The sequence below is a fragment of the Pseudoalteromonas sp. SR43-3 genome (assembly GCF_014163875.1).
GTDB classification, from domain to species: Bacteria; Pseudomonadota; Gammaproteobacteria; order Enterobacterales; family Alteromonadaceae; genus Pseudoalteromonas; species Pseudoalteromonas distincta.
This window is the reverse complement of record NZ_JACJEC010000021.1, coordinates 1-57671: the sequence shown is the minus strand read 5'-3', so window position 1 is coordinate 57671 and position 57671 is coordinate 1. Positions and strand designations below refer to the sequence as shown.

Genomic DNA, 57671 nt, shown 5'->3' with positions numbered 1-57671 from the left:
ATGAAAACACGCATTATATTCACTCATTTGGCGCAACGGGCAAAGAATGTTGGGCGGGTGAATTTCATCACTTTTGGCTGCAAGGTAAAGCACTTGGAATAAACAACCCATTTGGCGATTACTGCTACGAGCTGCAAGCGGCTAAAGCCGGTAAGTTTGCGTTTAATCAGCAAAACCCTATTAACTATGCCTACCATATGGATGCCACGCGTTACGCGCAGTTTTTACGTGAATTTTCAGAGCCACTAGGTGTAAAACGCGTTGAAGGTAAAATACAAAAAGTAGTAAAAAACCCTAAAACGGGCCATATAGAATCATTGATTTTAAATAATGGCGAGCACATTAACGGCGATTTTTTTATTGATTGCACTGGCTTTAGAGGCTTATTAATAGAGCAAGCATTGCATACTGGCTACGAAGACTGGTCGCATTTACTACCGTGTAATAGCGCCATTGCGGTGCAAACAAAATCAACCAGCGAGACCGTATTGCCACTTACCCGATCTATTGCCCACAAAAGCGGCTGGCAATGGCGTATACCGCTGCAAAACCGTGTAGGCAACGGATTAGTTTATTGCAGCCAATATATGGATGACGAACAAGCCAAAGCGCTACTATTAAATAACATTGAGGGCGAGGCGCTTACAGAGCCCCGTATTATTAAATTTAAAACAGGGCGGCGCTTAAAGGGCTGGAACAAAAACTGCCTAGCGCTTGGCCTTGCTAGCGGTTTTGTAGAGCCACTTGAATCCACCAGCATTCACTTAATTATGTCGGGTATTATTCGCTTTATGCGTTTATTTCCGTTTAATGGCATTACCAATCACGCCATTGACGAATACAACAAACAGCTTAAAAGCGAAATTGAAAATATTCGCGACTTTATTGTGCTGCACTACAAAGTAACTAATCGCGATGACAGTGAGTTTTGGCAACACTGTAGCGCCATGGAAGTGCCAAAAACACTTCAGCATAAAATTGATTTGTTTAAACAAACCGGCCGTGTATTTTTAGACGATGGCGACATTTTTAGAGTCGACTCGTGGGTGCAAGTTATGCTTGGTCAGGGTATTGAGCCTAATCAACATCATTTAATAGCCAGCATGATGAGCGATGAAGAACTCACCCGTTTTTTACACGGTATTAAGCAACAAATAGAGCAACGCGTAAGCCAATTACCGCCTCATCATGAGTTTTTAAAGCAGTATTGCCCAGCATAAATATCCTCTTTAAAAAAAGCCCTTATTACTAAGGGCTTTGAGACAACACACAATAAACTTAACTTATAAGCACTCTACTACTCACACTTTATTTTTGCTGTTTCAGCGCCTTGTGGTTCAAAGCTAATATCTGCAACTGAAACGTTAAGCTCGCCTGCCGTTTTAATAATAAAAGGGCTGGTTACTCTGGCAAAATCAACACCCTTTTTAGCAAAACACGTTAAATCTATGCTCATGGTTTGCCATGTATTTAAATCAGCATTTTCAAGATCACGGGTAATATCAAGCTCGCCGCCACAGCCTTGTTCGCACTTCATTGCAAGGTATGTTTGCGAGCTAGGTATTTGGTTTACTTTATAGCTAAAGCTAAGGGCGGAATTTGCTTCAATGTAGGCCACTTTGTCTTCGGTAAAGTTACTATTAATTTCGATGTAGCTGGGTGCAGTGCCATCAAAATTAAATTGCATCGCATCTTCTTGAATCGCTTTGTCTTCAGTGCGATAAGTAATACCGCCAAGCTTTACACTGTTACTTGCTACTTGGTGCTGCTCGCTGTTTGAATTTAAAAACAAACGCCACGGTGTTTTAAAACTGCCATTAAATATAGATAACGGCGCAAGGTTACTAACATCAACACCTGAGTCTTCATTTAGATTATTGGCAAGCGTACTTTCATCTTTATACGTTAAGCCAAAGCCATAGGGTAATAATGGTAAGTAATTAGCATCGCCCTTATTTACTGCGGTTTGTAGTGGCGATTTAGGCCACGAGAACGACAATTTACCTTTAAAGTCGTATTGTACCTGCCCACTTGCATCCGCTAATAAAACATCAGCAATGCCTTGTCCTTCAGTGCCAGGAAGCCATGCTGCTACAAATGCATCTGACGCGTTTAGCTCGCTGTTAACCCACATTGGTCTGCCCGATATAAACACCGACACCACCGCAATACCTTGCTGCTTTAATGTTTTTAATATTTTAAGAGAGCGTTTATTGTTACGTTCAAACTCAAGGTTGTCTTTATCGCCATGTCCCTCTGCGTATGGTTCTTCACCGAATACAACAATGGCTACATCGGGTTTGGTATTAAACTCACCCGTTGGGCTTAAAATAGCGTTACCGCCAGCGGCATCTATTTGCGTTTTTAGCCCCGCATAAATAGACGTTGCCCCAGGAAAATCTGCATTTTGATTATTAGTTCCCTGCCACGTAATACTCCAACCGCCCGATTGCTTGCCTATGTTATCGGCCGCATCGCCTGCTATAAGTATGTTGCTTGACGGGTTAAGCGGTAATAAATGGTTGTTGTTTTTAAGCAGTACTAACGACTCTTTTACCGCTTGGCGGGCAATATCGCGATGTGCTTGCGCACCTATTAATTCTAATTTACCTGAATATTTTCGATTTGCAGGGCTTGGTTTATCAAATAAACCCGCGCGTAATTTAACGCGTAAAATACGTGCTACGGCGTCATCTATTCGCGCCATTGTTATTGTGCCCGCTTTTACTTGTTTAATTGTATTTTCATAAAGTGGTTTCCAAGCACCCGTTGGCACCATAAAAATATCAAGCCCCGCATTAACAGCTTGCGGGCAGCTTTCATTTGTACAGCCGGCAACTTGTCCGTGCCCGTTCCAATCGCCTACAACAAAGCCATCAAAACCCATTTTTATTTTTAGTACATCGGTAAGTAAGTATTTATTGCCGTGATTTTTTTTACCATTCCAGCTATTAAACGATGCCATAACCGACTGACTACCTGCGGTTAAGCCACCTATATAACCTTGCGCATGAATGTTATATAACACCTCTTCGCTATCAATGTTATCGCCTTGATCGTCACCATCTACTGTGCCGCCATCGCCTAAAAAGTGCTTAACAGTACTAATTACGCGTTTGTCACTTAAAAAGTCTTCATCGGCTCTGCCTTGCAATCCGTTTACAATTGCGGCTGAATACTCACGTACAATTGTAGGGTCTTCTGAGTAGCCTTCGTACGTTCTGCCCCATCGGTCGTCGCGCACAACCGCAACAGTCGGTGCAAATACCCAATCTATGCCTGTTGCCATTACCTCTATTGCAGTAGCTGCTGCAATTCGCTCAATTAATGCGGGGTTATTAGCAGCACCTAAACCAATATTATGCGGAAATAACGTCGCACCAATCACATTATTATGTCCATGTACGGCATCGGTGCCCCACATGGTTGGAATTTTACTGCCATCAATTGAGTCATCAACCGAGGCTTGGTACATGCTCTCCGCAAGCGTTATCCAATCTGCAGGCGTTGCATGCTTATTAGCATTTGGGAACGAGCCACCGCCATTTAAATACGAGCCAAAACCATATTTACGCATGTCTTCAACACTAATATCGCGAATTTCAGGTTGGATCATCTGCGCTACTTTTTGCTCAAGCGTCATTGTTTTTAAGTACTGTGCAATCGTATTTTCAATTTCAGGCGTTTTCACTACTTTGCTTTTAAGCGTTGGCCAAAGTGATAAATCACCTTGCTCATGCTCAGCCTTTTTGACTACGGCGCTTTGGCTATTATTTGCGTTAATCTCTTGTTTGTTACACCCACTTAAAACGCACAATCCTCCTATTAAAATAGGGAGCATGTGTAACCTGTTAGTGTTTAAGCTTTTTTTCATTTTTATAGCCCTGTGTTGTGTCAGTGTGATTTTGTGAGCGCCTATTTGTTATTTAAATTTAACTATTGACCTACTTAGCAATAGCCACTAACCTAAATATGGAAGCGCTTCCTTAAAGTTATTAAATACCATACTTAGTGATTAATCAAATTAAATATGGAAGCGCTTCCAATAATAAATTTAATATACGCTCTATACAAAGCAAACTTTACCAAAAAAGAAGCAGAGGTTTTCTCTTAATGAAACAATTATCTTTACCTAGTGGCTCACCACTTTTAGCCAAAAATTTTACTTATGGTGTAGCTACGGCCTCATTTCAAATTGAAGGCGGCGCAGCTGATCGCTTGCCATGTATTTGGGATACCTTTTGCAGTAAAGAAGGCAAAATAGTCGATAATTCAAATGGCGATGTAGCCTGCGAGCACTACACTCGCTGGAAAGACGATATAAACTTAATTGAATCATTAGGTGTAGACGCTTACAGACTTTCTATTTCGTGGCCGCGCGTAATGACTAAAAGCGGTCACTTAAACCCGACAGGCGTTAAGTTTTATACCGACATTTTAGATGAATTAAAACGTCGTAACATTAAAGCTTTTGTAACGCTATACCACTGGGATTTACCACAACATATTGAAGATGAAGGTGGCTGGCTAAACCGTAACACCGCTTACGAATTTGCACATTACACAGATTTAATTACCAAAGCTTTTGGGGAACGTGTGCACTCTTACGCCACCTTAAACGAGCCTTTTTGCAGCTCTTACTTAGGTTACGAAATAGGCGTACATGCACCTGGCATAGTAGGTCGCGAATTTGGTCGTAAAGCCGCGCACCACCTATTACTGGGTCACGGTTTGGCTATGCAAGTACTTGCTAAAAATAGCCCAAATACACTAAACGGTATTGTACTTAACTTTACGCCTTGTTACTCAGTTACCCAAAGTGAAGACGATTTAAAAGCGACTGCATTTGCTGATGACTACATAAACCAATGGTACATGCAGCCTGTAATGCAAGGTAAATACCCTGATATTATTAAGCAATTACCTAAGGCCCACCTCCCAGATATTTTAGATGGCGACATGGAAATAATTGCTCAACCGCTAGATTACCTAGGGGTTAACTTTTATACCCGCATGCATTATCAAGCAAGCGAAACCGACTTTTACCATGAGCTGCCACATAAAGCGCCAATGACCGATATAGGCTGGGAAATTTATCCTAAAGCACTTACAGAGTTACTTGTATCGTTAAACGAAAAATACACCCTACCGCCTATTTATATTACCGAAAACGGTGCAGCTATGGCTGACGAATTTAAAGACGGTGAAATCAAAGATAACGACCGTATTGAATATTACCACGAGCATTTAAATGCCCTACATAACGCAGCTGAGCAAGGTGTAAAAGTAGATGGCTACTTTGCTTGGAGCCTAATGGATAACTTTGAATGGGCTGAAGGATATTTAAAACGTTTTGGAATAGTACACGTAGACTACAACACACAAAAACGAACTGTTAAAGCCAGCGGTAAAGCGTACAGTAACCTAATAACTAGCCGATAATTTTTCGGCTTATAACAATAAGAACACACACAGTGAACAAACTCCCTTTATACGAAAAAGTCGGTTACGCCATGGGCGATGCCGGCGCTAACTTAGTGTGGCGCGGCGCGCTTGCTTATTTAGCGGTGTTTTACACCGATACATTTGGCATATCGGCGGCTGCCGCTGCCATGTTGTTTTTAGTGGTAAGGCTATCTGATGGCGTAACCGATATTATTATGGGTATGATTGCCGACAGAACGCAGTCGCGCTTTGGTAAATTTCGCCCATGGATACTCTATTCGGCACCGTTTTTGGGCTTGTTTATGGTGTTGTGTTTTACTACACCCGACTTTAGCACCACCAATAAACTTATTTATGCTTACGTAACTTACATAGGTTTAACGCTTGCTTACACCGTAAGTAACGTGCCCTACTCGGCACTTATGGGCGTAATGACACCAGACGATACAGAGCGCACAAAGCTCTCTGGTTTTAGGTTTGCAGGTGCGTTTACTGGTGGCTTATTGGTTATGGGTTTTTTACCTGAGCTAGTGGCATTTTTTGGTGGCGGCGACAACGCCAAAGGCTATCAGCTTACTATGTACTTATTTGCCAGCTTACTTATTATTTTAATGATTATAACGTTTGCGACTACCAAAGAGCGTGTAACACCGCACGCCTCAAATGAAGGGAATTTAAAATCAGAGTTGTTTGATTTAACCAAAAGCCTGCCATTTATAATCCTACCTTTGCTTGCTACCACCCTGTTTTTTTATTACCGCGATTTATACAGCGGCGTATTTTTTGCCCTTGTTATGGCTGCAATGACATTCGTTATTAAAAAATTACTCAATAAAGATAAGCAAAGCTTAACGGGCTCACAACGCGACATGGTTGATCTTCTGACCAATAAACCTTGGCTGGTATTACTCGGCATTGGTTTTTTAACCATGATGTTTAATGGCATAAAATACGGTGTAATTGCGTACTACTTTAAGTACCACGTAGCCAATGAACTCATGGCTGGGCAATACTTTATTGCTTTGTTGGTTGTATCTATATTTGGCGCACTTGCCACAGGTAAACTGGCCGAAATTATGGGTAAACGAAACCTTTTTATTGCTTCATTAATGCTAAGCGGCATACTCACTACTGCATTTTACTGGGTACCTAGTGATAACCTTATTGCTGTATTTACCTTTGGTTGCGCTGCTGAATTTTTTGCCGCGATGATGCCAACATTATTTTTTAGTATGCTTGGTGATTCAGCCGATTATTCAGAGTGGAAAAACAAACGCCGCGCTACAGGCTTAATTTATTCAGCGGGTACATTTGTGCAAAAAACCGGTGGTGGTTTTGCAGGTGCATTAGTATTAGTGGTACTTGCAGGCTACGGCTATAACGGTATGGATGAGCTAACAATCACACAAGCCCTACCTGGTATGCAGTTACTTATGAGCTGGATACCCGCCGCATTTGCTTTTTTAGGCGCCGCATTGATGCTTATTTATCCGCTAACCTCAGCGATGACGCAAAAAATAACAGAAGACTTAGCAATTAGACGCAGTAATGTGTAAATTAACTTTTAATGACCCTTCGCACTTTATATTTTTTATAAAGTGCGAGTAAAAATACATATAAGCTAGGACATCAATGGCGACAATTTATCAAGTATCAGAAATGGCAGGTGTGTCTTTATCAACTGTTTCAAGGGTGCTTAACGACAACGACTACGTAAGCAAAAAAACTAAAAAAAAGGTATTAGAAGCAATGAAAGAGCTAGGCTATCAGCCAAGTTCTATTGCTCGCTCTTTGGCGTCTAGCACTACAAACAGCGTCGGTATTTTAGTTTCTGAGTTGGATGGTCCGTTTTTTGGTCAAATGATGTCAGCCATTGAAGAGCACCTTCGTATTGCGGGTAAACACGTTATTATTACCCCTGGGCACAGTGACGAAAAAAAGGAAAAAAGCGGCTTTGAATTTTTAATAGGCCGTAATTGCGACGCTATTATTGCCCACGTAGAAGCGGTATCAAACGAGTATCTAATTGAGTTAAGTAAAGGCAAAACCCCTATTTACTTAATGAGCCGCTACGTTAAAGAAATTGAAGAAAACTGCATTAGCCTCGACAACGTAATGGGTGGCTACTTAGCCACTAAAGCCATGATCAACAAAGGTCATAAAAACATTGCATACATAGCAGGCCCGCAGTTTAAAGAAGATGCGTCAAACCGTTTAAAAGGCCACAAAAAAGCCCTCGCAGAATACAACCTAACCTTTGACGAAAACTTATTTTACATAGGCGACTTTAAAGAAACCGGCGGCAGCGACGGCTTAAGGCATTTTATTCAAAATAAAGCGCAAATAACCGCCCTTGTATGTGCCAATGACGAAATGGCATCAGGTGCTATGAAATACGCCCGCGAACACGGTTTTAACCTACCAAAAGATTTAGCCATTATTGGGTTCGATAACGTAATTTTCACCAATTACCTCTACCCAACACTGACTACAATAGATAACCCAGTTCCCGAAATGGGCCGAGCTGCGGCTAACTTAGTACTTAAAGACATTTATAAAAAAAGCGGCATAACAGTAAAGCACGTGTTTCAGCCAAAGCTTATTTTAAGAGACTCAACACCCGACATTAATTAACTTTAAACCGAATTTAAATCTAGTTTAAATCTAAATTATGTAACTCGTTACGCACCCACTGCGTATCCAAATATTGCTCTACGTGCTGCTGCGCAAACTTTAAAAAGTGACGTGCAGCATGCGATATGTGCCTATCTGCTTGCATTACAAAAACCTATTCAGACATAAATGCTCACAAATATAAAACAATATCTACATAAAAATACTACAATAAAAAGCATAATAGATCCGATAATTTACCAAAAAGATCGTTTTAAATTTATTTATATTATTTAATAAAATATCACTTTACTTATTTTTAATTTGGCTCTAAATTCGCGCAAATTTTATTATTAAAGTAACCTCTCAAACTTTAAAACAGTGGTTATTTACCTTGATGAGTCGATAAACACACATGGCCGAATCAGCCGCCACAAGCACCTCTAATAACCCTTTAGCACCCGTTATCGGGCTGTCATTTTTTGCTATTGCATCAGGCTTTTTAATGAGCCTTATTCCGCTGTCGTTACCTGCATTTAAACTTGATGAAAATCTAGCGCCTTGGCTTGCGAGCATTTTTTACTTTGGCTTACTTATTGGCGCCACCACAATAGAGCGCATTGTGGTAAAAATGGGTCATCGCTTCGCATTTATATTATTTTTAAGCCTATTAATAGCAAGCGTGCTTGCACAACTTGCACTGCCAAATACCGTTAACTGGTTAATGGCACGATTTGTAGCAGGTGTTGCTGTTGCCGGTGTGTTTGTCGTTGTTGAGTCTTGGTTATTAATGACCAACACAGCAAAGTCGCGTGCTAAACGTTTGGGTTTATACATGACCTCACTTTATGGGGGCAGCGCGGTTGGTCAACTTGCTATAGGGCCGCTTGGCACCGAAGGTTCAACGCCTTATTTATTTGTAGCCTCGTTATTATTTTTAGCTATTTTAGCCCCTTTATTAATAACCAAAGGTCAGCCCGAAAAACAGCACCTTGAAAAACTACCACTAAAAGAAATAAAAACATTAAGCCACCCAGCTATGCTCGGATGCTTAGCATCGGGCTTATTACTGGGCCCTATTTACGGCTTAATGCCGGTGTATATTGCAGCACAAGCTGATCAAGCTCAGTACACTGGAACACTTATGGCGGTTATTATTTTAGGCGGCATGGTCGTGCAGCCGCTCGTAAGTTACTTATCTACTCGGCTTGAAAAAAGCTTATTGATGGGTATGTTTTGTTTAGCAGGCGCAGCCGGTGCTGTGGGTATACTACAAGCAAACACTTTAGCAGGATTAATAGTAAGCTACTTAATACTAGGCGCATGCAGCTTTGCACTTTACCCGATTGCTATAACACTTGCGTGCGACTCATTGCCAATGGCAAAAATAGTATCGGCAACTGAGGTAATGCTTTTGAGTTACAGTATTGGTTCGGTATTTGGCCCTATGCTTGCTGCAAATTTATCTGATGCACCCAATGGTATTGTGTTTTATTTAGCAGGCTGTTTAATCACGACCTGTATTTATATGTTTATTAAAAGCATTAAAAATATTCGCGCGGGTAAAACCCCAGTTGCAGGCTAATTTTTAACTTAAATACACGCTTGCTTATTAACGGATTTTAGCTGTTAAACACCTTGTTTTAACAGCTAAAACTATTATTTAGCAGTGAGTCTTTTATGTGGGCTCAAAAAAAACATCTTTTTCCACCCTTGGTTTTGCGTTGTAAAAAGCCACGGCATAGGCACTAACGATAAAATAGAATAATGCACATGAGGCTGTTTTCCTGCGGCATTTCCGGTATCGCCCAGTAAGCCAATTTGACTGTTTATGCTTACTACTTCACCTGTACTTACCGAGTAGTCATTTAAATGTGCAAAATAATGCACGCGCCATTTAGGCCCAAGCACCGCAACCACTTTACCACCTCGGCTTAACTCACCTACAAATATAACAACACCATTTGTTGAGGCAACTACAGGAGTGTTCTTTATGCCAAAAATATCAATTCCTTTGTGCACACCCGACCTACCCCAAGGCTCGTACCAAAACGTGTTATGGTTCCAATCTTTACTTGTGGCACCTTGTACCGGAATCATTATTTTTTCGGGAATTAGTAAGCCTATAATTAGTAAAGTAGCTATTCCAATTGAAATCCACTTAAGTACTTTCACTTTTCTATCCTTGATATTTAAATAACTTATACTGGTAAATTATTAGCCATAATAACTGAACTCATCATGAGTCGTATTTATGGTTTTATTTATGAAGTTTTATTTGAATGAAATACCCGACTAACATGTACTAAGCTGATCAATTTCAAAACAGGTTTTATAAGTAATTGAGCACTGCCCGCTATAAACAACCATGTGCCACTTTCTATTAGTGAGTCATTTAAAAAGAAAAAACTGCCAATTAAAAACCACACAGCAATCAAAAAATCGTTAAACGCTCCCAGCGCTTCATATCGTCGCTGGATGGTAATATGCTCTTGTCCTAAATCTAAAATAAACTGATTACTGGGGTCCATAAGTACTGCTCACTCTTTTATTTAATAATTTAAAAAGCTTGTTTTCACAAGCTAAGCCGCACCATACAATAACAAAATTTACGCAATAAAAAACGCTGGCCAATGCGAATCAGCCAACGTTTTTATTGTTTGTGCAATACTTAACTAATCGTTTATTTTTTCTCTTTTTCTAAACGCTTTTTAAGACTTAATGCAGCATCGGCGGCTAATAAACGCATAAATTCAGAGCCATTACTTTGCTCGCCTTGGCCTGCGCCTATTACAATTTCAGGCACTAAACGGCTATTACCTAAGCTTGTAAATAAAGCGGTTTGAATTTTAACTTCTGCTTTTAGTGTTTCATCAAATACATACTTTGGATCAAGTGCAGCAGACTTAGCTCTTAAACGAGCCTCAGCTAAAACGTCCATACCTAATGCTTCTAAACGTTGTTGCTTTAGAATCTCTTCTTGCTCTTTCGCAAGCTCCGCTTTTACAGCCACTCGTTGCTGCGCAGAAATAATGGCATTTGCCTTAATTCGTTCAGCATCAATTTGCTCTTTTATTTTTAGCTTTTCAGATTCAGCACGTTGCTTAGCAATTGCTTGTTCACCTAAAGCCACTTCAGTACGCGCTTGTTGCTCTGCTTTTTTAAGGTTTTGACGCGCTAGCGCTTCATCAGCAGCAGCCTGCTTTTGGGCTTCAAGGCGAGCATTTACTTTGCTTTCGTAGTCAATATCAATAATGCTGGCATCAACTACTGTAATACCGTAAGCGCCTAAAATAGGTGCGTTACGCAGTGTATTACCTTCATCGTCCATTTTAATATTAATAGTGACACGTTGCTGTTTACTTAAATTACCTAAATCGTCAGATTTATCGCGCTCACCCGTACTAATAATTTGTTCAGTAACAAAAATACCGTTGGTTAATTGATCAGCAAAATCTTGGCTTAATTGACCATTACCACCAGAGTAATGTTGCTCTACCGACATCATTCGCGCCGACGCTTTTACATTTTCGGTGGTTGCACGCATTAATAAATTAGATATTAATGTTTCTTGTGAACCAAACTCTTCGTGTATTTTAAGTAAACCACGTAGAGCACCCGACTCTGCTGCTGGTACATTGCCTGGTAATCTAAAACGAGAGACACCTCGTGCGCCACCTGTTGTGGTATCTAAAAATCGAATTGGTATTAGCGGTACAATTGCGCTTGCTGTTGCACCGGCATCGCCCGTAAAGTTAATCGAAATTACTTTTTTATAAGCGGATGTACTACCAAACGCTTTTAAGTAAGGGCCTGCTTGATTTATTACGGTTAAGTTACCTGTAAAAGCCGATTGATGTACTAAACGCTCATCTGCTTCATTCCACGAAACAACTTGCGATGTAAGGGTTGCTATCACTACCAATACAACAACAATTGATGACACTATAATTACATTACGACGACCAAATCGACTCATAAATGAGTCACTTTTTACTGCTGGGACTGCTTTTTCGCTATCCATTTTTATTACTCTCCATGTTTAATTTCTTTTTAACAAAGTAAATAATTTCCTGTTCACTCAAATGTGCGCAAAAGCTACCAGAGCGATGTAACTCAACAAATGTTGCAAGGATTTCTTCTTTACCTTTAGCTGTTTTATCTTGGTTTTCTTGTGTTTGATTTTTTTCTGTTAGTTGAGTGATTAGTTCATCAACTATCGTGTCTTTATCAAACAGTACGTTGTATTCCTTGGATTTTCTTACCCGACTTTTATGTACGTTGCTGTAAATTACATAAAGTGCAACGCATAAAATAATAACAAGTAAACTTAACCCTATAATATAAAAAATCATAAGCTCTACTTAAATTAGTTTAAATACTTAATGAGCAATAACAATTGTAAGTATTACTTAACAAATGTTAACCCAGTAATTTTACAGTAAACCCGAGTAAAAAACAGATTAAAAATAAAGTTCATCAGGTATACAGTTATAACCGCACATAAAAGTAAGCTTTTTCAAACAAAAAGTGCCAGTCAGTTATTAACTGACTGGCACTAAGCTAATATTAATTAAAGTGCTTTTTACATTATTCGCATTGCACCCAATCAACACCATTTTCACTGCATTCATGCAGCAATGTTCCATCTTCTCGGCGGGTATCTCTAAACCATTGCCCTTCAATTGTTTTAATAATACGTACGTTGTCTGTGGTTTTGTATTTACGCCAAAAGCTAGCATCAATAGATGTTTCGTCATCAAACTCATAGGGCATAGCAGCGAGTACGGTCACTAAATCTTGAGTTTCTAAGTCAGCAGCTTTGTCTTTAACATTTACCCAATCAGATAATGTTTGAAAGTCGGCATTTTCCTCTCTAAAGGCAAAGTCAGTTTGGTAAAACGATCCTGACTCAGTATAGCTAATGCTAAAACCTCGCTCGAACGGTGTATCTAAATTAGCACTAACGCATTCATCTGCTGTTGGGAAGTTAACCGATGGGCTAGTATTAATAACGCCATAAAGCACATTGCTTTGCTCAAAACTAACGTTCTCAATGCTAGAGCATCGGTAAGTACGATCGGCGTTAATGTAAACATCGTCTCTAACTGTTAATTTTCCATTTAACGATTCTTCGCCCCAAGGCGTATCTATTGAATCCAATCGAGACAAAATAACGTCAATTTTGTCGAGTTCGTCTGTATTTTGAAGCTTTACTTGCTCATAAATAAGTTCAGCGCCTGCAAAAATAACTTTGTCGCGGTACCATGCATTTTCAAACCCATACTCTGCATCTTTTGCTGTGTCTTGATAAATCACTGCTCTTACTTCTTCTGCATCAGGATACTGAGCATCTAGCTCTTGCTTGAATTTATAGGCCGCTTTTAGTCCCTTAACAATTGCTTGTGCTCTGTCGTAAGCGTCGCTGTCGTTAGTAGCGATAAAATCTGAGTAAATTTGCTCTGTCGACAAATTATAATGCGCAACCAAGTTTTGCATAACATTTGTTATTTCGCTTTGAAGGTTTGCAAGTAGCTCAGTATTTTCTTTAAGTGCATCACAACTTAAATTATTGTTACCACTTTTTTGTAATTGAAGGCTCAACTGCTCCCAAATAACGGTTGTTAAAGGTGATATATTTCGAATATCTTCATCAGTCAAAGCCTCAATTGAGGGTGGAAATGACATTTGATACGCTTGTGTTACCTCGCCTAAGTCCTCGTCAATTGCGCCAACCGGTACATCAACGTACATAGTTGAATACGGCACACACAGCGCCTGCTCTTCTGTAAAATTAAAACTATAATTACCCGATTCTTCAGAGACTACAGAAGGTTCTGATTGCTCGTCAAAAGTACCATCGCCATCAATATCCAGCCATACTATTGCACCAGATACATAACCATCAATAACCTTTCCTGTAAGAGAGATAGTGTTAACTTCTACGGGATCTACTTTTATAGGATCTGGCTTAGTGTAGTGGTCAATAAAATTTGGCCACAGTTTTAGAATCTTGATATCTAACCTTAGATTCATTTGGCGCTAAACCGGCATTATAATGATGCGGCCTAACGTTGTTGTAATATCCGTTGATATAATCACTAACGCTATATTTAGCATCTATAAAATTTCTATATCCAACCTTTGGCATCCATTCCGTTTTAAAGCTTCTAAAAAATCGCTCCATTGGTGCATTATCCCAACAGTTTCCACGCCTACTCATACTTTGTTTGATTTTATAGCGCCATAAACGTTGACGATATTTTAAACTTGTATAATGACTACCCTGGTCTGAATGAAACATCAGCCCTGTCGGTTTTCCTCTGCTTTCATACGCGAGTTCAAGCGCTTTTAGCGTTAAATTAGTATCTGGCGACAACGACATGGCCCAGCCAACGACTTTACGTGCAAATAAATCAATAATAACGGCTAAATAAGCCCAGCGATTACCTACCCAAATATACGTCACATCACCGCACCACACGGTATCTGGCTCAACAACATCAAATTGTCTATCAAGCAGATTTGGAATTTCAAGGTGCTCATTACCGCCGCGTTTATATGAATGTTGAGGTACTTGGCAGCTTTCAAGCTTTAATTTAACCATTAGCTTAGCAGCACGATAACGACTCAATTCAAAATCATTGTTCGTTGCTATTGCCGCGATTGTCCGCGCCCCAGCTGAGCCGCCGCTCATTGCATGTATTGCTCTAACTTCAGCCTCTAGCCTTATTTGTTCTGGTGTCGGCGTTGTATCCCTTATAGCCCAATATTTATAGCTGCTACGATGCACATTGAATACGTTACACAGCACGCTAATTGGGTAACGCTCTCGTTGATTTAGTTTCTCAATTAACGAGAATTGTTCAGGGAGTCGGACATCAAGAGAGCGGTAGCCTTTTTTAATATATCCTTTTCTAATTCGATGCGTTGGATTTGCTTTTTAAGTTCGCGGATTTCAATTTGTTCGGGCGTCATTGGCGAAGCAGATGGTGGCTGGCCATTACGCTCTTGCTTTAATTGAGTAACCCACTTACTAACGGTTGATTTACCCACACCCATCGCTTTGGCTGCTTCTTCTTGAGTATAACTTTGGTCAACTACAAGCTGAGCTGTTTCTAATTTGATTGCTGCAGAATACGTTGCACGTTTTAATTTCGTCATTTTTTCACCCAAATTTGTATGCTTATCAGCATAACATTTCTTTCTTAATGGGTGGCCAAAATTACTTTACCACTACATAGCTACAACTGGCTCTACAACGGCCGCTTTATCACCGCCACCACATCCAACAAGGCCTAGCGTAAACGCTAATGAAATAGCTAACTGACTTTTTTTAAAAAACATACAAAGACTTCCTTTTTTGCACTTTAATTATTATTAAAAATCATATTGTTATAAATTATTTTAATACAAATAAGTAACACCAATCTGCTTATATATGGGATCTAGTTAACGTTAAGAAAATTATGCTAGAACGAGGCAAAAATTTTTGTATCTAGTTGTTCTAAATAAAATTTTAACGACGTTATAGTGCAATTTAATTTGTTAAATTACTCAAAGATTTATGCAGGTTGGTATAAATTTAAACAACAGAAATTTATTGAATTTTTATGGGGGGATGGCAACAAGTTAACATGCCCTGTACCCATATAGTGACACAACATGTTATATTTAGCTCTTACATTTGTTAATAAAATAAAAATACTATTTACTTTTATTCACTAATATAAGCTTTATGTACCGAGCTTAAAGGGGGTTGGTGATAGAGAGTTTTTTGTAAGCAAATGTGTTTTTAATACAAATACAAAAACCCCACGTTAAGTGTTATCTTACGTGGGGTTTTGCTACTCGCGAACCTTATAGCTAATTCAAGCTATAAAGTTAATCTAAAGAGATAACTCTTTTTTAGCGCGAGTTAAGTTATGTGTTACAAGTGAGTTTTTAGAAATTTGAACTGCTTCATATAAATCAGAAATACCAGCAGTGTCTTTTTGAGCCTTAATACGTGCTAAACCACGGTTACTTAATGCAAACGATGTAAGTTCACGTACTTTTAAACGCGGACCATGGCTTTGCTTAAGCAATGCAATTGCTTGTGTACAAATAGCTTCTGCTTCTTCGTAGTTTCTTGCTTCAACATTTAAAGCACAGCTATTAAATGATTTTTCAAATGCGGGTGCTGCAGTTACAGAGTCTTCAATAACCATTAATTTATAATCACCTTGATTAGCCATTGCAGCAGCTGAGCAAGTTAATAATGAGCCAAGAGCGATGGTTTTTAAAAGTGTAAATTTCATGATTATATTCCTGTTATGGCAATTGTTTAAACTAGTGATCTTTTTTAGCGTCAAGTAAATAGCTTAATAACAAGGCAAAAATTATGAAATATAGTCGTTCTATATAAGTAATTTTTTAACGCCGTTAGTGAGTTATTTAATTCGCTAAAATAATCATGTTTTAATAAAATTGGTATTTGTTAGTCGTACTTGTTGCCGACAACTAAACTTTAGAGTGTTAGCTCAATTACCACAAACGATAAAAACAAACCTAATAAGTGAATAAATCTAAGCTATAGACTTTAGTCTAACACCTGTAAAAATACTTAGTAATTACAATTAGTTAAAATCCATTAGAACAACTAAACTATAAATATAAAAATACCGTTTTTTATTTTTTAATAGCACAATACAAAGTTAATAAACACAAAAAAGCCGATGTTGGGGTTTAACCCAATATCGGCTTTTTTACTCTCGCTATTTTATATTATGCTTTAGTAAGCACTTTATAAAAAACCTTATAGAGATAATTCTTCTTTAGCGCGAGATAAGTTGTGCGATACCATTGAGCTGTTAGACAATTTTGATGCCTCGTATAAATCAGCAAGTGCAGCTGTATCGTTATGCGCTTTTAAACGTGCAACACCACGGTTGCTTAATGCGAATGACGTAAGTTGGCGTACTTTAAATTTAGGGCCATCTGCGTCTTTTAAAAGTGCGATTGCTTTAGTACAAATTGCTTCCGCCTCAGCGTAATTTTTTGACTTAACATTTAGTGCGCAGCTATTAAATGATTGCTCAAGTGGCTGTGGCGCTGTTGCAGTTTCAATAACCATTAATTTGTAATCACTTTGATCAGCCATTGCAGCAGCTGAACATGTTAATAGTGAGCTAAGAGCGATAGTTTTGATAAGTGTAAATTTCATGATTAATTTCCTGTAAGTTAAGTCGTACTTGTTGCCGACAACTGAACTTTAGAGAATTAACACAACCCCGACAAACGATTAAAACAAACCTAATAAGTGAAGAAAATTAACCTATAGACCTTAGTCTAATACGCTTGAATTTTTTCTATATATTTAAATAAGTTACGAACCAATAATCGTTCCTAAAATCGCTACCTTACGTTTTAAAATGTATATAATTATTTATGCCTTTTTTTAGTTAGTTTTATTTTAAACACCTTACTTTGGCATAGCTGAGTAACTATTAAACAAATTTATACATTTAATTACATGCAATACTAAGTTATGTATTTATAATTACAGCTCTGGTAACTTTTCATCATTAATGGGTTAACTTTTTTGAAACACATACTTCCTCTTTTTGTTTTATTAAGCACGCTTTTATGATTTAGCCAAAATGCTAACGCAAGGCTTTTGCTCGGTAATGACATGCCTAACACCGGTATGTTTATAAAATCAGAATTTAATGGCGATAGCAGCATTACATCTGCAGGTGTAGAAATGATGGTTAAGCAAAATTACAGTAACTTTGGTGTTGTTTTTACAAGCGCAATTGGCGCGGCAGTAATCGATAATAAACAAGGCGAGCAAGAAGAATTTATAACGTGGGACAATGGCATGAAGCTTGGTTATTTTAATGACTTTTTTATATACGCCGAGCTTGGCTTAGATCTGTTCGAACTCGCCTTTAAAAACGATAGAGGCGATAACACCTACCAAATAGAAAAATCGAACAACGACATAGACGGTTACGCAGGTATAGGAGCGGGTTATCACTTTAAGCCATTTAAAATAGAAGTATTTACTCGAGCACGCCAAATAGATGGCGACTACTGGGAAGCACAAGAACATATTTACAGCGGTGTGCAGCTCAGCTTTACGTTTTAATTGCCCTTTTTTTTATAAGAAAAATAAAAAGCGTGTGAAATACAGCTATTTCACACGCCTTTTAAAAAATTATATTTAACGGATAGTTTTGGCTACTTTACCAATACTCAAACCCTGAATTAAAATAGAAAACACCACAACCGCATAAGTGAGAGCCAATAAAATATCGCGCTCGTTCCCATCAGGTAGTTGCAATACCAGTGCAACCGAAATACCACCACGCAAGCCACCCCAGGTTAAAACTTTCCACGCACCAGATGGCAACTCTAATTGCTTATTAAATGTAGTGGTTGTTATACCCACAACAATTAAACGTGCGAGTAACGCGATAAAAATAGTTAAGCCACCAGCAATAAACAAATTACTCGAAAATGCAATCATGACGACTTCAAGCCCTATGAGTACAAATAAAATGGCATTTAAAATTTCGTCAATCAGTTCCCAAAATAAATCAACGTAATGGCGTGTCTTGTCGCTCATAGCCATACTACGACCATGATTGCCCACCATTAACCCCATCATTACCATTGCAAGTGGGCCTGACAAATGCCAATGGCTTGCAAGTGCATAACCACCAATAACGCCCGCTAAAGTAAGTAGTACTTCTTCTTGGTAACTATCAATACTTTTAAGTAAGTAATATAAAATACCACCTAATACCAAACCAAAAACAATACCGCCACCGGCTTCAACCGCCAGCGTGTGTGCTACATAATAAGTTGTAGGAATATCACCACTTGATAAAACACCCAATAAAAGCACAAAAATAACCACGCCTATACCATCGTTAAACAACGATTCACCTGCAATCACGGTTTCAATACTTTTAGGCGCCCCCGCAGATTGTAAAATTCCCATTACCGCAATCGGATCGGTTGGCGAAATTAATGCGCCAAACAGTAAACACCAAATTAATGCTAAATCAAAACCAAGCAAAGGAAGCACTAAATAAAGCGCACCAGCAATAATAACAGTTGATAGCAACGTACCAACACAGGCCAAAATACCTATTGGCAACTTATAGCGCCTTAAATCGCTAACATTTACATGTAGCGCCCCAGCAAACAGCAGCATAGAGAGCATGCCATCGAGCAAAACTTCAGTAAAATCTAACTGATCGAGTAAGCTCACTTCGTAATCTATAAGATCATCAAACCCTAAAAAGCCCAAAAATATAGCGCCGATAGATAAAAGCATCGAAATAACCATAACGCCAATGGTTGTTGGCAAGCCAATAAAGCGATGGTTTACATAGGTGAGTAACGCGGTAATTGATAAAAATATCGCACTTATTTCAAGTACGCTTAGGCTGGTTCCTGGTGCCATGGTTTAAATCTCAATATTTATTTAATGATGCCTTGCTCAAAACAAGCAAAGCAGAAGGGTTATTATTTTTATACGGTTATCTCGCATTATATTCGTGTAGCCTAAACAAGCATACCCAAAATATTAATTATAAATACACACCCTACTCTGTTAACGTATTTAAAGTATTAACTCACGCGTTAAATAAAACAAAAAAGCCCATGTTAGGAATTACCCTAACATGGGCTTTTTTACTCTCGCTATTTTATAACATGCTTTTGGTAAGCACTTTATAAAGTGTTTATAAAGAAAGCTCTTCTTTAGCGCGAGTTAAATTGTGCGATACCATTGTACTTGTAGACATTTGGTTTGCTTCGTATAAATCAGCAAGGCCAGCAGTGTCGTTGTTCGCTTTTAAACGTGCAACACCACGGTTGCTTAATGCGAATGACGTAAGTTGGCGTACTTTAAATTTAGGGCCATCTGCGTCTTTTAAAAGCGCAATTGCTTTAGTACAAATTGCTTCAGCCTCAGCGTAATTTTTTGACTTAACATTCAGTGCGCAGCTATTAAATGATTGCTCAAGTGGCTGCGGCGCTGTTGCAGTTTCAATAACCATTAATTTGTAATCACTTTGATCAGCCATTGCAGCAGCTGAACATGTAAGTAGTGAGCTAAGAGCGATAGTTTTGATAAGTGTTTTCATGGTCGTAGTCCTGTTGGTTAAGCCGTGCTTGTTGCCGACAACTGAACTTTAGAGAATTAACACAAAACCTACAAACGATTAAAACAAACCTAATAAGTGAATAAATCTAACCTATAGACTTTAGTCTAATGCCAAATTACTAATTTACGGCAATTGGTATTTATACAATCAGCAACCAAACCCACACCTTATTTAGTGCGTTCAAGCAACTTAACTACTTGGGCTACAACCATTTCTGGCTCATCTTTTTGCGGGTAGTGATAACTTTTATTTGTTATAACTATTTCACCTTGAGGAAAGGCATTAGCCCACTTTGAATGTAAGTCGCCCCACATTTCACGCGCTTTGTCGGTAAAAAATAATACCGATGGCTTTTTATATTTTTTAACTGAGGCGATAACAGTCACGGGTATATCAGCAATTTGTGGATAATCAGGCAGCGGGCGTTTTGCCCAAAAATCTAAATACTGATTCGACATGCCATTTTTCATGTCATCAAGCTTTATTGCTGCAATTTCTTTTTCAGCGCGTGGCAAATCAATCGCGCGCATAATATCTACATCGTGCTCTGATGCAGGCTCAATCAACATCAACGCTTTAATCTTATTAGGGTATGTTGCAGCAAATACACGCGCAATATAAGCACCATAAGAGTGCGCAACATACACAACAGGCTCTTCTATTTTCAGTGTTTTAAGTAATAACACAGCCTCAGCTGCATATTCTTCTGAGCTATAGTTTTTCTTTATTTGTGCAGAGCCGCCATTACCAATACGAGAATACCGTATAACTTTAGCGTGCTTGGTAAGTGATTCAAAAACCGGATCCCAATCACTTAAACCAGCAGAACCACCCGCTTCAAGTAAAATAGTATGCTTTCCTTTACCAGCTAATTCGTACTCAACGTCAAAGCCATTTACTTGAACTTTATCCAGCTCAGCTAAAGCGCTATGTGAGATGAAAAGTGAGCAATAAATAATAACTTTTATTAATGGTTTCATTGTTATAAATGGGTAGTGTTATTAAAATAATCTCCAATGTTAGATACTTTTGTGTATAGTTTCTAGTAATATTAAATACAAATGAAATTAGAGCCTTTAGAGTTTAAAATGCGTGAATATGGCACCAAAGCGTGATGTGGGTTTTGTAGGCCTTGAAGCAAAGTACTTTCTCGGTTTGTACGTAGTAATACACTGGGACGACAACCAAGCTCCATTTAAGCAGCTCATTATCGAAAACGGTCACAAATTCCTAAAAGCCGCCAACCCCAACTGACCAGTTCAACTAATTCCAATAAATGGTGATTGCACGTTGGTTGGAAAAATAATATTTACAGATAAGTCACTTTAAAACGATTAATAACAATAATAAATTAAAGGAATAATTATGTTTTTTGAACAAAGGGATAACAATCTCTCAATGCAAAATTTTGTTGTAAATGCAATAACATGCAAGAACGAAATCCAAAATCAAGATTCTTCTGTGAATTTATACTTAAACGACACTCTTTCCATTTTTCAAGCTATTCAAGCTGCTCCCAAAGAGTGGGATAATGATTGTATTCTAAGTATAAATGAAATTGGGGAGAAATTTGTTGAAGCTATACTAGAGCTACAACCTCCTTTCCATAAGGACCCTGACCTTTCAGAAAAGTTGGAATCAATTTTTAAATATTCGATGAAATTTTTAAGTGAAAGAGATTTCAAAAACTCACTATCAGACACGCAACACCTTTCGATAAATGAAGAACGCTTGAATAAAGTAGTCGATAATATTGATGCATATATCAACCATAATGAAGTTAGCAAAAGTCTTAAGAAATACCTTAGAAATATCAAATATTCGAGTGCTTATGAGATAACTAAAGATCTTTATCATTCTAAGGAAATTAATCTATTTTCCTCATTTCAAGAAGAACATAATAAAGCAAAAAATACTCTTCAAGATCTTGAAAACCAGTCAAAATCCGTTAAAGAAGACTTAATTAAGCACCACTCATTACTTGAGCAAAGAGAAACTAAGGTAAATGATTTAAAAAATATTTTAGAGCAGCAAGCCGATGCATTTAATTTTGTAGGTCTTTATAAGGGCTTTAATGACTTAGCCAAAGCTAAAAGTATTGAAGCTAAAAATCTATTTTCAGGGTTATTAGGAATGGGTGTTCTAATTACAATTCCACTGCTTTGCAGTATTTTTAACTGGCTACCTGAAAATATTACACAAAGTAAAGAACCCTTAACTCATTTAGCTAAACTGCTACCGATTATTTCTTTAGAAATCATTTTTATATATTTTTTTAGAGTAATATTACAAAATTATAAATCAGTAAAAGCGCAAATATTACAAATTGAGTTGAGAAAAACACTTTGCCAATTTATTCAAAAATACGCTGAATATTCAAAAGAAATAAGAGCAAACGATGATATGAATATCCTTGATAAATTTGAGAATCTTATTTTTATTGGGATTATCAGTGATGCTGAAAACCTACCAAGCACCTTTGACGGCATGGATCAAATTGGTAAGCTACTTAGTTCACTCAAGAAATAAGCTAGAATGGAGTATTAATGAATACATCGAATTTTTTTTTAGCAAGAAGTAATTGGTTTTACTTTAGAGTGATTAGCCTTGTATTTATCGCTGGTCTTATTGCTGGTACAGCGTCTCCTCAAATTAATATTGATATCAGCATTAAGGAACAACCGGCCCCTGATTGGATAGTAGCTTTTTGCACAATAGGGCTTTTTATTATTGCTTTTAAGACTAGAAATCAATGGCTTCGTCAAAAAGACTTAGAGAACCATGCTGAATTCTCTAAGTCTTTTTATCAATACTTCCTATTGAAAGTTAACGCTTTAAACCCTACGAAGATTGAACTGAAAATTTTGGCTGAACTTGAAAGAATAAAATTTTTTATGCGCGAGCTTAATGCTGAGGGATTAAACCGTATTCAGTTAACCTTAGATGCAAAGCAAGATGAACTAGCAAAACATAAAAAAAATTATGAAGCTTTTTATTTAGAATTAGATACCGCAAAAGAAAAAATGCTTGTTTGTGCAAGTGTTATTAGGGTAAATAGGAGTAAAGTTAAAGATTTTTCTTTGATGCTTGCTACCTATCAAATGGAAGATATTAGCAGGGACTTTAAAAAGTTTAGGCGTGAGGTAAATGAAGTTTATCTAGATATCCAACGAATGCATTTTTCTGAAGATGAATTAATTCATCTTCCCTAATAAATTAATTATAAATAGTTAACCTGACCACTAAAAAAAGACTTTTTGGCTTGCCACTGTAAACAAAGATGATCTAAGTTTGTATAAGCTACTTGATTTCATGTTTTCACTTCAACATTATAAATTCAAAGGTAGTCATAAATGTTAAAAAACATTGATGGAAGGGAACTGGATAAAAATTTTCATTATAAATATGATGCCTAATCGCTGCGTCCATTCATGCTAACTTATTTAAAACTGATCTAATGGCATTGCCTTCTGTTGTACTCATTTTTATTGCATATTATTAAAGTAGTTTGCCTAGGAAGTAGCTTTATGGCTTTCTAAATTATTAGAAAGCCTTGACTTCACTCTTTAAAGAAAATTCTACAAATATCATTTCTCACCCAAACCTATAAACTCCCTCGTCCATATGCCATAATCTAAATAATTCATTATTTTAGTAACTTGGCGCGTATTTAGGCGTTTTTAAGTTAACTACTCAGGGTTTTCAGCATGGCATATCAAGAGCAAAATCAAGCAACAATCTATTGGCACGACTATGAGACTTGGGGGGCGAGCCCTCAAAAGGATAAGCCGAGCCAGTTTGCTGGTATTCGTACCGATCTTGATTTAAATATTATTGGCGAGCCGCTTATTGAATATTGTAAGCCGCAAGCGGATTACTTGCCTCACCCTGAGGCGTGTTTAATTACGGGTATTACACCACAAGTGGCGATGAAAAAAGGCCTGGTTGAAGCTGAGTTTATAGCAAAAATTCATGCCGAATTTAGCGTGCCAAACACCTGTGTTGCCGGTTATAACAGTATTCGGTTTGATGACGAAGTAAGCCGTTATAGCTTTTACCGTAACTTTTACGACCCATACGAGCGCGAATATAAAAATAACAATAGCCGATGGGATATTATTGATTTAGTACGTGCTTGTTACGCGCTGCGCCCTGAAGGGATTGAATGGCCGTTAAAAGAAGACGGCAGCCCAAGCTTTAAGCTAGAGCATTTAACCGTAGCTAATGGTATTGAACACGCCGCAGCGCACGATGCGCTAAGCGACGTAACCGCCACTATTGCACTGGCTAAACTAATAAAAGAAAAACAGCCAAAGCTGTATAACTTCTTTTTTGGTTTGCGTGGCAAAAAAGCGCTCGCTGAATTAGTTGATGTATTTAACATGACGCCGCTGGTGCATACCACGTCGCGCATACCTGCAACACAAGGCTGTACAAGCTGGGTTGCACCAATGAGCTTTCATCCGGTAAATAAAAACGCGGTTATTTGTTTTGATTTAACCCAAAACCCGCAAGTACTCATTGATTTAAACGTAGAAGAGTTACGCAAACGTTTATACACCAAACGTGTTGATTTAGCCGAGGGTGAATTACCTGTTGGCTTAAAACTAGTGCATTTAAACAAGTGCCCTATTTTAGCCCCAGCTAAAACGTTATTGCCTGAAAACGCCGCCCGCCTAGGGATTAACCGCGAGCAGTGCTTAGCTAACTTAGCTATTTTAAAAGCCAATACCGACCTTCGCGATAAAGTAACCGAAGTGTTTAACGAGCAAGGCGATTACAGCGCAACTACTAACGTTGACTACCTACTTTACGATGGGTTTACAAGCCATGCCGATAAAGCTAAGTTTGCGATTATTCGTGATGCAAAACCAGATGAATTAGCAGGGTTGAATTTAGACTTTGAAGATAAAAAGTTTAATACGTTGTTATTTAGATACCGCGCCCGTAACTGGCCAGAAACGCTAAACCAGCAAGAGCTTGATCAATGGCGCCAGTATTGCCAAAACAAGCTAATGCACGGCGAAGATCAACCATCGATTAACGCGCAAGATTTTATGATCACCCTTGAAAACCTAGCGCATGAACATGACGACAGCGAAAAAAACCTTACAATTTTAAAGGCGTTGTATAACTACGCACAAAGCATGTAATTTTGTTTGTATAACGCATTAAAAACGCGACGCTTTAGCAATAAAGCGTCGCGTTTTTGTTTATAAATATCTGTACCACTTAAAACAAAGCAAAATCTATTTCACAAAGAGAAGCGAATGAGGAGTAAATGAGAAGACATAAAAACAATAATTTTTTAGATCTATTACTTCCTCTAAAAGCGCAGCGCCTCATAACCTCTTTGTGAATAAATTACTTTACGGGCTTCGCGTCTACAGCGTTACTTTTTATGTAGCGCTTCAATGCGTGCTAGTAAGCTTGAGGTGTCGTATCTGCCGCCGCCAAGTGCTTGTACGTCGGCGTAATATTGATCGACCGTTGCGGTCATTGGTAAAGTAGCGCCATTGTTTTTAGCTTCATCGAGTGCAATGCCTAAATCTTTACGCATCCAATCTACGGCAAAACCAAACTCGTATTCACCCGCCCACATTGTTTTGTAGCGGTTTTCCATTTGCCACGAACCGGCTGCACCTTTAGAAATGGTTTCTATAACTTTTTCGCCATCAAGCCCAGCTTGCTTGGCAAAATGTAAGCCTTCGGCTAAACCTTGCACTACACCAGCAATACAAATTTGATTAACCATTTTACAAAGTTGTCCCGAGCCAACGCCGCCTAGTAATTGGCTAAAACGACTAAACGCCGCCATAACTGGCTGCACTTTAGCAAATACAGCTTCACTACCACCCGCCATAACCGTTAATACGCCGTTTTCGGCGCCAGCTTGTCCGCCCGATACAGGCGCATCTATAAAGTCGATATTTTGCTGAGCCGCTTTTGCAGCCACTTCGCGGGCTACTTCGGCAGAGGTTGTGGTGTGATCAACCAAAACAGTGTGCGGCAACATGCCGGCTAACACGCCATCTTCGCCATACACAACTGAGCGTAAATCGTCATCGTTACCAACACACATAAATACGATGTCGGCATTGTTGGCAGCTTCGCGCGGGGTTGGTACAAAGCTTCCTGAATGTTCTGCAGTCCACGTTTGAGCTTTAGCTTGAGTGCGGTTATAAACGCATACGCTGTGCCCTGCTTTTGCTAAATGCCCCGCCATTGGGTAACCCATTACGCCTAAACCTATAAATGCGACTTTCATTGACATAAAAATGACCTATTTAACTGATAACTTAGAAACTAGACCTCGATTATGTCAACCGGTCGATAAAAAAGCGAATGAAAGTCTTTATAAAATTTCCTTAACGGGAAAGGTAAGTAGGTAACCTATGGACAGTATTTATCAATTTAATGCACCACTTTATAACAGCGAAAATTTTCCTCTTAGCCAGTTACAGGGCAAAACCGTCCTTATTGTTAATACAGCGAGTAAGTGTAATTTTTCGGTGCAATTAAACGCACTCGAAAAGCTCTACCAGCAATACAAAAGCAATGGTTTTACTGTGCTAGCGTTTCCGTGTAACCAGTTTGGCCAAAATGAGCCGCTCGATAATTTAGCCATAAAAGACTTTTACCAAGATCAATTTAATATCTCGTTTGAGGTATTTGGCAAGGTAATGGTAAATGGGCCAGAAACACACCCGTTGTTTAATTATTTAAAATCGCATACGCGGGGTATTTCGCAAAACCGCGCAATTAAATGGAATTTCACTAAGTTTTTAATTAATTCACAAGGGCAACTTGTTGCACGTTATGCACCGCGTACTAAGCCCGAAACACTTAAACAAGTAATAGAAAGCAACTTACTGCAAGCTGCAAAGTTAAGCGCTGCAAGAGGTGGTAAAAAGGTAGCATCAAAAATACCTTTGTTTACGCCAGCTAAGGCTTAATTTAAATCAATAAAATGCGTGTTACTAAAGCACAGGTTTATAAAGTAGTTTATTGTATTGATACTTATTAAGCGTCGAGGCTATCACCATGAACATTGCTTTTTTTAGTACTCAAAAGTACGAACTGCCTTTTTTTGAACAAAGTACACGCGATCATCGTGATATAAAAATAGCGTATTTTGAGCAAGCCCTGAGCGAACAAACGGCTATTTTAGCAAATGGGTTTGATGCCATATGCGTATTTGTAAACGACACCGTAAACGCCGCTGTTATTGAACAACTGGCAAGCCAAGGCATAAATACTATTTTGCTGCGTTGTGCAGGATTTAATAACGTTGATTTACCTGCTGCAAAAGCACATAAAATTAAAGTATTACGCGTACCGGCTTACAGCCCAGAAGCCGTAGCTGAGCACTGTATAGCGCTTATGCTAACACTTAGCCGCAAAACGCATAAAGCGTATAACCGCGTACGCGAAGACAATTTTGATTTAAACGGATTGCTTGGTTTTAACTTGCACAATAAAACCGTGGGTATTGTAGGTTGCGGTAAAATTGGCCTTGCGCTGTGTAACATTTTAAATGGCTTTGGCGCTAAAGTATTAGTGTGCGACCCATACGCGCAACCTGGCAATTATACAATTACCGATATAGACACCTTACTTAGCCAAAGCGATGTAATTTCTTTGCATTGCCCATTAACGGAACAAACTCATCATTTAATAGATGATGAGGCATTTAGTAAAATGAAAACTGGCGTTATGCTTATTAACACCTCTCGCGGGGCACTGCTTAACAGCAAAGCGTGCATTAATGCACTTAAAACTAAAAAATTAGGGTATTTAGGGCTCGACGTTTACGAGCAAGAGTCGGAGCTATTTTTTAAAAACCACAGTGACGAAATAAACCAAGACGATATATTTTCGCGCTTAGTGAGCTTTAAAAATGTATTAGTAACGGGGCATCAGGGCTTTTTTACACAAGAAGCACTCACCGAAATAGCAAACACAACCCTGCTTAGCGCGTTTGAAGTAAGTGAAGGTAGGCCTCTGACTAATGAGGTTTTATAAAGTTCTTGGCTATACCTAAATAACAGGCACAAAAAAAGCGAAGTGCGTTTTAAACTCACTTCGCTTTATTAATTTATTTTAGGGCTTAGATAAAATTAACCAAAGGCAACGTTTGCAAATACCAAGGTCATTAATATTGGGCAAACAAAACGAATATACTGAGCAAACCAGTAATGTACGCCTGTTGTTGCTTGGTGTAATTTATTACCACGCTGCCACATCCAACCTACCGTAATAAAGTAAAACAAGCCCATAAGCGGCAATTGATATTGAGTAAATAGCATAATAACTAAGCCAAATAACCAATCAAAATTTAGTATAATTGCGCTTGCACACACAAGTACAACGGCGCTAACGGCCCATGTTGCTTTGGTGCGACTAACGTTGTGGTTTTCGACTAAAAACGCTACCGGAATTTCAGTCGTCGATATAGTTGACGTAACCGATGCGATAGACATTAATACAAAAAACAATAAACCAACTAATAAGCCAATTTCGCCCATGGTGCTAAATAGCTCAGGTAAAATAGCAAAAATTAGCTGCCCTTCACCAATCAGTTTACCACCACTAAATACTTCAACACCGTTGTGCTGCGCCACATAAATAGCAGGAATAATGAGTAATCCCGCTAAAAAAGCAACGCCAGTATCAAGTAGTGCAACACCGGCGGTGAGCTTTGGTAAATTAGCATCTGGCTGTAAATACGAGCCGTAAATCATCATACAGCCCACACCTAGTGAGAGCGAAAAGAACGCTTGCCCCATTGCGGCAATAATTAAATTAGGGTCGAGTATTTGGCTAAAATCAGGAATTAAATACGCGGCAAAGCCTTCGCTTGCGCCATCAAGTGTTGCAATGTAGGTAATTAAACCAACAAGCAATACGAGTAGCAGTGGCATTAAACGGCGCGACCAAGTTTCGATTCCCGATTTAACCCCTTTTAAAATAATACTGGCAGTTAAAATAAGCATAAGCGGCGTAAATACAAAATTACGCAGCACTGAGTCGCTATGTAAAAATTCGCTTGCGCCTGTGAAACCTAAAAAGGTGGTTATGGGTTCAATAGCGTACGAAAGCATCCACCCTGCCACTATTGAGTAAAAACTTAGCATAACAACTGCGCCCGCAAGGCCTATGTAACCGGCTGCTGCACCTACTTTACGGCTAGTGTTTTGCCATGCATCGCCCAATGCTTTTACCGGGTTAGCTTGTGCTTTGTGACCTAAATAAAGTTCGGTATACAGCGCAGGAAGCGCAAGTAAAAATATAACAATAAAATAAACCAGTAAAAAAGCACCGCCGCCATGGTTGGCCGCTTGCGTAGGAAAACCCCAAATATTACCCAAACCCACTGCTGCGCCAGCAGCGGCTAAAACAAAACCAAGTCGGCTTTGAAACCCATCACGCACTTGTGCCATACATCTACAAATCTGTTATTATTTTGATTATTGTGAATTAAACCATATTTCATGCCAGCTGAGTAATAAAATTGTACCCAGCCTTTATTAGTGGCGTTAACCGCTCAGAATATCAGCGACTTCTTTTGCTTTAAGGCTTTTATGACTGAACACTATTTTAAAAACACCTTGAGTATTACTTCAACTCAATTGGCAAATTTGTCTTTAGCGAGTAACAGTATTTTATTATTTAATGCTAAAACACTTGAGCTTAGAGACTTTAATTTGCCCGATTGCTTAAGCCCGTTTGAGTTAAGCATTATAAACCGCCGTAAAAGCCCACAAGCTAAGCAAGAGTATTTAGCGACGCGGTTATTGTTAAAACACCTTATTAAAGTAGCGCAGCCGCAACATGCGCACGTAGCCCTTAATAAAATGAGTACAGAATTTGACGAGGCAAGCTCAAAGCTGCAAATACACGTAAGTGATGATGTTATTAATACCTGTATTTCGCACTCGCATGGTTTAGTTGGGGTCGCGCTAAATTTTGATAAAAGTGAGTTTGGTTTTGATATTGAAAAAGTAAGCCTAAAGCGCCCGTTTGAAAAGCTTGCTAAGCATTTTTATCATAATGATGAAATTACACTTATCACCGAGCCTACTAATACCCAAGCCCAAGCAGATACGTTTTTTAGAATTTGGACATTAAAAGAGTCACTTGCTAAAGCCACCAGCCGCCCTATTGCAAAATTACTTAGCCCCAATGTGTTTGACGAATTACATAGTGCAAAGCTGAGTGCTTGCAGTAATCGCGTTACTGTAGCTGATAGCAGTGACAGTAATGTTTGTTTTGATGTGAGTGTGGTGCATAAAAAAAGCACCGACTGGCGATGCTTTTTATTAAATGACTTTATTAATTAATTTTGTTAAGTGATTTTACCAGGTAATTCTCCTGAATAACCGTTATTTACGCAGCAAAATCATTTTCTAATAAACGGCTATGAATAGACTGTACTACGTTATCTGACTCAGTTTGCTCTACTAAAAAGCACAGGTTGTACTTACTAGCACCGTGACAAATTAATCGAATGTTAAAGTCTTTTAGTACACTCATTAAGTTCATTTCGTGTTGGCGTAATTGAATCTCAGAGCCAATAAGTGCCACCAATGTTAGGTTGTTTTCTACCGAAACATGGCAAAACTCTGCAAGCTTATCTAGGCATTCTTGATCAAGCTCTGGGCGCGAGGCGTTTTGCGCGTTATCAAGCGTTATAGCCACACTGATTTCTGATGTAGTTACCAAATCTACTGATATATTGTATTCACTTAATAGTGTAAATACGCGTGCTAAAAAGCCGCTTGCTAGTAGCATTTCTGGGCTTTTAAGCGTAAGCAATATTTGGTTTTTACGTTGCGTTACTGCGCGTATACCTGGTTGCTGCGATTTTTCGCGCTCAATCCACGTACCGCCACGCTCTGGCTCGCGGCTAGAACCTACAAACACGTTAATGTGGCTACGGCTCGCTGGTAAAATAGTTGCTGGGTGTAATACTTTTGCGCCAAAGGTTGCCATTTCAGCGGCTTCGTCAAAACTTAAGCGTGCAATAGGCGTCGCTTTTGCGCACAAACGCGGGTCGGTGCTAAAAATGCCCACTACGTCGGTCCAAATATGCACACTTTTAGCGTTAATCGCTTCAGCTAGTAATGCAGCGCTATAGTCAGAACCACCACGTCCTAGCGTTGTGGTGTGACCGTATTCGTCACTACCAATAAATCCCTGAGTTACAATTACTTGAGCGTCTAATAACGGAATTAAATGCTCTTTAGCAGCTTGCGCTGTGGCTGCAACATTGGGCGTTGCTTTACCAAATTGGCTGTCGGTTTTAAGTACCTTGCGCACATCAAAGCGATCGGCGTTTAAACCTTGTAAACGCAGTACCTGAGCAAACAAATACGACGATAAACGCTCACCAAAGCTAAGTAGCTCGTCGTGTTGCTGATCGGTTGTTAGTGGCTCTTGAGCCAATGTTTGAAATGCTTTTAGGGTTTCGTTAAAGCCAACCGCTAAATCGGCATCTAGCGATAATTCATCTAAAATAGTTTGTTGAATAGCAAGCACGCCGTTTATGTGTTCTTGGCGCTCACTTGAAGTAATGCTTGATTTACACAGTGCAACTAAGTGATTAGTTACGCCGGCACTGGCGCTCACGGCAACAATACGTACGCTTTTATCTGCAACAATAATTTCGCTACAGCGACTCATCGCTTCAAAATTTGCAACACTTGTTCCGCCAAATTTGGCAACGATGTAATCTGATTTTGCGCCTGATACTGTTTGTGGCACTGATTGGGTAGTCATTTAGTCTCCTTTCGCGGTATCCAAACCGCAATAAAACAAGAAGAACTTGGCAAAGGAATGCTTGAAGATAAGTCCACTGCCAGAAGCTCTCCACCTATATTGGTGACAGTTTTGAGGATTCAGCCCCATAAACCGAAAAACAATGACGACGTACCATTATTTTCCTCGGCGAGTACTTCCCTCCTTAATGATCATCGGCTTTCGTCGCCTAACATTAAGTACCTAAGTATCGCACCTCTTCTGAATGCTTTATTAACCAGTGGCTAATAAAACAAAACCCCACTAAGTAGCGGGGCTTTGAAAGTTATCGTTTAGACGTCTAGCTGTCAAGCATTTAATAATTTATGAGTTAAATAAAACTGCCCATGTAATACGAGCCCGCATATCCAACCGTGTAACAAATTAATAAATGCAGCGATAAACGCAAGTAGCTCATAAAGGTAAGCGCTTTAACTTTACTCATGGCAATAATGCCCGCAGCCGAACCAATAATAAGCATTGAACCACCCACACCCGTTGCATACGTAAACGACAACCAATGTTGTTGGCTCATTACTATATTGGCTTTTAATAATGCAGCGGTAAGCGGTACGTTATCGACCCCAGCTGATAATATGCCCATTAAGTAGTTTGCGTATTCTGGTGCCATTACCGTGTATAGGTCGGTAAATTTACTCAACATACCAATTTCTTTAAGTGCGCCTACAAGTAAAAGTACACCTACAAAAAACAATAATGTGTCGTATTCTATATCGCGAACAAAATCGATTATGTCTTTGTTTATGTCTTTTTTGCGCATTAAAAATTGCGCCACTAAAAACATCACTGATAAGCCAAACAAAAAGGTTAATAAAGGCGGTACGCTGTAAATTACACTCAACGTAAGTGTGCTCACTACGGTAGATAAAAATATAACAGCAATGGTTATGTCGGTTTTTTCAATGCGGGTGTTACCTGCACTAGCAAACTCAACACGCCCTTTCATACCTATAGACAGTAACGCGGCAAGCAGCATAACGCTTGCAAGTGCTGGCGCTATAAGTAGTAATAAATGAGCAATGGTTACTTTGCCATCTAAAAATATCATTAGTGTGGTTACGTCACCTGTTATTAGCGATACCCCACCTGAGTTAACTCCAAACACAATAAGCGTGGCGTATTTAATGAGTTTTTTAGGTTCAAGCTTTAACGACATAACAACCGCAAGCGATATAAGCGTCGCTGTTACGTTATCTGAAATCGACGAAAACAAAAACGCAAAACCACCCACCAAAAACATGAGCTTTTTTTCGCTAATACTTTTTGGCATAACACGGTGCACAATATTTTCTATAAACCCCTTTGAATTTAAATACGCGACAAAGGTCATTGCAGCCATTAAAAATAGCCATAGCGAGGCAATTTCTAAAATATTTTCATTTAAAAGATGTTGAATCGTATCGGGGCTTTGCCCGTGTAGGGGGTATATAAAAAGAAGAATCCAGCAAAGCGTACCAAAAAACAGCGTGGTTTTAGCTTTATTTACATGGATTATATCTTCTATAACGATCAGTAAAAATGCAATCGCTATCAGGGTTAGAATAATAGAGGAAACCATGGTAGTTAAACAACCTTTGATATAGTTTTAAAGAACACACAAATAACATTCCATTTCATGTGCCTATTTTCGGCGCGAATTTTAGCACTGCCTCTATGCAAAAACTATTATTAAATGGTCTTAAAAACGAATACTATATACAGACAAGGTTAATTAAAAATACGTAATAATGAGTCTTCTAAAAGAACTCAATAATAAAATACTAGGATGTTGTAACCCCTTATGATCCCAGCTAAAAAGCTGCTAAACACCATAACCGAACATTGGGGTGTATTAGAGCTATTATTTAAACGTTTTAAAATGGCTGACTTTAGCCTAAAAGACGTACAAAACGCGATTAAGCAAAAGCAGCCTACGTGGTCAAACGAACGCATTTATAAAGAAACAAATCGTTTGTTAAACCAAGATATTTTAATTCCACTGGCTAAATCCTCTCAACTTGAAATAAATCGTGCTATTGCTGATTTTGCTACTTTTTTACTGCAAGAAGAGCATTTAGGTTTAGCGCAAGAAATTAGCGTATTAGTAGAGGACCTTGCTCGTTTAGGTAACCGCCTAGATAACGCTGGCGAAATAGAAGACTTTGACGACTTACGACGCTACAGCCGCATTATGGATGATCGGGTGCGTAAAATAATGAAGCTCTATACGCACAACGAAAACGCTATTTTAAATATTGTTGAACAAGCCAAATCAAATAATGCAGTGCAATCGCTGCAAAAGCGTTATAAAGCGGTAATAGAAGCCTTTGACGAATACATAGAGCCAATGCTTGAAATGGTTGATATTCGTGGTGAGTTTCATGCATGTTTTACCCTCATTGAAGAGCAAATAAGTAAGCAAATACTGCACATTGAGCGCTCAGGTAAAGCGTATAACGACAAACGTATGCTGGAGCAATTACGTACCCGTATACTCGAAATGCATTTAATGGGCCGAGAAAGCTTACGTAAAAGTGCCGATATGCTTATGCCACTGCGCGAGGAGCTACGTCGTAATAACTTAATTACTCGCCAAGCAGCCAAAGTACTTGGGCTGGTGCGTAAAAGTGGTGTAGACAATATGCTAAGTGCTGTGCAGCCAAATTTTGTAAGCGACGCGCAGCGATATTCGCTTGGTCAGCAACGCCATATTGTGGCTTACATAGCAAGCTTGGTTGAATTTGAACACGAAGAATACCAATTGCCTGACCAGCAAGACGTGCCTGCATTTGTTACGCCTAATATTCCTGACTACAACGATGTCAAAACCAGCTTTGCTAAGCGCTTTAATAAAAAACGCAAAAAGCCGCAGCCCTTGCTGCAATTTTTAGACGAAAGCTATCCAGATCTCGATGCCGACGAAATGCTATTTTTGTATCAAAAATTAGTCAGCGACAGCGATATTAAAATAATTCAAAGCGATGAAAAAGCCCGCGTAAAAATTGCCGGTCAGCACTTTTCTTTATATCCATTTAATTCAGAGCCTCAGCCAGATTCAAAGGCAGGTAAATAAACCATGACACACATAAACTTAGACGAGCTAACCCATCTACAAGCCATTAATAAAAAATTAGTAGCGGGTTATCACATTTGTGAGCAAGACAACGTAATGTGGCAAGAGCTTGACCAACACATAGAAGACTACACCGCCCTATTTACCGCCCTAGGTAACGATTTGAAACACGACAGCCGTGGCTTTTATTATTTTGGTAGCGACGAAAGTACGCCAAATATGGGTAAAATATCTCGCGCTATCGCGCTCACCATTTACATTTTAATTGAGCACTACGCCAATACGGGTAAAGACCCAATGCGCGCATTGTTTGACGACGTAAACGATTTAGAGCTTATGCAAACGCTGGTGCAAATTAACAAACATTTGTTTGATCAGCTTGAGATATTTTCGGGATCTGATTTGCGCAAAGACGTTTACCTGCGCATGGTGCGCTTAGGTTTAGCCCGTGAAGTAGAAGGCGGCTTTATGCTACAAGCGCCAATTCACCGCTACATAGATGCACTCATGGAAGTAAACGAAGAAACCTATATTACAGAGGACGAGGAATGAAAAATCTATACGGACTAAGCAAACTCGCCCTACTTAACACCGCAGGCTATGCAAAATGTGTGATCCCGCTTGATAAAAGCAGCTCTATTTGCGCGCCCAATAACACCGGTAAAAGCTCGGTTATTAACGCCCTGCAGTTTCCGCTTATTAACGATTTACGCTTAACAGAATGGGACGGACACGATTTAGATGAAACCCGTAAGTTTTATTTTTCATCCGATCAGTCGTACATTTTACTAGAAGCTAACTTGCCTCATGGCTCGGTAGTAATTGGAGTTGCAGGACTTGGTAAAATTGCCGGTTACGCGCATCAGTACTTTTGTTATCAAGGAAAGCTTGATTTAGAGCAGTACACGCAAGGTAAAACTATTATTAAATTTACCAAGCTGTTCAACCATTTAAAATCGCTTAACTACAACCCTATTGAGCTTAAAGCACAAGAGTTAAACGCGCTACTTACTGGCGGCGCAACGCCTTTTGATGGCGACATTAACCTAAAAATGATCCCGCTTAATAATGTGCAAGACTCCTCTATTTATAAAGAAATATTTAGACGTATTCTTAACTTACATAAATTAGGCGCAAGCGACGTAAAACGCTTTATGCTACGCGTGTTTGAACGCCATATGTCGAACTCTAAGGTCGACTTTTATGAAGTATGGCGTCGCTCATTTGATAAAGTAAATCGCTCAAAACGCGAATTAAAAGCCCTTGAGTCAATGCAAGAGCCAATAGCCGCGCTTGAATCAATGCTTGAAAACCAAACCGTGCTTAAAGGTAAATTAGCCGCATACGCGCCTAAAATTGACCAAGCACTGATTGATTTTGATACCTATCAAGAGTCGCAACTCTCTGAGCTTGCCATAGCCCTTGAAGATATAGAGCACGAAAAACACGAGTTTGAGCAAAAGCAAAGCCTATACGTACAGCAATCGCGTGATATAGAGCGCAGACAAACTCAAATTGAGCAGTGGTTTTTAGATTACGATGCGCTTAAAAGCGAGTTTGAACTAGTAAATAAAGCCACCCTTAAAACCAGCCTGACTCAGTTAAAGCAAGATTACGAGTCGCTTTCGCACTCTATAACCAGCGCACAAGGGCAAAGCCTACACACGCTTGACTACCGCATTAGCGAAACACAAAAACAAATTAAGAGCCTAAAGCTGCAACTTAAAAATCTTGAATTTAATTTGTTTACCCGCATGCGCGAAGACCTCTCGTTAAAAGAAGTAGAAGAAATATCGCGGATTTTAAACCCAGATATTCTCTCGTTTGCAACCACCACTAATGGCGATATAACCATTGATGATGAAGATGCGTTTGGGGAATTTTTATCGCTGTTAAGTGAAAACGTTAAAGGCGGCGTATTAACGCTACCAGGTGCGAGCATTAAACTTAAAAAGCTCTCGCCTGTGCAAATGCAAAGCGGCGAAAATAAAGAGCAATTAACCGCTCAGTTAAATGCACTTGAGCATTCACTTAAAGAGTTTAAGCAACAGCGCGATGTTGCTGCAAACGTTGCCGACAAGCAAAAAGAAAAAGACGCGTTATACGATGAGCTTATGAGTGCAGAGAGCGCGCTAAAACGCTTAGAGCAGTTTGATGTAATGCAGCTATCGGTTGAAGCGCAAGCCATGCTAAAAGAGCAGTTATTAGCTGAGCGCGAACAAGTTGACGACTACTTGCAAGATATTCAAAAAAATAGTGGCTCAATTGCCGATCGTCGCTCGTTAATTAAATCGAAACAAGAGCAAATTAATCGCCAAACTGAGCGCTTACGCCAAGTTAAGAGCGAGCGAATTGACCACACGCTTGATTTATACAGCGGTAAAGTAACCCCGTATATGATTGATATTACAGTCGACTTTGATAACTTAAGCGACCTTGTTCATCACTTTAATAAAGACTGCCAAGAGCTGCGTAATTTTGACATAAACGTACGCAACACCTATTTGCATGTATATAACGCGGGTATTACTAAATTCGACAACGAAAATGACGAATACACTAAATATCAAAAGCTAATAAGCGCCTTTCATAATATTGATAACGAACGCGATGCCGTTGAGCGCCAAGCGCGTGTTGCGCTTACCGAGGTTGCCGCAACGATTAAAGGCTTGCGAAAAGATTTAGACCGACTTCGCCGCGAAATGAATAGCTTTAATAAAGGCATAAGCCAGCACCGAATTTCAAACCTGCAAGCGTTTAAAATTAACGTAATACCTCGCAAAATGCTGGTTGATAGTATCGATACCATTATCAGTACGTCGCATCAGTTTGAGCAAGGTGACACGCTTGATTTACTTAGCCAAGAACCGTACAGCGAAAGTGCGGTAAACGAAGCAAAAGATCACTTAATTAAACTCGCATCAGATAAAGCGGGCTTAACACTTACCGATTTATTTGATATTCGATTTGAAGTAGTTAACCGCGCAGGTGAAACCGAACACTTTGAAAAAATAGATTCTGCAGGTTCAAATGGCACACGTATTACGATTAAGTTATTGTGTGGCATGTTGTTTATTCGTTACTTATTAAGCGATCAGGAACAAAACCTATACCGTATACCTATTTACATAGATGAAGCGGCCGACATTGACCCGCAAAATCAAAAAGCGATTATAGAAACCGCACTAAGCTTTGGTTTTGTGCCTATATTTGCCTCAGTTAAGCCGCAAATAAGTTGTGACTACATTGTGCCGATTCGCTCGGTAAAAGACGGTGCACAAAACTGGGTAGATGAAAAAGATTGGATTGAAGTTGAACACAATTAATTGGCCGTTAAGGCAAACCAACTAAACTAAAATATAGGACGTTTAAATAATACACATTTAAACTATGTGTGTTATTTTAAATTAATGCATTTTATTGGAGCAAACGTAATGAAAAATATACTTATTGTTGCAGCGCTAGCACTACTTACAGCCTGTACACAAACCCCTGATTGGGATTACGATAAATCAGCCAACTTTAGTAATTTTAAAACATTTGCTTGGGTAGAAAACGCCAGCCTAACTAAAGACACAAATAACTACCAAATTAATGGCCTAATGGAAAAACGTGTTCGCACTGCCGTTAACGCAGAACTGAGCCAAACACTAGGTATGAGCTTAGTTGATGCAGCAAATGCTGATGTACTTGTTAACTATCATGCATCGGTTGATAAAGAGCTTGAAGTAGATACATTTAATGTAAACTACCGCCCGCATTGGGGTTATTGGGGTACTGGTTTTCAACGTGATACAACCTCGCGTGAATACGAAGTGGGCACACTGATTATTGATATTGTAGACCGTGAATCTAACCAGCTAGTATGGCGCGGCGCAAAAGAAGGCCGATTAAAGAAAAACCAATCGCCAGAACAACGTGAAGCATCAATAAATAAGACAGTGAGCGAAATATTAAGTAACTTCCCGCCGCAAAAGCAGCAGTAAGTTAAAATTAGCTATAAGTAAGTTTTAAAAAAGCTCACAGTACGTGAGCTTTTTTGTGGGTATGTATTTTTGGGACTTCAGGTTTAAATAATTATGAGCTGCGCTCATCACGTCAGCAAGCTGCACGTCTACAAAAAAACACCGTGTTAAATTTACGATTTATACTTATGCAGTAACTCAAGCGGTATATGGCAGTAATCATCAGGGTGATTAGTTAGTCGGTCTTGATGCTCAGGATCGCTTGGCACGTAGTTAGTTAGCAGCTCTACCCCTACCACAATTTTATCGGCATCACTGCGCTTGTTTATATAATTGCTTGCTGCATCTAAATAGCTTTGGTTTTTGCTATAAATGGCAGTGCGGTATTTAGGGCCTACGTCATCCCCTTGTTTATTAATACTGTATGGGTCAATAATTTCAAAAAAGTAGTCATACAGCTTATTTAGGCTAACGACTTTTAAATCAAAAATGACTTTTACGCATTCGGCATAACCATCGTATTCGCCGTCAGTGGTTTTGCTTGTACCATTAGCGCGCCCTGCTTCAGTACTTATTACGCCTGGTAAGTGCTTTAAAAACTCTTGTACGCCCCACAGGCAGCCACCAGCAAAGTAAATTGTATTTTGTTGTGTCGTATCCATTATAAATGTTACCTAATAAGTAATTATACCGTTTGCATTAAAATAATGTTCTATTATAGCGCCAAGAAAATAGCGCAATAACAAGGTGAAAATTATGACATATAGTTGTTCTATATTAATTATTTTTAACGCAGTGAGTGCGCTCTTTAATGCGATAGGATGATCATGTTTTTAATAAAGTCGGTATTACGTAAATGGTTATCAAATGCAGTAATTAACAAATTAATGTACAATCGCGCACAAAATGACTGCTGTTACATCTAGTTATTTTATCATGCTCAAATATAAGCTTTGAAATTAATTGTAACCGCAGCTACAAATAAAAAATGATGAGAAACACATGAATCGCACACCACACCTTATAATACCTGCAATATTATGCAGCGTTACTGCATTTGCCAATGCTAATACGCTATCTGATGAGTCGGCAATCGAGAAAATAACGGTTGAGGCCTCACCCACTGCAAATAAGTTGCCAGTAGGTACATTCGACTCGCCTATTTCTAATTTAGAATATGACCCCCGTGTTGATTTACAATCGCGTAATATGGCTGAGGCGCAGGCTGATGTAACTATACGCGGCGGTATTTTCGAAAACACCGGTTTTAGAGTAGGAAGCACTACCCTGCTTGACCCGCAATCTGGCCATTATTTTGCTGAAATACCCATTGCACCACAAATGCTAAGCAGCCCAGATGTTTTAACCGGTGCCGATAACGCACTTTACGGTATGAATAGCTCTGTAGGTACGGTTTCATTTGGTTGGAAACCGATTATTACTGGCGGTAGTGTTTCCCTTGGTACTGGTACAAACGACTTTAATCTGCAAAGTATTCACGCTGCTAAAAACACACAACTTGATAGCTTAGCTAACTATACTCTGGGCTTTGAAGGTGAGTATTCTCATTCGCAAAGTGATGGCACCATTGATAATGGCGATCATGACTTCTCGCGCGCCTCAGCTCGCGTGCAATTAGCAAGCGAGCACAGCCAAACCGATTTATTTTATGGCTCGCAAGATAAGTTTTTTGGCTGGCCTAACTTGTACACCCCTTTTGGCGTTAACGAAACTGAAGATTTAGAAACCCGCCTTTGGATGCTTAATCACAAGCAAAGCTACGCTGATAACAGCAATTTTGAAGTATCGGCGTATTATCGTACCCATGACGATCACTATATTTACTCGCGCGAAAATCCTAGTGCATTTGAAGCTTTTCATAAAAGTGAAGTTAAATCGCTTGGACTTTCGGGTCGTCATGCACAAAGTGATGCACTGGCAATGAATTACTCTGCACAATTTATTGATGACTCAATTGAATCTACCACACTTGAAAACAACTTTACCTCACGAAAGTATTACAAGCTAAGTGTATTGCCCCAATACACAATAGCGCTAAAAAACCAACAGCTTACCTTTCGTTTAGGCGCAGCCTATGACGATACAAATCGTGATGATGCTGAAGTATCAGCTATTGGTGACATAACCTTAAACACCCAAAATAGTGACGGCACAGCGCAAACCCTTTACTTATCATACGCGCAGGCGAGTCAAGTTGCAGGCTACACAGCCATTGGCGGCAGCGACTCTGGTGGGTTATTTAGAAGTAACTACAACCTTGAGCGCGAAACCACATCAAACTTGGAGCTAGGTTTATTACTTGAAGAACAAAGCTGGCAGTTAAACTCGGCTATTTTTTATCGAAAAGATAATAACTTAACCGATTGGACCTTTAATTTTGATTCAACCTCAGCGCGCTTTGCAAACCCAGTAGATATTGATACTGCAGGGGTTGAATTTTTAGCGACTAAGCACTTTGATACAGCAAAGCTTATAGCAAGCTACACCTATTTACATAAATCAGAAAACTACGGCGCAGCCGATATTGATGCCAGCTTTTACGCGTTAAACTTTCCTGATCACCGTTTAACACTTGGCGCTGTGTACAACCCAACTGATATTTTAGAATTTAGAATAGATAACGAATGGCGTACACAACACAAAAATGCACTTAGAAAAGGCAATGACAACGCGTTATTTACCCAGCTAACGCTTAAAATAACTCCGCCACAGTTGAGTAATTTATTTATCACCTTAGCGGCAGATAACTTATGGGATGAGTCGTTTGAAGAAATACCAGGTACACCAGGGCGCGGTGAGCAATATACGTTAAGCGCAACGTATAACTGGTAGAAATGAGCTATCACATTCAAAGGCCTGTTTATTTAAAACAGGTCTTTGAATAAATATTTAGCAAAGAATAAACGACATGCTAAATATTAAGAACTTTGATTACTCAGCTTATATTGAACCAGAACGACATTGTCTCTTTCTTAGCTCATTATCAATTTGTAAAGGGCGACTAAGCTCATCTGTAAGAACCTGCGAAACAACCGTACCGGTTTCAACTTCTTGTATCCAGATTGATATTTTATCCCCTTCCCTTTTTCTATTTAGCATGTAGCTTTTATCAGAATCTAAATTAACGTTAAAATTAACAAAAGCTTCTTTTTGACTATTTAAAACATCAGGGTTTGAAACACTCGCCTTTACCCATAAATCGTGCTCACCACTGATATACTGCTTTGGTTCAGCCCATTGTGTAGGTTTTTTGTTAAAGCACATCAAGTGGACATATTCAAGATCTACTCCCTGCTCTCTTTTAAAGTTTTCGAGTCTAAAATGGTCTTCTTTAATATCGGTTTTAATGGGTAAGTTTGAACAACCTAATAAAGTCACACCTAATGTAAATGCTGTAAGTAAATTTTTCATTTTTTTTTCCTTTTAAAAATTAAGATTGAACGAAATCACCTATAAATGAGATTTATAAAAAGTATCTTACAATTTCCTATAATAGCAACAAAATTAAATATGTCTAATATTTCACCATAGAATATATTAACGACTGCTTTTAATAACCTTGTGAAGATTTTTATTAATAATATATTGTAAATAGATGTGTATTAAAAATGAGGATTAAGTGAGCTCTTCGAGCTCTGTAATAAGCGCTAGAGCTTGTGCATTTGTAGACCCGCACACATCAAGCGTGGCACTAAAATCGCTACATACTTTTGGTCGACTTTCATCACCAAATAACTTACATAAATTACCTTCGTCCAGCTGAATACAACGCTCTCCGGCTTTTTTACCATTTGGCATACCTGGAATAGGCGAACTAATACTTGGCGCAATACAACATGCGCCGCAGCCTAGCCTGCAATTCATCGATTCGGTTTTCATAATTTCCTCTGTATAAAAAACACTTACTTTAATTTCTTTTTAGGAACTTAATTAGTCACATAGTGAGTTGTAACACACACATGTAATGCTTTGTTACATCTTAAAACAGCTTGTAAACACTTTATTGCGTATTATTGCTCTGTCACCACCAATTATGAAGGAATGCCTTGTGGCTACTACAAAACAAATAATACTCCCAATCGCTGTTTTAGCAGGCGGTATTGCTTTAGCTTTCGCCTTTATGGCAATGAAAAAACCACCCGAAGAAAAGCCAGAGCAAGATTTACGTCCTTTAGTAGCAACACAACGCGTACTTTTAGATTCTATAACGCTCGATGTTAAATCGTACGGCATTGTTAAACCAAAATATCGTACCGAGCTAATAGCACAAGTTAGCGGGCAAGTTATTTCGGTATCAGATCAATTTGTAGAAGGCGCGTTTGTAAAGCAAGGCGATATTTTAGCACGAATTGATGCAAATGATTACGAGGCAGACTTTATTGAAGCGCAAGCGGGTTTAGCACAAGCAAGCTCAGCACTTGAAATAGAACGCGCACAAGCACATGTCGCTCAAGCTGAGTGGGAGCGCATTAAGTCAGACTCAAGCGACGCTATTGCATCAGAACTTTATTTACGAAAACCACAGCTGGCAGAAAAATTAGCGCGTTACCGCTCTGCTCAAGCAAGTGTTAAACGTGCTAGCCGCAATCTTGAGCGTACTTATATTAAAGCCCCTTATGATGCCATTATTAATGAGCGCACAATTAGCTTGGGTTCAGTAGTAAACCCAGGTAATAGTTTTGGCGCACTAAGCGCAACCTCAGTTGCAGAGGTACGTTTACCGGTTGCCGATCAAGAACTGCAATATTTAAAAAATGGTGGCGTAGGCTCAAATGTTACATTTAACGCAGAATACGCGGGTAAGCAAACAATGTGGCAAGCCAAAGTAATTCGCACCGAAGGTGTGGTTGATCAAACAAGCCGTATGAGCTACTTGGTTGCACAACTTGCAACACCTTATGGCGATAAAACACGTCCTCTTCGTTTTGGTTCGTACATTAATGCTACCATTGAAGGCCGCCCGCTTGATAACGCAATTATTGTTGCGCACCACTTAGTTAAAGATAATAAAATTGTAATTTTAAATGACGATTTAACATTGTCGTTTAAAACCCTCAATATTATACGCGAACAAAACGGCATGATTATAGCCAGCCAAGGGTTAAACAATGGCGAGCAAATTGTTACCTCAGCGCTTGAATACCCAACTGAAGGTATGGCAGTAAAAATTGAAGATATTGCGCCTGATAAAACTGATGTAACTCAACTTGCGCTGAAAGAGGAATAATCATGAACACTCGTGAAACAGGGTTAATAGCATGGTTTGCCCGAAATCCCGTTGCAGCCAACCTACTAATGATATTTATATTAGTGGGCGGTATTTTAATGGCAATGACCATTCGCAAACAAATGTTCCCACAGTTTGAAAGCAACTGGATAAGCGTACAAGCAGTTTACCCAGGTGCAGCCCCGCAAGAGGTTGAAGAAGGCATAACCATAAAAGTTGAAGAAAACCTCGAAGGTATTGAAGGCATTAAACGCCTAATTACGTACTCTAACCGTGGTTTTTCACAAGCGTGGATTGAAATAGAAGAACAATACAATCCACAAGAAGTACTTGATGAAATTAAAGTACAAGTTGATTCAATAAACACCTTTCCTGCGGGAATGGAGCGCCCTGTTGTGCGCCGCGATAAGTTTGAGCAAGAGGTAATGATACTCGCGCTTTACGGCGACATGAGTAACTACCAGTTAAAAGAGCTTGGCAACGATATAAAAGACGAACTACAAGCACTGCCTCACGTTAACCTTGTTAATTTTAACGGCGGCTTAGAATATGAAATTGGTATAGAAGTCAGCCCCGATAAACTGCGCGAATATGGCTTAACATTTAGAGATATTGCAGGCGCGGTGCAAAACTTTTCGGCAAATATGTCGGCGGGACAAATACGCTCTGAAAATGGTTATATTTCGATGCGTGTTGAAAAACAAGCCTACCGTGGTTTTGAGTTTGAAAAACTGCCACTTATTACCCTTGCTGATGGCGCACAAATTTATTTAGGCGATGTTGCAACTATTAATGATGGCTTTGAAGAAGGTCTACAATATTCAAAATACAATGGTAAGAATTCACTCTCGTTTGAAGTAAACGCATCAAAAGATCAAGACATTACCGATGTAGCAAAAGTACTTAAAAGCTACATGGCAACTAAAGAGCCGCTTTTACCAGCAGGTGTTAAGCTCTCTCCTATTGTTGATTTAACTTACTACCTTGAAGGTCGACTCGATATGATGGTCGATAACATGATTTGGGGTGGCTTGTTAGTAATGTTAGTGCTGGCACTATTTTTACCGCTACGCTTAGCATTTTGGGTAATGATGGGCTTACCGGTTTCGTTTTTAGGCGCCTTTTTGTTTATGCCCATTGGCTTTTTAGACGTAACAATTAATTTAGCCTCTCTTTTTGCCTTTATACTAGTGCTCGGAATTGTTGTCGATGACGCCATAGTTGTGGGCGAATCAGCCAGTGCCGAAATAGAAAAATACGGTCACACACTTGATAACGTTGTACGCGGTGTAAAACGTGTTGCGATGCCAGCAACCTTTGGTGTATTAACTACCATTGCGGCATTTTTACCGCAAACAATGGCAACAGGCCCTGGCGCTGCTTTTTCTAAGGCCATTGGTGGCGTGATTATTTTATGTTTGATTTTTTCACTCATTGAATCAAAACTAATTTTACCTGCGCATATTGCAGCAATGAACCCGCGTAAACCAAATCCTAAAAATCTATTACATCGCTTACGTATGGTGATTGATAGCAGCTTAAAAGGCTTTGTGAATAACTACTACCTTCCTTTTGTTGGCCGCTGTATTCACTACCGCTATACCGTAATTGTTGGCTTTATGTGTTTGCTTATTGTAAGCGCAGGTATGTTTGCAGGTGGTTTAGTTAAGTTTGTACCAAACCCTAAAATACCGCACGACTTTCCGCGTATTGATATAGAAATGAACCTTGCTTCATCTGAGCAAGCAACGCTTGAAACCGCACGTAAAATTGAAAGCGTGTTGTTAAAGGTCGATCAGCAACTACAAGAGCAATACGGTAAACCGATGATCCGCGATTTATCGGTAAGCCTTCGCGGACGAACTGAAGCAAATATTATGGCTATTTTGGTAGAGCCTGACTTACGCCCTATCGACACCTTTGCCCTAAGTGCATTATGGCGTGAGCAAATGCCCGCTCTACCAGGCATTAAAACCATGACCATTCAAGACAGTATAATGAATGGCGGTCGAGATGATGGCGACGTTAGCTTTAAACTTGAAGGCAAAAATGCTGACGAGCTAAAAGAAGTGGCTGGTAAATTAAAAGCCAAATTACAAACAATGGAAGGCGTTGGCGACGTAAACGATTCAATGCAAAGCGCTACCGACGAAGTGCAACTTGATTTGAAACCACTCGCTTACAGCATGGGTTTAACGCTTGCTGATGTAGCGTCGCAAGTTAGCTTTAGTTACTACGGCTTAGAAGCGCAGCGAATATTGCGTGAAGGCGAAGAAATTAAAGTCATGATCCGCTATCCAGAAGACGAACGTAATTCAATAAGTGACATAGCAAGCGTGCGTATTATCACACCTACAGGCGCTGAAGTACCGCTAAGTGAAGTAGCCGAAGTTAAGCTGGTTGACGGTGTTAACCGTATTCGCCGCGAAAACTCTAAACGTACTGTAAACGTATGGGCTGCGGTAAATACCGACAAAGCCGAACCATTTGCGATTGCAGAGGAAATTCGTGATGAATACTTACCAACATTACTTAAAAGCTACCCTGGCGTTACAAGTGATGTAGCTGGGCGCATTCAAGAAGAAATGGATAGCGCTTCAGAGCAGCTTCGTGATTTTGGTATATCAATGATGATTATATTTGCTTTATTAGCGATTCCACTTCGCTCTTACTCGCAGCCACTTATTATAATGTCGGTTATTCCGTTTGGTGTAGTTGGCGCGATGTTTGGCCATATGATTTTAGGCATGACCATGAGTAGCTTATCGATGTTTGGCATTATTGCTGTAGCGGGTGTGGTCGTAAATGACTCCCTCGTTATGGTTGATTTTGTAAACAAAGCCCGCGCCGAAGGTGTTGCAATTAAAGATGCTGTAGTACAAGCCGGTGCTCGTCGCTTTAGAGCAATACTACTCACCTCAATCACTACCTTTATTGGTGTAATGCCAATTATTTTTGAAACGAGTTTACAAGCTAAAATTGTTATCCCAATGGCTGTATCACTTGCTTTTGGTGTGTTATTTGCCACAGTAATTACACTGATACTTATACCGTGCCAGTATGTTGCACTAGAAGATGCTAAACGATTAGTACGTAAAATGCGTGGCAAGCCACCACTATTAGATGCCCAACCAGCGCCTACAAATAGCTAAATTAAGTAACATCCCAACCAAAAAAGCTCGGCATATTATGCGAGCTTTTTATTTTTAGCTTAAAAATAATATTCACCTATTTGCTAATACTGTCTCTACTACCCATTGTTTAACAAGCAGGGTTTATTAACAATCCTAATAATTGAGAGAAATATTGCTCGTTTTTTATTCCTAATACGTTATGGTATTTAAATAACATAATAAAGTTAAGGAACAGCCATGAATACATCCCCCTCTGATCACATTCCTCAAGAAGCCTTTGATTGGTATGACGAATACGCCCACGGTTTAATGGACCGACGTACTTTTATGAAAAAACTCGGTGGCCTTGCTGCACTTGGTTTTTCAATGGCTGTACTTACATCAGCATTATTACCTAATTACGCATTGGCTGAACAAGTGTCGTTTAATGACGACGATATTAAAGCAACGTACGAAGAATTCGATTCGCCAGATGGGCACGGTAAAGGCAAAGGTTACTTAGCAATCCCTAAAAACATAGAAGGCAAGCTTCCCGTTGTACTCGTGATACACGAAAACCGTGGTTTAAACCCGTACGTAAAGGATGTAGCAAGGCGTTTAGCTAAAGTGGGCTTTATTGCATTTGCACCCGACGCGCTTTTTCCACTGGGTGGCTACCCTGGTAATGATGATGAAGGACGCGCTATGCAAAAAACCATGGATCGCGCTAAAATTCAAAACGATTTTGTTGCCGCAGCGCACTTTTTAAAATCACATGCTAACAGTAACGGTAAATTAGGCGCTGTTGGTTTTTGTTTTGGCGGCTACATTGTTAATTATTTAGCGGCAGTAGATAGTGATTTAATCAGCGCAGGCGTGCCTTTTTACGGCACCCCAGCCAGTGAAAGTTTACGTAAAAATATTAAAGCGCCGTTAATGATTCAATTAGGCGAGCTGGATAAACGTGTAAACGCGTCGTGGCCACAGTACGAACAAGATTTAAAAGCTAATAATGTTGAATACACTATGCATATGTATAAAGGGGCAAATCATGGTTTTCATAACGACTCGACAGGTCGCTATGATAAAGACAATGCCGAACTTGCATGGCAACGTACCGTTGAGTTTTTTAATAAAAAGCTAAGTTAACGAATACGATAAATGCCACCAGCTCTAAGCCGGTGGCATTATTAAGTAGACTAATTAGCTCAGTACGCTTTTATCAATAATTCCTTTTGCAATAAGGGCTTTTAAAATAGTGGTACTTTTTTCTCTAAAGGCATCGCGAAGTAAGCGTACGGCGGGCGTAATCGACTGCCTACTTGGGCATACAAGCCAAAGCTCTGTTTGCGTAGGCGTAAAATTCGGCATAACATTTACCACATTACCCGCAAGTAAGTCGTTTGACATATCTAAACACGACTTAACGGCAAGGCCCTTACCAGATACACACCAGCGCCTAACTAAGTCACCATCGTTAGTTGCATGCCCACCATTCATTTTAACTTTAAACTCGCTGTTTTCACCGCTAAATACCCACACATCTTTTATTATATCTTGCAGCTGATAAAACAGGCCTTTGTGTGCTGCTAAATCGTGAGGATGACGTGGTGTTCCATGCTCATCTAAATAAGCCTGCGTGGCACATAAAACACGCGGTACATTACAAATCTTAAAACCATATATGCTGGCATCATTAGGTTTTCCGTAGCGCAGCGCGATATCTACTGAGTCACGATAAAAGTCTATATTACTGTCGCTAATATTAGCCCGTAAGCTTAATTGAGTGTGAGTTTGCAGAAATTCATCAAGCCAAGGAATAACAATATTACGCCCTAAATCTGACGACATAGCAATACGCAGCTCACCATCAATAATGTCATCATCGCTTTTCATGGTTTGCTTTGCCAGATCGAGCATAGCAAGCGCTTGTTGGCACTGAGGAATATAACGTTCTCCCGCTGCCGACAAACGTAAATGGCGGGTAGTACGAATAAAAAGATCAAGCCCAAGCGCTTGCTCTACCCTTTTAACTGCGGCGCTGGCAGTAGCTGTACGCATGTCTAAATTTGAAGCTGCTGCAGTAATACTTTTAAACTCGGCTACTTTTAATATTACCTGTAGGTCTTCTAACAACATTTTATTAATCCACTTTGGTTAAATCAAACTAAAGCTAATAGCTTGAAATTTACTCCATAACAGCATTAAAGCATAAATCAACATTAAGATTATCTATTATTTTTTGATAATGTTTCAATGATTAGGTGGTTTATCTAAATGAGTTTAACACCTAAACTAACTTCATCAGCTAGCAAACTAGCACTTACACAATTTATTTAGGATACATAATTATGAAAGCCATTGGTTATACACAATCACTTCCTGTTTCAAACCCTGAGTCGCTAATTGATGTTGAGCTACCACAGCCAATTGCAACAGGTCGCGATTTACTTATAAAAGTTAAGGCTATTGCTGTTAACCCTGCCGATTATAAAGTGCGCCTATATATGCCACCAACAAACGGTGAAGTAAAAGTAATTGGTTGGGATGCAGTTGGCGAAGTGGTTGCAACAGGTGAAGCTGTTACAGGCTTTAAACCAGGTGATGCGGTTTATTACGCAGGTGATATTACTCGCCCAGGGAGTAATGCAGAATTTCAATTAGTGGATGAGCGTATTGTAGGATTTAAACCGCAGAGCTTAAACGATGCTGAAGCTGCTGCATTACCACTTACTGCAATAACAGCGTACGAGTTATTATTTGAACATTTAAACATTGTAAAACAAGCAGCTGATGCAAAAACAAAATCAGACGAAGTTATTTTAGTAACAGGTGCCGCAGGCGGCGTTGGTTCTATTTTTATCCAGCTTGCTAAAGCGATTACTGGTGCAACAGTGATTGCCACTGCATCGCGCGAAAGCTCGCAAGCATGGGTTAAAAAACTAGGCGCAGATTATGTTGTTGATCATACAAAACCATTACCTGCTCAAATTGATGCATTAAACATTGGCTCGGTAACACATGTAGCAAGCCTGCATAGTACTGATACTTACTTTGAAGCGTATACAGAGGTACTTGCACCCTTTGGTAAAATTGCAATGATTGACGACCCTGAGTCACTAGATGTTAGCAAATTAAAAATGAAGAGTTTATCGCTACATTGGGAATTTATGTTTGCCCGCTCAATGTTTAATGCCAAAGATTTAATTGAGCAAAGTAAGTTATTAAATCATGTTGCCGATTTGATTGACCAAGGCTACATTCAAACCACGATTGGTAAAAACTTAGGCACTATTAATGCGGCTAATTTACGTATTGCTCACGAAGAGCTAGAAGCGGGGAAATCAATCGGTAAAATTGTACTTGAAGGCTTTTAAATACCATTTTTCATTATAAGGGAAGTTATGACTCAGCTTACTATAATCGCTAATATTTTTGCTAACACCGATAAAATAGACACGGTAAAAAGTGCACTTTTGTTGCTTGTTGAACAAACACATAAAGAGCCTGGGTGTGTTACATATACCTTGCATCAAAATAATCAAGATGATGCTCACTTTGTGTTTTATGAGAACTGGCAAAGTTATGAACTTTGGCAACAACATATGGAAGCACAAAGCATTAAAAACTACTTAGCAAAAGTTGAAGGCTGCATTGCATCTTTTACTATTAATGAACTAACCGCTATTCGTTAAAAGTGGCGATTTTAATAAAAACACCAATTTAGATTGGTGTTTTTTTATTCGTTATTTTTATTATCTATTATTATTTGATAAAGATTCAATTATTATGCTGTTTATTGCCTTTCAATACCCGCTTATTATTACTTCAAGCAATAAAACTGCTCATAAATGAGCAAGTGATTTATACCAATTCATATTCAGATAAATACAGCGAGTAGCAAAAGATGAAAAAAATCAAAAGTACTTTAGCCATAGCAACGCTTTCACTAGTAGCAAGCACCTTAACAAGTGCTAATGCCGTAGAAGTCGGCCCACTTGAAACCGTCACTACGTTTACTAAATATCGCGGTGCAGGTATTACGATTACACCGGCAGGCAGGATGCTAGTAAGTATGCATCCGCTAGATAACCCAAAAACACGCGTTGTTGAAATTATGGCTAATGGCGTACAGCAACCGTTTCCAACTATCGATTGGGCAGACGGCCCAGAAATTGGCAAGGTAGGGCTTGCGGCAGTTATCGGCATTCACAGCGACAGTAAAGGCGTTGTGTGGATTTTAGATATGGGGAGCGAAAAAGTAGCCCCTAAACTTATTGCTTGGGATAGCGTAAATAACAGCTTAGTAAACACAATAAAACTAAATGAATCAGCGGTACTTGCTAATTCATTTTTACAAGACTTTGTGATTGATGAACTTAATAACAAAATTTACATAGCTGATATGTCATTTGGTAATTTTATGGGCGCAACTAAGCCCGCCTTTATTGTGGTTGATTTAAACACAGGTGAGTCTACTCGCGTACTCGAAGGCACTGCCACACTAATGCCGGAGGAGCGCGATATCATTATTGAAGCCTCACCAGTTGCATCTAAATCACCTGAAGGAAAAACCAATAACCTTCGCTTTGGCTTAAACCCAATAACGATTGATGACAATAACGAATGGGTTTACTTTGGCTCATTTACTGGCACTAAGGTTTACCGTATCCCAGCAAAAGTATTGGCTAATAACAGTTACTCCGACACTAAAAAAGCACAGAATATTGAAGTGTTTGGCCCTAAAAATCCAAGCGATGGCATGACCTACGCTCCTGGCGGCGGCATTTTGGTAACCGACCTTGAAAACAATGCGATTGGCTTAACCACTAAAGGCCACTACGAAATAATTGTTCAAGATAAACGATTATCATGGCCTGACAGTCTAGCAGTAAGCAATGGTTGGATTTATGTAACACAAGATCAACTCCACCAGCACCCTGCATTTAGCCAAGGCTTTGGTAATGCAAAACCGCCTTACGTATTAACGCGTTTTCGCTTTAATCAAAAATAATTAATTATTTTTATAAGCCAGCCATACGGGCTGGCTTTATAGGATTTAACGTATGTTATTAGATACACCAATTTGTGATTTTGGCTGGCAAGCCCCTAGCTTCACACTAAAAAGCCCATTAGGTGAGTCGTTTTCATTAGCCGATAATCTGGGTAAAAATGGCTTACTCATTATGTTTATTTGTAACCACTGTCCTTATGTACAACGCATAGCCAATCGCTTGAGCCAAGACACCGCAACACTTATTAGTGAAGGCATTAATGTATTAGCTATCATGTCAAACGACTATCAATATGTAGTCGAAGACTCTCCTGCCAATATGGAAAAATTTGCTAAGCAACATGGCTTTTTATTTCCCTATTTGGTTGATGAAGACCAGCGCATAGGCAAAGCCTATGGCGCGGTATGCACACCTGACTTTTTTGGTTTTAATAAACATGGGCAACTGCAATACCGTGGCCGCTTAGACGATACAAAAATGAATGGCGCCAAACATCGTACCCCTGAGTTAGTTAATGCAATGCGCCAAATTGCCGCAACAGGCAAAGGCCCTCAGCAGCAAACACCTAGCATGGGCTGCTCTATTAAATGGAGTAATACATTATGAGTACACCACATTTAAAATTAGGTGTAACCGATTTATCATTTCATCGAGTTACCGCTTCAATTATCAGCCATGTTTTAACTGATATGGGCTTTAGCGTTGAGCGTATTTACGCACCGCATCAAGATAACTTTAAAAATTTAAAATCAGGTGAGATAGACCTACTCGCTTCTGCGTGGCTTCCGTCAAGCCACGGTATCTATAAAGCTGATGTGGAGCTGGTTATGCCACTTATTGAACTTGGCTTACATTACCAACCTTATGCTCACTGGGGCGTGCCCGATTACATACCAGAGCATGCCGTAAGCCAAATTAGCGACTTACTGAAACCTGATGTCCTTGGCAAAATGCAAAAAACGATTCAGGGCATAAATGCCGGTGCTGGCATTACTCGCTTTTCAATTAACATGATGAAAGAATACGGGTTATCTCAAGCTGGCTATGAATTTTTAACTGGCACAGAAGATGACTGCTTTAGCGCTTTTGAAAACGCCGTTGCAACTCACACATGGTGCGTAGTTCCCCTTTGGAAACCTCAATTTTTACACCATAAACATAAAATACGTGAACTTGCCGATCCACAAGGTTTACTTGGCAGCGTTGATAGAGCAGTTTTATTGCTGCGTGATGTTAAACAAGCGCTCTTTAGTCAAGCTCAATTAGACACTCTTGATAAGTTACACTTTTCAAACGACATAATTGCCGCACTTGATTATAAAGTTAGCAAAGAGCGACAAGTACTTGATGACGTAACGCGCCAGTGGCTCAACAAGTAAGTAATTAAATAGTGATACGGGCTTTTTTTTTAATAAAACGGCTCAATATAGTAAGCATCGGTCAAACAGGCCACTTAACGGAGAAACAAATGACTCACCCAATTATTAGTGATTTAGAAAAACGTTACACAACTAAACGTTATACAACCAAGCGTATTGTTCAAGATGATCTAGACGTAGTTTTTGAAGCTATGCGTCTTTCTCCTTCATCTATTAACTCACAACCTTGGAAATTTATTGTTATTGAGTCTGACGAAGCTAAAGAACGTATGCATAATACCTTTGCTAATAAGTTTCAATTTAATCAGCCTCATATTAAAACAGCGTCGCACGTTATTTTATTTGCTTACAACCCTAAATATACACGCGAAGATTACGCACAAGTCATTGATGCTGACATTAAAAATGGTCGTACAAAAGCAGAAAACCGCGAACAGGCTTTTGGTGCATTTGCCTTTGTTGATATGAATACCGATGAGCAAGGTAACAATGCAACATGGACTAAAGCACAAACTTACATTGCGCTAGGTAACACCATGCATGCAGCAGCACGTTTAGGTATTGATTCAACCCCAATGGAAGGCGTAGACGCTGAACTTATTGGTGAAATCTTTGAAAAAGAGCTGGATGGCTATATTTGTGATGTAGCTTTAGTGCTTGGCTACCATGATGACTCTGAAGATTATAACGCCAAACTGCCTAAATCACGTTTAGCAAAAGAGCAAATAATCCAAGTTCTATAAGCTTTTTTTAAAAGCTGTGAAGGCTAACAAACGTTAGCGTTCACAAAATAAAAATAAACTAAGCCACTTATATTTAAAGTGGCTTTTTGTTACCTAATATTTTTTTAAACAAAAAAACCAGTAACAAAGTCACTGGCCTGAAACGCTATACGAAGGGAGTCGTACTGTTTATAAAAATGGGCTTATTACTTCAATAAAGGAACGCCTGAATTTAGTGCTTCATTATTCATCCACACATTTAATTGCTGGGGCCATGTAATTGTTGGTTCACAATACAAGCCTCTTAGAATAGAAAAATAAATGGCACTATCAAACAACGAAATATGACTTTTTCCGTCTTCAATATTAAGCAACTTTTCGCTACCGATTAAAAATGCGTTTACTTGAGAAACAATGTCACTTGTCGATGCTAATAGTTGGACAAAATTAAGATCAATTGTTTGTTTTTTATTTTCCCAAGCCACTCGGCTAGACTCAGTCTTAAACTCACTTAGACTAAGCAACGGCCAGCGAGGATAACCAATTTGTTGTAGCGGTAAAAAAGCACTGCTTTGCCATTGAAGACTATTTTTTGATGGCTCCATTAGTTCATCAACATTTTTTTGTTGTAAAAAATAGCGAATAATATCATTACTTTCAGCCATTATTGAGTCGTCGTCTTTTTCAAGAATAGGTACCATTTTTTTACCAATTAAGTTTGTTGGTGTTTCAATGTCGTCATAATCAATAATAACTTCTTCAAGCTTAATATTGAGTTTTCCTGCTATATAGCTCACACGCGCACAAAATGGACAATGTGAGTAAGTATATAATTTCATGGTATATGCCAGGGGTCAGTAATAAGATATGTGTAATATAGCGAACTATTGAGTAGCGAAAAACGCGCTAATGATTGAAACATTATCATGATTTAATTGATAATAAATACAATCATAACTGAGTAGCTTTAGCACGCCCTAGGACGTGTTAACCTTTGCCGATAATTATATTTTTAAAATGTGACACATAAAAAAACACGCGATTAAGCGTGTTTAACACAATTGCTACCTAGATTTCTAGGAATACTCGTAACAATGCTTAGCGCCCTATTACTCCCTCAGCTAAAGGTATAAATCTGAATATATAATAAGGAGCTTTGTTTTCTGCTTTGCCATTGTTGAGTTGTGCTGATAACGGTAACTGCGCTGCACCCGTGTACATGTAACCCTCAGGGCCAATACTTACACCATCAGGCCATATCATCTCTTTGTCATAGGTGTAATCGCGGTACTGCCGCGTTTTAGCATCTATAACGCCGACAGTACGTTCACCAACAATAGTTAAGTACAGGTTATTGTCTGCATCTATGCTCAAACCACCGTTTACTGGTTTTTGTGCGTATTGCTCTACACGCTCAGCTATTTGCTTATCGGTTAATTGTTCATTGGCGATATCGGCCATTTTAATACGGTAAACATATTTTTTATTAAGTGGAGCAAAATAAAGCCACTGCTGTGCGTTATCAAGCACAATGCCATCGGCACCAATAAAGGCATCAAGTTGCTTTTGTTCACTCGTACCTTTATCTATTATTATTGGCATTGAGTAATCGGGTAAAGCACTATCGTGCCCTTGCAGCACTCGGCGACTCGCTCCTGTTTGTGTATTAACCACAATCAGTGCTGCTTCCTTGCCATTTGCACCATCAGCAATGCCTTCGTCTGCAATGACTAATGTATGGTATTTGCTAGAAATAGCTAAGTCATTAAGTTGCGATTGTGGCAAAGAGATAGGGCTTGGTAAGTAAATAATTTTATTTAACTTATTGCTTATCGCATCCCACGCTATCAACTTTGGTGTTGTACGCGGCAGTGCTTGACCAGAGTCTAATATCCACACATTACCAGTATCGTCGGCTCTTACACCGAGTACCCAATTTAAGTAATCAGCAGGATTTTTTAAACTGCCATCACTTTTATATGCGTTTTGCATTTGCGCATTAGGAAATGGCACTACATCACCATTTTTTAAAAGCTCGCCTACTTTAACCTTGGGGTTATAAAATGGATGATAGCTGAAAATAAAGCGCTTATTTTGCGTATATGTAATACCGCCTACTGCGGCATCTGTTTGTGCGTAAATCTCTGACTTAACCGTTTCAGGCTCAGCCATCACTGTTGAGCTTACAAGTATGGCAATTGCCGTTAAGCTTGATTTAGATTTATTTAAAAACATAAATTACCCTACTTTTGTTGAATGTAACTAGCTGTACCATCTATCCAGTCTTGACGCGCTGGGGCAAAAAAGTCAATATCTACAGTATCTTCACTGAAGTGAAACTCGTGCGGTACGTTAGCAGGTATTACCATCATATCGCCTGATTTCATAAGATATTGTTTACCACCGGAGAACACTTTGGCCTCGCCAGAAATGATCCACGTTACTTGCTCGTTTGGGTGTTTGTGTAGGGGCACTTTACCGCCTTTTTTAGCCACCCATTTCACAAACGTAGATTGTGTACCATGAAAATATTGACGTGTTAAATACGGCCCCATCTGCTCTTTAGGTTGGCTATCAAGATTGAGTAAAAATGGCGTGTTAGTGATATGTTCGTTGTAGTTTGCAAATATTCCCATGCCCGGCGCGGGTGTTATTTGATCTTCAATTGTTGCCTTTACAGCAAACGAGCTTGCGCCTAAAAGAGAAGTTGCTAGCAATAACGTGTTAATTTTCATGATTTCACCTAAATAATAAACTATGTGCTGATGCACTAACTATTAAGGTAAAGTTTACAGGCTAGAGATTTTTGAAAAACCCGCACTGGAGAGAAACATTTTCAAATAAAAACGAGTAATAACTTTTTTATTAGTAATAAAAAACCAGCGCCAATGCTGGGTTTTATAATAAAATGGGTACTAGGGTCTGTTGATCTTTGCGGATTAAAATTTGTTCAAACTAGGGGCTATTTAATCGCGGCGCGAGGTTTGTAACCTAGTGGGCTAAGTAAAAACCGAGCAACAAAGAGTAAATAGCCCCTAGGAAGAACCCTTTGGGCTGAGGGATCCCCACTTTATCCAGCGGCCTCTTTTTCGTAATTCAAAATAAAGTTTTTTAAACTTTTTTCTATATAGCTTT

The 57671-nt window shown here is 39.2% G+C and carries 50 protein-coding genes, 1 pseudogene and 1 riboswitch (1 of these 52 running past the window's edge); of the genes and pseudogenes, 27 read left to right on the top strand and 24 right to left on the bottom strand.

The annotated features are described in order from the left end of the window. Positions 1 to 1220, top strand: the 3' portion of a protein-coding gene (locus H5088_RS17545) for a tryptophan halogenase family protein (protein WP_182720436.1). 268 nt of this gene lie to the left of the window's left edge; 1220 of the gene's 1488 nt are visible here — the last part of the coding sequence; the start codon falls outside the window, past its left edge; the stop codon is at positions 1218 to 1220. Positions 1221 to 1297: 77 nt separating this feature from the next. Here H5088_RS17545 and H5088_RS17540 read toward each other — a convergent pair whose 3' ends face one another. Then, positions 1298 to 3874: an exo 1,3/1,4-beta-D-glucan glucohydrolase gene (locus H5088_RS17540; RefSeq protein WP_182753987.1), complete on the bottom strand. Its 2577-nt coding sequence runs from the start codon at positions 3872 to 3874 to the stop codon at positions 1298 to 1300. A 239-nt stretch (positions 3875 to 4113) separates the two neighbouring features. Here H5088_RS17540 and H5088_RS17535 point away from each other — a divergent pair, with 239 nt between their 5' ends. The 3 genes from H5088_RS17535 to H5088_RS17525 all read left to right on the top strand — a co-directional run bounded on the left by H5088_RS17535 (position 4114) and on the right by H5088_RS17525 (position 8079). Further along, positions 4114 to 5442 carry a GH1 family beta-glucosidase gene (locus H5088_RS17535; RefSeq protein ID WP_182753985.1) on the top strand — a complete coding sequence of 443 codons (1329 nt, stop codon included), beginning with the start codon at positions 4114 to 4116 and terminating at the stop codon, positions 5440 to 5442. A 32-nt stretch (positions 5443 to 5474) separates the two neighbouring features. Continuing rightward, entirely contained in the window at positions 5475 to 7001 is a 1527-nt protein-coding gene (locus H5088_RS17530; protein WP_149604933.1) for an MFS transporter, read from the top strand. A 76-nt stretch (positions 7002 to 7077) separates the two neighbouring features. Then, positions 7078 to 8079: a LacI family DNA-binding transcriptional regulator gene (locus H5088_RS17525; protein WP_002961833.1), complete on the top strand. Its 1002-nt coding sequence runs from the start codon at positions 7078 to 7080 to the stop codon at positions 8077 to 8079. 19 nt (positions 8080 to 8098) lie between these two features. Here H5088_RS17525 and H5088_RS17520 read toward each other — a convergent pair. Next, a pseudogene (locus H5088_RS17520) lies at positions 8099 to 8230 on the bottom strand (LysR family transcriptional regulator); the annotation flags it as partial. Between the two features lie 243 nt (positions 8231 to 8473). On the opposite strand from H5088_RS17520, the gene H5088_RS17515 reads away from it, so the two are divergent. Further along, a complete protein-coding gene (locus H5088_RS17515; RefSeq protein ID WP_182753983.1) occupies positions 8474 to 9643 on the top strand; it encodes an MFS transporter in 1170 nt (389 codons plus the stop codon). A 74-nt stretch (positions 9644 to 9717) separates the two neighbouring features. Here H5088_RS17515 and H5088_RS17510 read toward each other — a convergent pair whose 3' ends face one another. From H5088_RS17510 to H5088_RS17475, 8 genes are all read right to left on the bottom strand, one after another. Beyond that, a complete protein-coding gene (locus tag H5088_RS17510) occupies positions 9718 to 10233 on the bottom strand; it encodes a M23 family metallopeptidase (protein ID WP_182753981.1) in 516 nt (171 codons plus the stop codon). Positions 10234 to 10322: 89 nt separating this feature from the next. Further along, complete coding sequence (locus H5088_RS17505) at positions 10323 to 10589, bottom strand: YrhK family protein (RefSeq protein WP_002961829.1); 267 nt, start codon at positions 10587 to 10589, stop codon at positions 10323 to 10325. 152 nt (positions 10590 to 10741) lie between these two features. After that, on the bottom strand, positions 10742 to 12082 hold the full coding sequence (locus H5088_RS17500; protein WP_002961828.1) for an SPFH domain-containing protein: 1341 nt from the start codon (positions 12080 to 12082) through the stop codon (positions 10742 to 10744). Next, entirely contained in the window at positions 12075 to 12413 is a 339-nt protein-coding gene (locus H5088_RS17495; protein ID WP_024595217.1) for a hypothetical protein, read from the bottom strand. Before H5088_RS17495 ends, H5088_RS17500 begins: the two co-directional genes overlap by 8 nt. Positions 12414 to 12648: 235 nt before the next feature. Then, positions 12649 to 14094, bottom strand: a complete 1446-nt coding sequence (locus H5088_RS17490) for a hypothetical protein (RefSeq protein ID WP_259398138.1) — start codon at positions 14092 to 14094, stop codon at positions 12649 to 12651. Further along, positions 14042 to 15222, bottom strand: a protein-coding gene (locus H5088_RS17485; protein WP_182753979.1) for an IS3 family transposase whose coding sequence is annotated in 2 segments (ribosomal slippage) — positions 14042 to 14964 and positions 14964 to 15222 — 1182 coding nt in all. Because the reading frame shifts where the segments join, the coding sequence is not laid out codon by codon here. The genes H5088_RS17490 and H5088_RS17485 overlap by 53 nt, the downstream gene beginning before the upstream one ends. A gap of 725 nt (positions 15223 to 15947) precedes the next feature. Continuing rightward, positions 15948 to 16358: a hypothetical protein gene (locus H5088_RS17480; RefSeq protein WP_182753977.1), complete on the bottom strand. Its 411-nt coding sequence runs from the start codon at positions 16356 to 16358 to the stop codon at positions 15948 to 15950. A 497-nt stretch (positions 16359 to 16855) separates the two neighbouring features. Then, complete coding sequence (locus H5088_RS17475; RefSeq protein WP_024609350.1) at positions 16856 to 17263, bottom strand: hypothetical protein; 408 nt, start codon at positions 17261 to 17263, stop codon at positions 16856 to 16858. A 468-nt stretch (positions 17264 to 17731) separates the two neighbouring features. On the opposite strand from H5088_RS17475, the gene H5088_RS17470 reads away from it, so the two are divergent. Next, a complete protein-coding gene (locus H5088_RS17470; RefSeq protein WP_231616293.1) occupies positions 17732 to 18190 on the top strand; it encodes a hypothetical protein in 459 nt (152 codons plus the stop codon). A 75-nt stretch (positions 18191 to 18265) separates the two neighbouring features. On the opposite strand, the gene H5088_RS17465 is transcribed toward H5088_RS17470, so the two are convergent. The 3 genes from H5088_RS17465 to H5088_RS17455 form a co-directional block, all read right to left on the bottom strand. Beyond that, positions 18266 to 19516, bottom strand: a complete 1251-nt coding sequence (locus tag H5088_RS17465) for a sodium:proton antiporter (protein WP_182753975.1) — start codon at positions 19514 to 19516, stop codon at positions 18266 to 18268. Between the two features lie 280 nt (positions 19517 to 19796). Further along, a complete protein-coding gene (locus H5088_RS17460; protein ID WP_182753973.1) occupies positions 19797 to 20201 on the bottom strand; it encodes a hypothetical protein in 405 nt (134 codons plus the stop codon). 188 nt (positions 20202 to 20389) lie between these two features. After that, a complete protein-coding gene (locus H5088_RS17455) occupies positions 20390 to 21202 on the bottom strand; it encodes an alpha/beta fold hydrolase (RefSeq protein ID WP_182753971.1) in 813 nt (270 codons plus the stop codon). A 118-nt stretch (positions 21203 to 21320) separates the two neighbouring features. On the opposite strand from H5088_RS17455, the gene H5088_RS17450 reads away from it, so the two are divergent. The 4 genes from H5088_RS17450 (at position 21321) to sbcB (ending at position 25375) form a co-directional block, all read left to right on the top strand. Continuing rightward, positions 21321 to 21476 carry a S24 family peptidase gene (locus tag H5088_RS17450; RefSeq protein ID WP_259398137.1) on the top strand — a complete coding sequence of 52 codons (156 nt, stop codon included), beginning with the start codon at positions 21321 to 21323 and terminating at the stop codon, positions 21474 to 21476. Positions 21477 to 21587: 111 nt separating this feature from the next. Continuing rightward, on the top strand, positions 21588 to 22751 hold the full coding sequence (locus H5088_RS17445) for a hypothetical protein (protein WP_182753969.1): 1164 nt from the start codon (positions 21588 to 21590) through the stop codon (positions 22749 to 22751). A 17-nt stretch (positions 22752 to 22768) separates the two neighbouring features. After that, positions 22769 to 23434, top strand: a complete 666-nt coding sequence (locus tag H5088_RS17440) for a hypothetical protein (protein WP_182753967.1) — start codon at positions 22769 to 22771, stop codon at positions 23432 to 23434. A 495-nt stretch (positions 23435 to 23929) separates the two neighbouring features. Further along, a complete protein-coding gene (sbcB, locus tag H5088_RS17435) occupies positions 23930 to 25375 on the top strand; it encodes an exodeoxyribonuclease I (RefSeq protein WP_182753965.1) in 1446 nt (481 codons plus the stop codon). Positions 25376 to 25614: 239 nt separating this feature from the next. Here sbcB and H5088_RS17430 read toward each other — a convergent pair whose 3' ends face one another. After that, positions 25615 to 26496, bottom strand: coding sequence for an NAD(P)-dependent oxidoreductase (locus H5088_RS17430; RefSeq protein WP_182753963.1), 882 nt, complete (start codon positions 26494 to 26496; stop codon positions 25615 to 25617). Positions 26497 to 26617: 121 nt separating this feature from the next. On the opposite strand from H5088_RS17430, the gene H5088_RS17425 reads away from it, so the two are divergent. Further along, positions 26618 to 27178, top strand: coding sequence for a glutathione peroxidase (locus tag H5088_RS17425; RefSeq protein ID WP_024595202.1), 561 nt, complete (start codon positions 26618 to 26620; stop codon positions 27176 to 27178). 88 nt (positions 27179 to 27266) lie between these two features. Then, positions 27267 to 28247, top strand: a complete 981-nt coding sequence (locus H5088_RS17420) for a 2-hydroxyacid dehydrogenase (RefSeq protein WP_182753961.1) — start codon at positions 27267 to 27269, stop codon at positions 28245 to 28247. Positions 28248 to 28342: 95 nt separating this feature from the next. Here the strand turns inward: H5088_RS17420 and H5088_RS17415 are convergent, their stop codons facing one another. After that, complete coding sequence (locus H5088_RS17415) at positions 28343 to 29665, bottom strand: sodium-dependent transporter (protein ID WP_182753959.1); 1323 nt, start codon at positions 29663 to 29665, stop codon at positions 28343 to 28345. 141 nt (positions 29666 to 29806) lie between these two features. On the opposite strand from H5088_RS17415, the gene H5088_RS17410 reads away from it, so the two are divergent. Next, positions 29807 to 30565, top strand: coding sequence for a 4'-phosphopantetheinyl transferase superfamily protein (locus tag H5088_RS17410; protein ID WP_182753957.1), 759 nt, complete (start codon positions 29807 to 29809; stop codon positions 30563 to 30565). A 46-nt stretch (positions 30566 to 30611) separates the two neighbouring features. Here H5088_RS17410 and lysC read toward each other — a convergent pair whose 3' ends face one another. After that, a complete protein-coding gene (lysC, locus tag H5088_RS17405; RefSeq protein ID WP_182753955.1) occupies positions 30612 to 32003 on the bottom strand; it encodes a lysine-sensitive aspartokinase 3 in 1392 nt (463 codons plus the stop codon). A 75-nt stretch (positions 32004 to 32078) separates the two neighbouring features. Further along, positions 32079 to 32251, bottom strand: a riboswitch (Lysine riboswitch). A gap of 101 nt (positions 32252 to 32352) precedes the next feature. Next, the gene (gene nhaD / locus H5088_RS17400) at positions 32353 to 33600 is read right to left on the bottom strand and encodes a sodium:proton antiporter NhaD (protein ID WP_182753953.1); all 1248 of its coding nucleotides are present in this window, start codon (positions 33598 to 33600) and stop codon (positions 32353 to 32355) included. A 222-nt stretch (positions 33601 to 33822) separates the two neighbouring features. Here nhaD and H5088_RS17395 point away from each other — a divergent pair, with 222 nt between their 5' ends. The 4 genes from H5088_RS17395 (at position 33823) to H5088_RS17380 (ending at position 39080) form a co-directional block, all read left to right on the top strand. Then, positions 33823 to 35094 carry a hypothetical protein gene (locus H5088_RS17395; RefSeq protein WP_182753951.1) on the top strand — a complete coding sequence of 424 codons (1272 nt, stop codon included), beginning with the start codon at positions 33823 to 33825 and terminating at the stop codon, positions 35092 to 35094. 3 nt (positions 35095 to 35097) lie between these two features. After that, positions 35098 to 35646 carry a condensin complex protein MksE gene (locus H5088_RS17390; RefSeq protein ID WP_024605891.1) on the top strand — a complete coding sequence of 183 codons (549 nt, stop codon included), beginning with the start codon at positions 35098 to 35100 and terminating at the stop codon, positions 35644 to 35646. After that, positions 35643 to 38420: an ATPase gene (locus H5088_RS17385; protein ID WP_182753949.1), complete on the top strand. Its 2778-nt coding sequence runs from the start codon at positions 35643 to 35645 to the stop codon at positions 38418 to 38420. The genes H5088_RS17390 and H5088_RS17385 overlap by 4 nt, the downstream gene beginning before the upstream one ends. Before the next feature lie 108 nt (positions 38421 to 38528). After that, entirely contained in the window at positions 38529 to 39080 is a 552-nt protein-coding gene (locus H5088_RS17380) for a DUF4136 domain-containing protein (protein ID WP_182753947.1), read from the top strand. Between the two features lie 152 nt (positions 39081 to 39232). On the opposite strand, the gene H5088_RS17375 is transcribed toward H5088_RS17380, so the two are convergent. Beyond that, entirely contained in the window at positions 39233 to 39721 is a 489-nt protein-coding gene (locus H5088_RS17375) for a peptide-methionine (S)-S-oxide reductase (RefSeq protein ID WP_182753945.1), read from the bottom strand. A gap of 340 nt (positions 39722 to 40061) precedes the next feature. Here H5088_RS17375 and H5088_RS17370 point away from each other — a divergent pair, with 340 nt between their 5' ends. Further along, positions 40062 to 41912, top strand: coding sequence for a TonB-dependent siderophore receptor (locus tag H5088_RS17370; RefSeq protein ID WP_182753943.1), 1851 nt, complete (start codon positions 40062 to 40064; stop codon positions 41910 to 41912). A 108-nt stretch (positions 41913 to 42020) separates the two neighbouring features. On the opposite strand, the gene H5088_RS17365 is transcribed toward H5088_RS17370, so the two are convergent. Next, the gene (locus H5088_RS17365) at positions 42021 to 42491 is read right to left on the bottom strand and encodes a hypothetical protein (protein ID WP_007581896.1); all 471 of its coding nucleotides are present in this window, start codon (positions 42489 to 42491) and stop codon (positions 42021 to 42023) included. A 204-nt stretch (positions 42492 to 42695) separates the two neighbouring features. Continuing rightward, positions 42696 to 42959, bottom strand: a complete 264-nt coding sequence (locus tag H5088_RS17360) for a YkgJ family cysteine cluster protein (protein WP_182733704.1) — start codon at positions 42957 to 42959, stop codon at positions 42696 to 42698. A 169-nt stretch (positions 42960 to 43128) separates the two neighbouring features. Between H5088_RS17360 and H5088_RS17355 the strand changes: the two genes are divergently transcribed. The 3 genes from H5088_RS17355 to H5088_RS17345 all read left to right on the top strand — a co-directional run bounded on the left by H5088_RS17355 (position 43129) and on the right by H5088_RS17345 (position 48569). After that, positions 43129 to 44307: an efflux RND transporter periplasmic adaptor subunit gene (locus tag H5088_RS17355; protein WP_182693617.1), complete on the top strand. Its 1179-nt coding sequence runs from the start codon at positions 43129 to 43131 to the stop codon at positions 44305 to 44307. A 2-nt stretch (positions 44308 to 44309) separates the two neighbouring features. After that, on the top strand, positions 44310 to 47459 hold the full coding sequence (locus tag H5088_RS17350; protein WP_182753941.1) for an efflux RND transporter permease subunit: 3150 nt from the start codon (positions 44310 to 44312) through the stop codon (positions 47457 to 47459). 219 nt (positions 47460 to 47678) lie between these two features. Then, a complete protein-coding gene (locus H5088_RS17345; RefSeq protein ID WP_182753939.1) occupies positions 47679 to 48569 on the top strand; it encodes a dienelactone hydrolase family protein in 891 nt (296 codons plus the stop codon). A 54-nt stretch (positions 48570 to 48623) separates the two neighbouring features. Here the strand turns inward: H5088_RS17345 and H5088_RS17340 are convergent, their stop codons facing one another. Continuing rightward, positions 48624 to 49559 carry a LysR family transcriptional regulator gene (locus tag H5088_RS17340; protein ID WP_182753937.1) on the bottom strand — a complete coding sequence of 312 codons (936 nt, stop codon included), beginning with the start codon at positions 49557 to 49559 and terminating at the stop codon, positions 48624 to 48626. Between the two features lie 212 nt (positions 49560 to 49771). Between H5088_RS17340 and H5088_RS17335 the strand changes: the two genes are divergently transcribed. The 6 genes from H5088_RS17335 (at position 49772) to H5088_RS17310 (ending at position 54557) form a co-directional block, all read left to right on the top strand. Beyond that, complete coding sequence (locus H5088_RS17335) at positions 49772 to 50797, top strand: zinc-binding alcohol dehydrogenase family protein (protein ID WP_182753935.1); 1026 nt, start codon at positions 49772 to 49774, stop codon at positions 50795 to 50797. A gap of 27 nt (positions 50798 to 50824) precedes the next feature. After that, the gene (locus H5088_RS17330; protein WP_182701080.1) at positions 50825 to 51115 is read left to right on the top strand and encodes a putative quinol monooxygenase; all 291 of its coding nucleotides are present in this window, start codon (positions 50825 to 50827) and stop codon (positions 51113 to 51115) included. A 212-nt stretch (positions 51116 to 51327) separates the two neighbouring features. Further along, a complete protein-coding gene (locus H5088_RS17325; RefSeq protein WP_182753933.1) occupies positions 51328 to 52434 on the top strand; it encodes an L-dopachrome tautomerase-related protein in 1107 nt (368 codons plus the stop codon). Between the two features lie 52 nt (positions 52435 to 52486). After that, the gene (locus tag H5088_RS17320) at positions 52487 to 53041 is read left to right on the top strand and encodes a thioredoxin family protein (RefSeq protein ID WP_182753931.1); all 555 of its coding nucleotides are present in this window, start codon (positions 52487 to 52489) and stop codon (positions 53039 to 53041) included. Beyond that, positions 53038 to 53814: a glycine betaine ABC transporter substrate-binding protein gene (locus H5088_RS17315; RefSeq protein ID WP_182753929.1), complete on the top strand. Its 777-nt coding sequence runs from the start codon at positions 53038 to 53040 to the stop codon at positions 53812 to 53814. Before H5088_RS17320 ends, H5088_RS17315 begins: the two co-directional genes overlap by 4 nt. A gap of 89 nt (positions 53815 to 53903) precedes the next feature. After that, positions 53904 to 54557, top strand: a complete 654-nt coding sequence (locus H5088_RS17310; protein WP_182753927.1) for a nitroreductase family protein — start codon at positions 53904 to 53906, stop codon at positions 54555 to 54557. A gap of 185 nt (positions 54558 to 54742) precedes the next feature. Here H5088_RS17310 and grxB read toward each other — a convergent pair whose 3' ends face one another. From grxB to H5088_RS17295, 3 genes are all read right to left on the bottom strand, one after another. Next, positions 54743 to 55375 carry a glutaredoxin 2 gene (gene grxB, locus H5088_RS17305; protein ID WP_182753925.1) on the bottom strand — a complete coding sequence of 211 codons (633 nt, stop codon included), beginning with the start codon at positions 55373 to 55375 and terminating at the stop codon, positions 54743 to 54745. Positions 55376 to 55634: 259 nt separating this feature from the next. Next, entirely contained in the window at positions 55635 to 56771 is a 1137-nt protein-coding gene (locus H5088_RS17300; protein WP_182753923.1) for an L-dopachrome tautomerase-related protein, read from the bottom strand. 8 nt (positions 56772 to 56779) lie between these two features. After that, entirely contained in the window at positions 56780 to 57271 is a 492-nt protein-coding gene (locus tag H5088_RS17295) for a cupin domain-containing protein (protein ID WP_182753921.1), read from the bottom strand. Positions 57272 to 57671 lie beyond the last annotated feature (400 nt).

Excerpts from the sequence above, each read along its gene's own strand:
- sbcB (WP_182753965.1), top strand. The coding sequence starts at position 23,930 with ATGGCATATCAAGAGCAAAATCAAGCAACAATCTATTGGCACGACTAT.
- H5088_RS17330 (WP_182701080.1), top strand. The coding sequence starts at position 50,825 with ATGACTCAGCTTACTATAATCGCTAATATTTTTGCTAACACCGATAAA.
- H5088_RS17465 (WP_182753975.1), bottom strand. The coding sequence starts at position 19,516 with ATGGCACCAGGAACCAGCCTAAGCGTACTTGAAATAAGTGCGATATTT.
- H5088_RS17315 (WP_182753929.1), top strand. The coding sequence starts at position 53,038 with ATGAGTACACCACATTTAAAATTAGGTGTAACCGATTTATCATTTCAT.
- H5088_RS17310 (WP_182753927.1), top strand. The coding sequence starts at position 53,904 with ATGACTCACCCAATTATTAGTGATTTAGAAAAACGTTACACAACTAAA.
- H5088_RS17325 (WP_182753933.1), top strand. The coding sequence starts at position 51,328 with ATGAAAAAAATCAAAAGTACTTTAGCCATAGCAACGCTTTCACTAGTA.
- H5088_RS17415 (WP_182753959.1), bottom strand. The coding sequence starts at position 29,665 with ATGGCACAAGTGCGTGATGGGTTTCAAAGCCGACTTGGTTTTGTTTTA.
- H5088_RS17460 (WP_182753973.1), bottom strand. The coding sequence starts at position 20,201 with ATGAAAACACTTATCAAAACTATCGCTCTTAGCTCACTACTTACATGT.
- H5088_RS17445 (WP_182753969.1), top strand. The coding sequence starts at position 21,588 with ATGTTTTTTGAACAAAGGGATAACAATCTCTCAATGCAAAATTTTGTT.
- H5088_RS17360 (WP_182733704.1), bottom strand. The coding sequence starts at position 42,959 with ATGAAAACCGAATCGATGAATTGCAGGCTAGGCTGCGGCGCATGTTGT.
- H5088_RS17450 (WP_259398137.1), top strand. The coding sequence starts at position 21,321 with ATGGCACCAAAGCGTGATGTGGGTTTTGTAGGCCTTGAAGCAAAGTAC.
- H5088_RS17385 (WP_182753949.1), top strand. The coding sequence starts at position 35,643 with ATGAAAAATCTATACGGACTAAGCAAACTCGCCCTACTTAACACCGCA.
- H5088_RS17505 (WP_002961829.1), bottom strand. The coding sequence starts at position 10,589 with ATGGACCCCAGTAATCAGTTTATTTTAGATTTAGGACAAGAGCATATT.
- H5088_RS17340 (WP_182753937.1), bottom strand. The coding sequence starts at position 49,559 with ATGTTGTTAGAAGACCTACAGGTAATATTAAAAGTAGCCGAGTTTAAA.
- H5088_RS17475 (WP_024609350.1), bottom strand. The coding sequence starts at position 17,263 with ATGAAATTTACACTTATCAAAACTATCGCTCTTAGCTCACTATTAACA.
- H5088_RS17390 (WP_024605891.1), top strand. The coding sequence starts at position 35,098 with ATGACACACATAAACTTAGACGAGCTAACCCATCTACAAGCCATTAAT.
- H5088_RS17375 (WP_182753945.1), bottom strand. The coding sequence starts at position 39,721 with ATGGATACGACACAACAAAATACAATTTACTTTGCTGGTGGCTGCCTG.
- H5088_RS17535 (WP_182753985.1), top strand. The coding sequence starts at position 4,114 with ATGAAACAATTATCTTTACCTAGTGGCTCACCACTTTTAGCCAAAAAT.
- H5088_RS17410 (WP_182753957.1), top strand. The coding sequence starts at position 29,807 with ATGACTGAACACTATTTTAAAAACACCTTGAGTATTACTTCAACTCAA.
- H5088_RS17345 (WP_182753939.1), top strand. The coding sequence starts at position 47,679 with ATGAATACATCCCCCTCTGATCACATTCCTCAAGAAGCCTTTGATTGG.
- H5088_RS17320 (WP_182753931.1), top strand. The coding sequence starts at position 52,487 with ATGTTATTAGATACACCAATTTGTGATTTTGGCTGGCAAGCCCCTAGC.
- H5088_RS17525 (WP_002961833.1), top strand. The coding sequence starts at position 7,078 with ATGGCGACAATTTATCAAGTATCAGAAATGGCAGGTGTGTCTTTATCA.
- H5088_RS17380 (WP_182753947.1), top strand. The coding sequence starts at position 38,529 with ATGAAAAATATACTTATTGTTGCAGCGCTAGCACTACTTACAGCCTGT.
- H5088_RS17430 (WP_182753963.1), bottom strand. The coding sequence starts at position 26,496 with ATGTCAATGAAAGTCGCATTTATAGGTTTAGGCGTAATGGGTTACCCA.
- H5088_RS17470 (WP_231616293.1), top strand. The coding sequence starts at position 17,732 with ATGCCTAACACCGGTATGTTTATAAAATCAGAATTTAATGGCGATAGC.
- H5088_RS17350 (WP_182753941.1), top strand. The coding sequence starts at position 44,310 with ATGAACACTCGTGAAACAGGGTTAATAGCATGGTTTGCCCGAAATCCC.
- H5088_RS17500 (WP_002961828.1), bottom strand. The coding sequence starts at position 12,082 with ATGGATAGCGAAAAAGCAGTCCCAGCAGTAAAAAGTGACTCATTTATG.
- H5088_RS17515 (WP_182753983.1), top strand. The coding sequence starts at position 8,474 with ATGGCCGAATCAGCCGCCACAAGCACCTCTAATAACCCTTTAGCACCC.
- H5088_RS17495 (WP_024595217.1), bottom strand. The coding sequence starts at position 12,413 with ATGATTTTTTATATTATAGGGTTAAGTTTACTTGTTATTATTTTATGC.
- H5088_RS17490 (WP_259398138.1), bottom strand. The coding sequence starts at position 14,094 with ATGAATCTAAGGTTAGATATCAAGATTCTAAAACTGTGGCCAAATTTT.
- H5088_RS17420 (WP_182753961.1), top strand. The coding sequence starts at position 27,267 with ATGAACATTGCTTTTTTTAGTACTCAAAAGTACGAACTGCCTTTTTTT.
- H5088_RS17425 (WP_024595202.1), top strand. The coding sequence starts at position 26,618 with ATGGACAGTATTTATCAATTTAATGCACCACTTTATAACAGCGAAAAT.
- H5088_RS17365 (WP_007581896.1), bottom strand. The coding sequence starts at position 42,491 with ATGAAAAATTTACTTACAGCATTTACATTAGGTGTGACTTTATTAGGT.
- H5088_RS17335 (WP_182753935.1), top strand. The coding sequence starts at position 49,772 with ATGAAAGCCATTGGTTATACACAATCACTTCCTGTTTCAAACCCTGAG.
- H5088_RS17395 (WP_182753951.1), top strand. The coding sequence starts at position 33,823 with ATGATCCCAGCTAAAAAGCTGCTAAACACCATAACCGAACATTGGGGT.
- H5088_RS17540 (WP_182753987.1), bottom strand. The coding sequence starts at position 3,874 with ATGAAAAAAAGCTTAAACACTAACAGGTTACACATGCTCCCTATTTTA.
- H5088_RS17370 (WP_182753943.1), top strand. The coding sequence starts at position 40,062 with ATGAATCGCACACCACACCTTATAATACCTGCAATATTATGCAGCGTT.
- H5088_RS17295 (WP_182753921.1), bottom strand. The coding sequence starts at position 57,271 with ATGAAAATTAACACGTTATTGCTAGCAACTTCTCTTTTAGGCGCAAGC.
- grxB (WP_182753925.1), bottom strand. The coding sequence starts at position 55,375 with ATGAAATTATATACTTACTCACATTGTCCATTTTGTGCGCGTGTGAGC.
- H5088_RS17440 (WP_182753967.1), top strand. The coding sequence starts at position 22,769 with ATGAATACATCGAATTTTTTTTTAGCAAGAAGTAATTGGTTTTACTTT.
- H5088_RS17300 (WP_182753923.1), bottom strand. The coding sequence starts at position 56,771 with ATGTTTTTAAATAAATCTAAATCAAGCTTAACGGCAATTGCCATACTT.
- H5088_RS17455 (WP_182753971.1), bottom strand. The coding sequence starts at position 21,202 with ATGAAACCATTAATAAAAGTTATTATTTATTGCTCACTTTTCATCTCA.
- lysC (WP_182753955.1), bottom strand. The coding sequence starts at position 32,003 with ATGACTACCCAATCAGTGCCACAAACAGTATCAGGCGCAAAATCAGAT.
- nhaD (WP_182753953.1), bottom strand. The coding sequence starts at position 33,600 with ATGGTTTCCTCTATTATTCTAACCCTGATAGCGATTGCATTTTTACTG.
- H5088_RS17480 (WP_182753977.1), bottom strand. The coding sequence starts at position 16,358 with ATGAAATTTACACTTTTAAAAACCATCGCTCTTGGCTCATTATTAACT.